Source organism: Photobacterium sp. Alg240-V54, assembly GCF_900537155.1.
Classification (GTDB): Bacteria; Pseudomonadota; Gammaproteobacteria; order Enterobacterales; family Vibrionaceae; genus Photobacterium.
Window position 1 is genome coordinate 57672 of the sequence record NZ_UNRL01000007.1, and the last position, 57671, is coordinate 115342.

Here is a 57671-nt window from a genome sequence, read left to right on the forward strand (position 1 = left end):
GAACAATTAGTGATTTCAGTACCTAGCGGTAACTTTGGTAACTTAACCGCGGGCTTATTAGCTAAATCGCTAGGTTTACCTGTTAAACGTTTTATTGCAGCAACCAATGTTAACGATACTGTTCCGCGTTATTTAAAAACCGGCGACTGGAGCCCTAAGGCGACGGTTGCCACGATTTCAAATGCAATGGATGTTAGTCAACCGAATAACTGGCCACGAATTGAAGAATTATGCCAACTCAAAGGGTGGGGATTAAATCAATTGGGCTATGGCGCGGTTGATGATCAGCAAACTGCGGTAACATTAAAACAAATGTATGCTGATGGGTATTTGTGTGAGCCACATGGTGCGATTGCTTACAATGTGCTTGAACAACAATTAGCTGCGAATGAAACGGGCTTATTTTTGTGTACAGCGCATCCAGCGAAGTTTAAAGATGTGGTTGATGATATTTTAGCGACTGATATTGCGTTACCAGCCCCACTCGCAAAGCATAATGCGATGCCGTTACTCTCATTAGAGTCCAATAATGATTTTGCTGCGGTTAAAGACATTTTATATTCAGTACAACCGACTAAATAAGGTGTCGTTATTGTATTAATGATAAAAAAGGAGCCATAGGCTCCTTTTTTATTGCAGCATCTTGCTCTAATCAAGACACTTACACTAAGGCCGAAATTATAGGCTGTTAGTGAAAGTACGAGCGATAACGTCTTGCTGCTGTTCAGTTGTTAGAGAGTTAAAGCGTACAGCATAACCTGATACACGAATCGTTAGCTGTGGGTATTTCTCTGGGTGTGCTGCAGCATCTACTAGTGTTTCACGCTTAAGAACGTTAACGTTCAAGTGTTGACCACCTTCGATTTTTGCTGGTGCTTCGATAGCTAGTTCACGGTACTCAATGTCACCAAGATCTGCTTGTGCGATAACTTGGTCAGCTTCGTAGTTGCCAGACGCACAAACACAACGCGCTTCGTTAGACTCGCTATCTAGGATCCAGATTGAGTTTAGTAGATCATCGTTTGCTGCTTTAGTAATTTGAATACCAGTAATCATAACTTTTCTCCAAGGAAATTGTTGTTAATTTATTCGTTTTTGTATTGAGCTACCTATTATATAGCCTTCAATGCACTTTTGGGTATTGATGTAGATCAAGTTACTACAAAAAACCTTAAATATAATAAGGCTGTTTTATTGAGCTAGGTCAATCTAACTGCATTTTGGCAGGGAATCAACTAAAATTAGTAAATTTAAAAAATAATTTTAATGTTATTTTGTTGTAAAATAACAACATTTTATAGTGTAACTATATACTCGCAGTGAATATATTGTCATTTTTTGTGGTTTTTTATGTTAAATTTGGCGAGTGACATTAGCGTTGTTGATATGTTGCTTAATGGTTATTTTTGAGGGTGATTATGAAATTAATTGGTGCACATGTGTCTGCGGCTGGTGGTGTGTTTAATGCCCCTGCTAACGCCAAGGCTATTAATGCAACGGCATTCGCATTATTCACAAAGAACCAACGCCAATGGCAAGCAAAGCCATTAGATGCTGCTACCATCACGGCATTTAAGGCCCGTTGCCAGCAACTTGGTTTTGATGCGAATGCTATTTTGCCGCATGACTCTTATTTAATTAATTTAGGTGCGCCAGAAACTGACAAGCTAGAAAAGTCACGGTTAGCATTTATAGATGAAATGCAGCGTTGTCAGCAATTAGGTTTACATTTATTGAACTTTCATCCTGGCAGTCATTTAAAGAAAATTTCTGAAACAGAATGTTTAAGATTAATTGCAGAATCAATTAATTTAGCCCATCAGCAAGTTGATGATGTGATTGCAGTGATCGAAAATACTGCTGGTCAAGGATCTAATTTAGGTTGGCGTTTTGAGCATTTAGCTGAAATCATTTCGCAAGTGGACGATAAATCACGTGTTGGGGTGTGCATTGATACCTGCCATACCTTTGCGGCTGGTTATGATTTGCGCACCATGGAAGCGACACAAGCGACTTTTGCTGAATTTGATCAGGTAGTGGGCATGCAGTATTTACGCGCGATGCATTTAAATGATTCTAAAGGAGAGTTAGGCAGTCGCTTAGATCGTCATCATAGTTTGGGAGAAGGCGCGATCGGATGGGACTGTTTTCGTTTCTTAATGCAAGATAGTCGATTTAATAATATGCCGTTAATATTAGAAACCATTAACCCTGATATTTGGCAGCATGAAATTGCAACATTACGTGGCTTTGCACTAGAGGAATAATCAATGACAGTAAGTTGGCAAGCATTTATCGAGCAGCAACAACAATTAGCGTATTTTAAAAATATTGAACAAGCAGTGACACTCGCTCGCGCTGAAGGTAAAACGGTTTTTCCTCCTCAAAAAGATGTATTTAACGCGTTTACAAGTACACCATTAGCGACAACGAAAGTGGTGATTTTAGGTCAAGATCCTTATCATGGCCCGAATCAAGCCCATGGATTGAGTTTTTCGGTATTACCCGGCGTAAAAACACCGCCATCATTGGTTAATATGTATAAAGAATTAGCGACTGATATTGATGGGTTTACTATTCCTGACCAAGGGTATTTGCAGTTGTGGGCTGAGCAAGGGGTATTATTACTTAATACTGTGTTAACGGTTGAGCAAGGTAACGCGCATTCCCATGCCAAAATTGGTTGGGAAACGTTTACTGATCGCGCTATTGAATATATTAATGATAATACCGAAGGGGTGATTTTTTTATTGTGGGGCGCTCATGCTCAAAAGAAAGGTAAAAAAATAGATGCCAATCGACACCATATTCTGACCTCTGCTCATCCATCACCATTGTCTGCTTACCGTGGTTTTTTTGGTTGTAAGCATTTCTCAGCAACGAATGCGTTATTAATTACGATGAATAAAACGCCGATTGATTGGCAATTATAATCACAGGGTAATATTGCTTAAAAGAATAAAACGGCCAGCTGTGAAGCTGGCCGTTATTGGTTGTTACTAAAAATCAAAATCATCACTATTGAAACTACCGCACATATCCATATCTTGTAGTTCTCGACGTAGTCTTTGACGATCTTTTAAGGCTTCAATTTCACGCCATTTTCTCTTTTCAGGTTTTGCGCGAGAGCGGCGTGAAACAGTATCCGTAGTCATCATATCGTCGAATGCAAAGCTATCCATAAAGCACCTATTCCTACTTTTCGCTTGATGTAAGCGATCAGATTATTTATTACCATAGAATGACTCACAATAAAATTGAACTGTTTCTCATTTGTTACTGAAAGATGAAATATTTATGTGCAGAACATCACGATTGGTGATTTTTGGGTTAAATAACGACCTGTTATAGTGTTAAATAATAGTTTTATAGCTTTGGTGACCTTATGTTATCAAAGGTGCTGATAACATAAGATTTATTGATAATTAAAGGGCTGTAATCATTATTTTTTTGTTATTAGCAGATTATGTAACACATTGTAAAAATAACGAGAATGAGATTATTTTTATTTTAATAAAGGTCTTATACTTTAATAGTAAAGTTATAGCTTAAATTATTTACAAATAATAACTGATGCTTATAACGTATTCTTATTGAGGTGATTAGTGTTCTTGTTCGCGACAGATAACAGTGCAAGTTAGGGCTTTATATCATTCTTTATCGATCAGTGAAGGCATCAATGTGAACAGTCAAATTAACTTTATCAATGATTTGTTGTGGGGCTCGATATTGATATATTTGCTAATTGGTATTGGCATTTATTTTACTTATCGGCTTAATTTTATTCAATTCCGCCATTTTAAGCATATGTTTGCGGTAATGAAAAATAGCCGTAAATCGGATTCGGCAGGTATTTCTTCTTTTCAAGCCTTATGTACCAGTCTCGCAGCAAGAGTTGGCACGGGCAATATGGCAGGGGTGGCGGTTGCGTTAACACTTGGCGGCCCAGGATCTATTTTTTGGATGTGGTTAATTGCTATGTTAGGCATGGCAACCGCTTTTGCAGAAAGCACATTAGCACAACTGTATAAAACCCGTGATGATGATGGTAATTATCGTGGTGGGCCTGCCTATTATATGGAGCGAGGCTTGGGAATGCGTTGGATGGGAGTGATGTTTTCTATCTTTCTTATCATTGCTTTTGGGCTAGTTTTTAATGCGGTACAAGCTAATTCAATTTCTCAAGCTACTGAGGTTGCGTTTGGATGGCAGCCACAATATGTTGGTTTAGGATTGGTTTTATTAACCGGGGTGGTTATTTTTGGCGGCATGCGAGCGATCGCACGTACCGCTGAGGTTTTAGTACCGACAATGGCGTTGTGTTACCTCGGATTAGCATTGTTTATTATGCTGAGTAATATCGAGCAACTGCCACATATATTCATGCTTATTTTTCGAAGCGCATTTGGATTTGAAGAAGCAGCTTCTGGCGCATTAGGGTATACCATTGCTCAAGGTATGATTAATGGCCTTAAACGCGGTTTGTTTTCAAATGAAGCTGGCATGGGATCGGCACCCAATGCTGCTGCATCTGCAACGCCTTACCCCCCTCATCCCGCTTCACAAGGTTATGTGCAAATGCTGGGGGTGTTTATGGACACCATTGTCATTTGCTCTGCAACCGTGGCAATTATTTTAATGTCTGGTGAATATGAACCGTATAGTAGTATTACTGGGATTGAATTAACCCAACAAGCGGTGAGTTCACAAGTCGGTGATTGGGGCGGTATTTTTATTGCGATTGCGATTTTCTTTTTCTCCTTTACATCATTAATAGCTAATTATTCTTATGCTGAAACCAACCTGATTTTTTTAGAACGTAATCATAAAGTGGGGCTGAATGCCTTTCGAATAGTAGTGCTATGTATGGTGATGTTTGGTGCGCTGGCTGATTTGCCAACAGTATGGGCGATGGCTGATATTTCTATGGGAATGATGGCAATGATAAACTTGGCTGCGATAGTATTGCTTTCTGGCACGGTGGTTAAGTTAGCCCAAGATTATAATAAGCAGTTATCACTTGGAAAAGTGCCAACATTTCATCGCCAAGACTACCCTGAACTACAGGGGCAACTTGAAGATGGTGTATGGGATCAGCCGAGTTCATCATCGAGGTCAACAATAGGCTAATTGTTGTTATACCTATTAATTAAATAGTAATAACCATCATGGTTGAAGGTGGTTTTTTAATGTGATGGTGGTAGTCTAATTAGGTCAGACTTTAAAGGAAAAAGCCTTATGTTAATCGTGGTATCACCAGCCAAAACGTTAGATTATGAATCGCCATTGGCAATATCAACATTTACCTTACCAGAGCTTACGGATCATTCTGCTGAATTGATTGATGTCTGCCGTGAACTTACGCCAATGGATATTGCAAGCTTAATGAAGGTCAGTGATAAAATTGCTGGACTAAATGCAGCCCGTTTTGCTGAATGGCAGCCACAGTTTACGGTGGATAATGCACGACAGGCTATTTTGGCATTTAAAGGTGATGTCTATACAGGATTAGCCGCAGAAACCATGACTGAAGCTCAGTTTGCTTATGCTCAGCAGCATTTACGCATGTTGTCTGGTTTATATGGTTTACTACGTCCACTAGATTTGATGCAACCTTATCGCTTAGAGATGGGGACCAAATTGACTAACCCTCGTGGTACTAATCTGTATCAGTTCTGGGGCGATATTATTACTGATAAATTGAATCTAGCATTAGCAGAACAGGGCGATGATATTCTGATCAACCTTGCATCTAATGAATATTTTAAAGCGGTAAAGCCGAAAAAGTTAAATGCTCAACTTATCACGCCGATTTTTAAAGATTGTAAAAACGGTACTTATAAAGTGATCAGTTTTTATGCTAAAAAAGCTCGAGGCATGATGGCGCGCTATATTATTGATAATCAAATTACCTCAATTGAAGCATTAAAGAAATTTGATAGCGCAGGTTATTATTTCGTCGCAGCGGAATCAACCGCGAAGGAATTGGTGTTTAAGCGCGAACAGCAAAACTAACACTGCTATCGTGTTTTAAGAACAAAAAAAGGCCAACGTATTAGCGTTGGCCTTGTTATTTTATCTGTGTTGTAAAAGAAAAATTACGACTTATCTTGGCTTTTTTTAGCCGCTTGTTTGATTTTCTTTTTCGCTTTCGCTTCTTTTACTTTTTTAGTTACTTTTTTCTTCTTCTTGGCAGTGCTTGGTTTTTTGGTCTGTGGACGCAAGCCATGAATAAAGCGTTCTTGAATTTCTTCTTTCATGTAGCGACTAATACGCTCGATCATTCCTTGGTCATGCGCTTCAACTAAGGCGATAGCAGTGCCTTTCTTACCCGCACGTGCGGTACGACCAATACGGTGTACATACACTTCAGCTGTACGTGGTAAATCAAAGTTAATTACATGGCTAACATCGGGTAAATCGATACCACGAGCAGCAACGTCTGTCGCAATTAATACGTTCACTACACCATCACGGAAACGGGTGATCATATTCGTACGTGCAGCTTGTGCCATTTCACCTTGAATCCAGTTACAAGGGATACCCATTGCGTCTAATTGACTGCGAAGGATAGCTAGGCGTTCGCGTGTTTTGACAAAGATGATGGTGCGTTCAGCTTGATCTTTAATGATGTTTTCTAATAGAGCGAGTTTGTGCTCCATGTTGTCACAGCGAAGGTACATCTGGTGGATCTTCTTACGCTCACGGCGAGAAGGATCAGCATTGACTTCAAGTGGTTCATTCAGAATTGTTTCTGAGAACTCACGTACACCTTTACCTTCTAAAGTTGCCGAGAATAATAAGCTTTGACGACGCCAGCGACATTCATGGTTGATGCGCTCAACAATTTTACCAAAGCCCATATCCAACATACGGTCAGCTTCATCAAGAATCAGACATTCAATTGCGCGGCAATCAAATTTCTCTGACTCAATGTATTCCATTAAACGACCTGGTGTTGCTACAACGATATCTTGCGTTTTGCCAAGTAGCTCAGCATGCTCATCGTAAGAGATACCACCAGTAATGGTAAATATTTTTAAGTTAGTGTATTTAGCCAGCGCACGCGCATGCTCAGTAACTTGAATCGCTAATTCACGAGTCGGGGTTAAGATCAGTACACGTGCAGGCCCCGGCTTTTTGCGTGGGAAATCTTGCAAGTGCTGAATCATTGGCAGTAAAAACGCGGCTGTTTTTCCGGTCCCTGTTGGTGCAGAAGCCATCACATCTTTACCGTCAAGGGCATGAGGGATAGCCTGCGCTTGAACTACGGTTGGGCGGCTATAGCCGATCTCGTCAATCGCTCGTAATAGCTCGCTATCTAACTCTAATTCGGAAAAGTCTTTCACCAGTTATCTCTCCCAAGACAAATGCTAAATATGTTCTCGTTACTGTGCTTTTAAAGCGTAACCAGAACATGGGTATTTATATTAAGGGGCGGCATTATAGCCACTCTTGGCGTAAGTAACACCGATTAAAACATAAAAACTTCAGTTAATGATCAATATTCACCATTATAAGATTATGTTTTATGCCACTAGCGATTACATTTTTAAGTAAAAATCTTTAGTAAGTGCAATAAAATCAGATGAATAGCTGTTTTCAGTATGAATGCAAAGCTGGTGTTGTTCAGTAATGGCACTATTTTTTGTTAATTCAATCAATGTGCGCATAAACGGTTTGTGTGGTGTCGAACGAACATCACAACGGCGTTGGCAGTATAAACCGTATGCCGCTGCTTGAGTAAGCAGTTGCTGGCCTTCATAAGTTGGTAGAATCAGACTGGCACAGCCATCTGTGGTTAATAAATGACGAATAGTCGCTAACAGCTGTTGATGGCTAAGGGTATCGGTATGGCGTGCAGTAGCGCGGTGTTGTCGTTGTGCCTGCTGACCCGTATTAAAATAAGGTGGATTACAAATAATACTATCAATCGATTCTGCAGCAATAGCTTGGCACCAATGATTAATGTCACTGTCAATGCATTGTAAGCGAGATGACCACGGTGATGCTGCAAAGTTCGCGGTTGCGGCGGTTATGGCTGCGACATCTAATTCAATCGCAGTGATCACTGCCGCAGATGTACGCTGTGCCGCCATTAATGCTAATAAGCCACTGCCGGTACCAATATCAACAATATGCCCATGCTGCGGTAACCTTGCCCACGCGCCTAATAATACGCCATCGGTACTGATCGGCATGCCGCAGCCGTGATCATTGATTGTAAATTGTTTAAAGCTAAAGCTGCGACTCATGATGGATCCTTGGGTGATAGTATTACTGTTAGGTTTATAAAACATGCAAAAGCATATAAAGCGGTGGCGATATAATCAAAAACGCACACTTGATAATAAACTGTTCATTTATTGTTAATTAGTTGTTACTTCTTTTTTGTAAGTATGGTTTTTATGACTTAAATTGGCTTTTAATTCTGTTTTTAAATTAAAAAATGGTTGTTAGTTTCAGTTTGTTGGCTCGGTAACTGGATTATGTGGTGTTTTTAGCTAGTCTATTGCTAAGGTTAATCTTTTTGGTCATTATGCTATCAGGCACAATAATTATAGCGATATATATTAGGTGCTACTTATTATAAAAAATGCAGACACAATATATAACCCATTAGCGAGTGGAAGGTGCAGTTTGAAAAAAACACTCAAAGTAACAGATATTATCGCGCTAGGCTTTATGACCTTTGCGTTCTTTTTAGGTGCGGGCAACATCATTTTTCCACCGTTGGCAGGACAGCTAGCAGGTGAGAATATGTTACCTGCAATGTCAGGCTTTTTAGTTACCGCGGTTGGCTTACCTTTAATTGGTATTATCGCAGTAGCCATTGCTGGTGGTGGTTGGAGTGGGTTAACCCGTGATTTACCCTCAAAAGTAGCAACCTTAATGGCGGTATTGATTTTTATCATTATTGGCCCTGCGTTCGCAGCACCTCGTACCGGTCTTGTTGCCTATGAGATGGCTGTTAAACCGTTTATTACAGATGCTAGTCAAACCAGCTTAACTATTTTTTCTATCCTCTTTTTTGCTGTAGCACTGTTTTTTGCTTGGTCTCGCGGTAAATTGATCGACATGATCGGTAAGTTTTTAACACCAGCTTTATTTGTGGTATTGACGGTACTTGCGATTGCTGTGTTCATGAATCCGCAAGGCAGCATCATTGCAGCGCAAGGTGAATATGTCTCTCAACCGTTTACCAAAGGTTTCCTTGAAGGCTACAACACCATGGATACCTTTGCAGCACTGATGTTTGGTATGTTGATTGTTGATGTTATTCGTAGTAAAGGTGTGACCGATGACAAGACCACTTGTACTTATCTTATCTATGCAGGCTTAATTGCTGCTGCAGGTTTAGCGTTTGTGTATGTGTCATTGTTTTACCTTGGCGCAACCAGTGCAAGTATTGCAGCTGGTGTTGGTAATGGCGGTGCTATTTTAACGACTTATGTGATGGCGTTATTTGGCCCAACGGGACAGATTATTTTATCAAGCATTGTACTGCTAGCATGTTTAACTACTGCGATTGGCCTAATTAGTGCGTGTGCTGATTATTTTAGTACACTAACACCACTATCTTATAAAAAGTGGGCAGTACTATTAGCTATCGTGTGTGCAGTGGTGGCAAATGTTGGTTTAAATATGCTGATTTCATTATCGATACCAGTATTATTTGCCTTGTATCCTGTCGCGATTGCATTGGTAGCATTAACCTTAGTGCGTAAATGGTTACCGAATCCACGTTTAGCTTATCGTGCGGTGCTGTTAGTTTCTTTTATCTTTAGTATGATTGATGTGGCGAAGTACTTGCAGTTTGATGTATCAATGTTCAGTAGCTTACCGTTGTTTAATTACGGTATGGGCTGGGTATTACCAACCTTGATTGCACTGGTGATAACCCGCTTTGTCGGTGCTAAGAATAACAATAATCATAGCGATACTGTTGCTGTGTAATAACACCGTTATTGCTAAACAAAAAAGGGATGCCACATTGGCATCCCTTTTCTATATGATGTCGTTTATGGCGGTTAAGCTCTTATGGCAGTTGGGCGTATTCCAGCATGATTTGTTCACACCATTGCTCAATGCGGGTATCACTTAATTCATATTGGCTATCTTCATCTAACGCTAAACCGACAAAAAATTGTTGATCTGCAGTTAACGCTTTTGATGCTTGAAATTGGTAGCTGTCATCATTGGGCCAATAACCGATAAATTGCACTCCAGTGGAACATAGCTGATCGTGCAACATGCCCATCGCATCTAAAAACCACTCGGTATAACCTTCCTGATCGCCAAGACCAAATAGCGCCACCGTTTTTTGTTGTAATTGTAAACCATCAAGTTGTTGCCACACCGCTTCCCAATCTTCTTGGATTTCACCAAAGTCCCAGGTTGAAATGCCTAAAATCAACATGTCATATTGGTTCATTTCTGCTACTGGCGTGTGCTTAATATTGTGTAATTCAATGATTTCAGCCCCGAGGCAATCACGAATTTTTTCTGCTGCCATTTCGGTATAGCAGGTGGTTGAGCCATAAAACAAGCCAATTTTCATGTCGTGTACCTTGTGTGCTTATTGGTAGATTAAAGTGTACTCGTTATTGTTGATTGAGCTCAAGACTCGGTTGGCATTGAAAGCGATAAGTTTAAGATTAATAAACAGAGAACGAGGTTACTTTTTAGAATAAATATCCTATCATGCGCTAATTACTGTGTTTTTATCCATGTATTTAAACCGTCTTACGACACAGCTTATGGTGAGGTAAAAATGGTAACCGACGATGTTATTATTGAACGCTTTCTCGATGCGATGTGGATGGAGCGAGGGTTATCTGAAAATACTCTTGCTTCTTATCGCAATGATTTAAAAAAGTTACAGCAATGGATGCAGCAGCAAAATATTGTGCTTTCAGAGGCTTCGATTGATGATTTACAACGTTATCAATTATGGCTATTTGATCAAAATTATAAGCAAACCTCGCGTGCTCGTATGGTGTCAGCTATTCGACGTTTATTTCAATACTTATACCGTGAAAAAGTGCGCGTCGATGATCCTAGTGCGATGCTGGTGACGCCTAAATTGCCGCAACGGCTGCCTAAAGATCTTACCGAAGCACAAGTTGATGCATTATTAGAAGCGCCAGATGTTAATGATCCGCTGCAATTGCGTGATAAAGCAATGTTGGAATTATTATATGCCACCGGACTACGTGTGACAGAATTAGTGACCTTAACCATGGATAAAGTCAGCTTACGTCAAGGCGTTGTGCGGGTGACAGGTAAAGGGGATAAAGAACGGTTAGTACCTATGGGTGAAAATGCGGTTGATTGGATTGAGCAATTTATTGACAGTGGTCGACCGCTATTATTAGGTGAAAAAAGTTCAGACGTGTTATTTCCTAGCCGACGTGCAAGGCAAATGACACGTCAAACGTTTTGGCATCGAATAAAATATTACGCTGTCTTGGCGGGTATTGATGCTGATACTTTATCGCCCCATGTGATGCGGCATGCCTTTGCGACTCACTTACTTAATTACGGCGCAGATTTACGAGTGGTACAAATGTTGCTTGGTCATAGTGATCTATCAACGACTCAAATTTATACCCATGTTGCGACGGAAAGATTGAAACAATTGCATCAAAGCCACCATCCGCGTGCATAATTATGAGATGTTGTTAGATAAAACTAGCGATAATATTTGTATTTAGGGATACTTCATTTATGCTGCGGATATAAAAATAGTAGTGTAATTGAAACTATATAGTTGTGATCTCGGTCTGTTGTTATATCGAGATCGTCATCACTTTAAAAGGGAATAACAAGATGCATTTTATTCGTCGCACCGTGCTGGCTACGGCTGTTGCACTGACTGCTTTTTCTGCGGTTGCAAAACCTGATGTCGCAGCTATCACTAAACAACTTTCAAATATTGGTTTAACGCCAAGCTCAATTACAGCCTCACCGATGGCGGGTGTTAATGAAGTTGTGACTGAACGTGGTGTAGTGTATGCCTCTGATGACGGACAATATTTTTTAGCGGGCCATTTATACCAAAATACCGGTGTTGAGCCGATTAATTTAACTGAGCAAAAAATGGCACAGTTAAATAAAGCTAAATTGGCGGACATGGATAAAGACATGATCGTTTATCCGGCTAAAAATGAAAAATATGTGGTAACTGTGTTTACTGATACCAGCTGTGGTTATTGCCGTAAATTGCATAATGAAATGCAAGGTTATAACGATGCCGGTATTACAGTACGTTACCTTGCTTTCCCACGCGGTGGTGAGCGTTCAAGTAACTTCAACCAAATGAGTGCAATTTGGGGCGCAAAAGATCGTGCTAAAGCGATGCATGATGCGAAAAATGGCTCTTTTGATGAATCAAAGATCACCCCACGTCCTGATTTAGTGATGCAGCAATATCAATTAGGTGTTGCAATGGGTGTTAATGGAACGCCTGCAATCGTGCTAGAAGATGGCACGATGATCCCTGGCTACCAACCGCCAGCAGCATTACTACAGTTATTGGATAGCAAAGCAAAAGCTAACTAATTGATAAATCATTGCGCCATTGAATATAAAGCCTGATAGTGATATCAGGCTTTTTTGTTAGTGGTGATTTGGTTAAGATGAAAAGATAATCATTCCCTTAAAGAAGCCGTTATTATGATAGAAATCAAGCGTCGTCCTGTTGCCGATCCTCAAGGCTTCTCCAGTGCAATTCCTGCTATTTTGCAGCGTATTTATGCCAGCCGTGGTATTAGCAATGAAGCGGAATTGGAACGCGGTGCTAAAGGATTACTTAACTATAACCAACTTTATGGCATGGCTGATGCTGTTAAATTATTAGTGACGGCATTGGCCAATAATACCCGTATTATTATTGTCGGTGATTTTGATGCTGATGGCGCCACTAGCTCAGCATTATCTGTCTTAGCGTTAAAAATGCTAGGCTGTCGAAATGTAGATTATTTAGTACCGAATCGATTTGATGATGGTTATGGTTTAAGCCCTGATGTAGCGCAACAAGCCATTGAACGTGGGGCTGAATTGATCATGACGGTTGATAACGGCGTTTCTTCGATTAGCGGTGTTGCAGCAGCAAAAGCACAAGGAGTACAAGTGCTGGTAACTGATCATCACTTGCCTGGTGATTGTTTACCTGCAGCTGATGCGATGGTGAACCCTAACCTCAATCAATGTGGCTTTCCATCAAAAGCATTATGCGGCGTTGGGGTGGCATTTTATTTGATGTTGGCTTTGCGAGCTGAATTGCGTAATAACGGCTGGTTTGAACAACAAGCGCTAGCTGTGCCTAATCTAGCTGAATTGCTGGATTTAGTGGCATTGGGCACGGTTGCTGATGTGGTGGCTTTAGATGGCAATAACCGCATTCTCGTTCATCAAGGGTTGCAACGTATTCGCGCCGGTAAATGTCGTCCTGGCATTCAAGCATTAATCGAAGTGGCTAATCGTGATCCTGCCCGTTTAGTGGCAAGTGATCTTGGATTTGCTTTAGGCCCTCGCATTAATGCCGCAGGGCGCTTAGATGATATGTCATTCGGGGTTGAGTTATTATTGTGTGACAACATTCAAGCAGCGCGTCGTATGGCGTCAGAGCTTGATGCGCTTAATCAAACCCGTAAAGAAATCGAACAGGGAATGAAAGAAGAAGGTCTCGCTATTTGTGAACGGTTACAGTTTAATCAGCAGGATATGCCTTATGGTTTAGTGCTGTTTCAACGTGATTGGCATCAAGGCGTGATCGGTATTTTAGCCTCGCGGATCAAAGATAAATATCATCGTCCAGTGATTGCATTTGCTGATGCAGGCAACGGTGAAATCAAAGGATCTTGTCGCTCTATTGCGGGACTGCATATGCGAGACGTACTTGATGTAGTTGATACTCAACATCCGGGCATGATTTTAAAATTTGGTGGTCACGCGATGGCGGCGGGCTTGACGCTTAATGAAGCGCAACTTGATGCTTTTAGTACTGCGTTTGATGCTGCGGTACGTAAAGTGTTAGATGAAGATGCACTCCAAGGTGTTCTGCTTAGTGATGGCGAATTACAGCCGTATGAATTGACACTTGAGACTGCTGAAATTCTGCGTGCGGGCGGGCCGTGGGGACAGCAATTTCCAGAGCCAACCTTTGACGGTACGTTTAGACTCCTGCACCAAAAGCTGGTGGCGGGTAAACATCTAAAAATGATGGTTGAGCCGTTAGCGGGTGGTAGCGTCATTGATGCGATTGCATTTAACGTCGATCTTAAGCTGTGGCCTGATGCGTCAGTGCAGCAAATTGAATTAGTTTATCGCCTCGATGTGAATGAATTTCGTGGTAACCGCAGTGTGCAATTGATGGTTGAACATTTAGCGGCGAAATAATATCAACCTGGTAATGAAACCCTGAGTGGTGGGGATCTTGGTGTTTACAGCCTAGATTGTCACCATATTTTGATTAATTTTCTGATAACCTTTCTCTCCCTCTGTATATTCTATCTACAATTCGATAGAATCTTGCGGTTATATCTATTTCGGTAATGAAGCGTGGCGATGTTCGAAATTAATCCTATTAAAAACCGACTTGAGGATGTGTCAGCACGTACTGACATCCTTAGGGGGTACCTTTGACTATGATGCGAAACAAGAGCGTCTAGAAGAGGTAAATGCAGAACTAGAGCAACCAGATGTATGGAATGAACCTGAGCGCGCTCAAGCGTTAGGTAAAGAACGTGCAGCCTTGGAAGCAGTAGTTGAAACTATTGACCAATTAGACCAAGGCGTTGAAGACGTTGAAGGCCTACTTGAGTTAGCCGTTGAAGAAGACGATCAAGAAACCTTTGATGAGATTGAACCTGAGTTAGCTGAGCTTGAAGCTAAGTTAGCTAAGTTAGAATTTCGTCGTATGTTTGCTGGCGATCACGATAGTTCTGATTGCTATCTTGATCTTCAAGCAGGCTCGGGTGGTACTGAAGCACAAGATTGGACCTCAATGATGCTGCGCATGTACTTGCGTTGGGCTGATGCTAAAGGTTTTAAAACCGAAATCATTGAAATCTCTGATGGTGATGTTGCTGGTCTGAAATCTGTTACGGTTCGTATCAGCGGTGAGTACGCTTATGGTTGGCTACGTACTGAAACCGGTGTGCACCGTTTAGTGCGTAAATCACCGTTTGATTCAGGCGGCCGTCGCCATACTTCGTTTGCTTCAGCGTTTGTGTATCCAGAAATTGATGACAATATTGTTATTGATATCAATCCTTCTGATTTACGTATCGACGTATACCGCGCATCGGGTGCGGGTGGTCAACACGTAAACACCACTGAATCAGCAGTACGTATTACGCACGTGCCAACCAATATTGTGGTGCAGTGTCAGAACGATCGCTCTCAGCATAAGAATAAAGATCAAGCAATGAAGCAGTTAAAAGCAAAATTGTTTGAATATGAAATGCAAAAGCAAAATGCTGAAAAACAAGCCAGTGAAGATACTAAATCAGACATTGGTTGGGGTAGTCAAATCCGTTCTTATGTATTGGATGACTCTCGCATTAAAGATTTACGTACTGGGGTGGAAAACAGAAACACCCAAGCAGTACTAGACGGTGATTTAGACCGTTTTATTGAAGCAAGCTTGAAATCAGGTCTGTAACCGAATTTCAGTAAAATTTTAAGGGTTCCCCATGACTGACCAAGTACAAGATGAGAATAAACTGATTGCTGAGCGTCGCGCGAAACTGGATATGATTCGCGAAAACTGCAAAGCAAATGGCCACCCAAACGATTTCCGTCGTGATAGCTTAGCGGCTGATCTACAAGCAAAATACGGTGAGATGACCAAGGAAGAGCTTGAACAAGCGGGTCATGTATTTGCAATCGCTGGTCGTGTTATGGCTAAGCGTGGTCCTTTCCTAGCGATTCAAGATGTGTCTGGTCGTATTCAGGCTTATGCATCTAAAGATGTTCAGAAAGAGCTAAAAGCGAAATATTCTGGTCTAGATATCGGTGATATTATCGGTGTTAAAGGGGTACTGCAAAAATCAGGTAAAGGTGATCTTTACGTTGAGATGGATAACTACGAGTTGCTAACTAAAGCACTACGTCCATTACCTGAAAAATTCCATGGTCTAACTGACCAAGAGATGCGTTACCGTCAGCGTTATGTTGATCTGATTGTAAATGATGATTCTCGTCGTGCATTTGTGATCCGTTCAAAAGTTGTTTCAGCTATTCGTAGCTTCATGGTGACCAAAGGCTTCATGGAAGTTGAAACGCCAATGATGCACGTGATCCCTGGCGGTGCAACTGCACGTCCATTTATCACTCACCATAATGCACTAGATATCGACATGTACCTACGTGTTGCACCTGAGCTTTATCTTAAGCGTCTAGTGGTTGGTGGTTTTGAGCGTGTATTTGAAATCAACCGTAACTTCCGTAACGAAGGTCTATCTCCTCGTCATAATCCAGAATTCACGATGATGGAATTCTACATGGCGTACGCAGATTACAATGATCTGATGGATATCACTGAAGAAATGCTAAGCAGCATCGCAATTGATGTATTAGGCTCTTCTAAAATGCCATACGGTGAGTTCGAAGTTGAATTTGCAGGTCCTTATACTCGTATGAGCATGTTGGATGCAATTAAGCAATACAACCCAGATCACGCAGAAATCCAAGCATTAACTTACGAAGGCGTTGCTGATCGTGAGCTAATGGTTAAGATCGCAAAATCTGTTCATGTGGATGTAGAAAGCTTCTGGACATGTGGTCAATTACTTGAAGAAATCTTTGGTGAAACGGCTGAGCCTCAACTAATGCAACCGACGTTCATTACAGAGTACCCTGCTGATATTTCTCCACTTGCTCGTCGTAACGATGAAAACCCATTCATTACTGACCGTTTTGAATTCTTCATCGGTGGCCGTGAAGTGGCGAATGGTTTCTCTGAGCTTAACGATGCTCAAGACCAAGACCAACGCTTTAAAGCACAGGTTAACGCGAAAGATGCGGGTGATGATGAAGCAATGTACTATGACGCAGACTACATTACCGCGCTAGAGCATGGTTTGCCACCCACTGCAGGTCAAGGTATTGGTATTGACCGTTTAGTAATGCTATTTACTAACACTCATACTATTCGTGACGTTATTTTGTTCCCGGCAATGCGCCCACAATCAAATAACTAATTGAATTGTTATAAAAAGCCATCGCTTAATGCGGTGGTTTTTTTTGGCTTTTTTTTGGCTTTTTTGTTAAAAGGAGTCAAAAAAGTGACAAATAGCAATTATTGAGGCCACAATATAACCGACATCATGATTTTATATTCGCTTAATCATATTATAGTAAACAAGTTGCACTTGATCGTGTATCATTAATGAGATAATTGTTAAGTTAAATATAAGATAATTGCTTTATTCAAGGAGGGATAAATGACAATTGGAATGGTAAAAAAAGCAAAAGCGGTTATTTCTAATACCTTGGTTGTTTTTGGTGGCAATAATCAAAATTGGTTACCTGCAATGGAAACCGCGGGCTGGCTATGTCACCGTTGTTATGATTTGCGTACCGCAGAAACATTACTGTTAGAAATTGGTCCTTGCATTGGCGTGGTTGATCTTAGCCATGATGATTTTAGCATTCATAGTTTTTCAGCGATGGTTAATCGTAATAAACAAGTGCGTTGGATTGCGATTGTGCGCGATGATCAATTGAACAATGAAGCTATTGGCCAATTTATCGTCAATTTTTGTCTCGATTATTTTTCTGTTCCTATTCCTCCTGAGCGCTTACAACAAACCATTGGTCACCAGATTGGTATGCTTAATCTGGAACGTCAAGTATGGCCACAATTAGGCAATTTTGGTCAGCAAGGGCTGCAAGGCTCGACGGCCGTAATGAAAAAACTACGTGATCAAGTTAAACGGATAGCATTAAGCGATGTGCCTGTCGTCATCAGTGGTGAAATTGGTACTGGTAAGATATTAGTCGCAGACGCTATTTTTCAAGCATCAGCGCGTGCTAAACAACAGGTAATCCGGATTAATTGTGAAACCATGACCGCAGATTGGCTGCTTGAAACCGCCAGCGGGACTGAATCGGTATTTGAAGCTGCAAATAATGGTGTGTTGGTACTTGAAGAGTTTACCGAGTTAACCGATGCCTGCCAGCAGGTGTTATATCAAGTCTTGGCTGAAGGGTATTACTATAATCAAGCGGGTGAGGCGATTAGCGTTGATATTCGTGTTATTTCTATTACCAAACATTCACTTGAGCATTTAGTGACTTTAACGACATTACGGCGTGAATTATATTTTCGTTTAAATGTGGTGTCATTAACGGTGCCGACATTACGTGAACGCGGTAACGACATTGTTGTTTTAGCCGAATTTTTATTATTAAAATACGCGCGCCAGTATAATAGTGTCGCTAAATCTTTATCGGAACAAGCACAAGCAATGCTATTACAATACCCGTGGCCAGGTAATGTGCAGGAGCTTATTTGCCAAATTAAGCGTGCGGTATTACTCGCAGAAAATAAATCTATTGAAGCGGAACAATTAGATATTCCACGTTTAGTCGATGATAAATTAAGCTTGAAAAAAGTGCGCGAAGAATCTGAACGTAATGCATTATTAACCGTATTAGAAAATAATAAAGGTCAAATTTCTGCCGCGGCACGAGAGCTCGGGGTATCAAGAGCGACGATGTATCGACTGTTAAATAAACATGAGCTTATTCCACCACCACGTTGCTTTCGTCAAGGGCATGCGTAAAGCGGGCTAAATAAAGTGTCGTTGCAATAATTGTGCAGTAAATTGTTTTTTTAAGTAAAAGCCACGGGGTAGGGTTTTAATCGGTTGGCCATTAGCGCCATAGGCTTCGGTGAGTGCTTTACTATTGGCCGCTTTTGGGCGTAATTGTAGCACTTCACCATGACGAGCGGTGATTGATTCTACTTGGCCTAATACAATCAGATCCATCAACTCTTCCCAATCTTGCCGTAATTGTTGTTCTTCTTCTGCACTTGGGCTCCATAATAGTGCCGATCCAACATGACGATCTTCAAGTGGAATATCACGCTCTCCTTCAACGGGAACCCATAATACGCGTGCCAGTTTTTGCCTTATATGACTACTTTGCCACTGCAGACCTTGTACGCCAATTAACGGTGCAACACAGACAAAGGTCGTTTCTAATGGCTTGCCTTGATAACTGATCGGAATTGTTTTGAGTTCAATGCCAAGTTCAATAAAGTCAGGTACAGGCTTACTACCTGCCGTTGCACCTAAATGCCATTCTAAAAGTTGTCCAACCCAGCCTTTATCGCGCTTAAGGTTTGGCGGCGGAATCATGCCAGCGAGCGCTGCTAATTCACCTAGCGTCATGCCTGCCAATTGCTGGGCGCGATAAAGTAATTCGGCTTCTGTTTTTGGTGTAGGTTGCATGGGTTGTTGGCTCATAAGATATTGTGATAGGACCAATAGTGAAGACAGTATTGGCTGATAATACTATCATATCAGCGGTGGTTGTAGGTGAAGATCTACGATGATCGTTATCCGCAATAAATGGTTACCATTGATCATTTAAGTTATAGAAATGAAATAATAGTGCTGAAATGTCTGCTGATGCGTAACTTGTGGCAGTTATTTAGCGCTAAGATCAAAATAAAAAGATATCCACAGCTTTTTTATGAAAAATATTTTTTTTTAGTTTAACTGAGTTTTTATACAGTATTGTGTTGGAATAATATTCGTTATGATTCGATCTTGTTCATTGCTAAAAGCCATATTTTGTGGATAACGCTATTATTGGTTGATCTTTAACCGATCTATTTTTAGTGATGTGAAAGTTAACTTTATTTTTATTTATTATGAATTTTGCCTGTAGTTATAACTATGATTTTAAATGATAATTTTGTTTTTAATTGGCTTTTTATTGGGGGTTGTAAAATTTTTTATAATCACTTAAATATGCTTTTTTTAGGTTTCTGCACAAATCTATCCACAGAAAGAGTGAATAAATGTGGGGTATGTCTCACTTAGCTGTTGGTAAAGTGGTCATTATGCAAAGTTATCCCAAATATGGTTTAAAGCGAGGAAAACTGATCGATATTAATGAATGTTTGTTTACCGATCACGTCTACTATGAAAAAATCACTATTAATAGATATTTATACTTGAGGTCGTCCAGTGATTGATGGCGATGGATACCGCCCTAATGTAGGGATCGTTATCTGCAATGGCCATGGCCAGGTATTTTGGGCTCGACGATATGGACAACATTCTTGGCAGTTTCCGCAAGGTGGTATTGATGAAGGTGAAACCCCTGAACAGGCCATGTATCGTGAATTGTATGAAGAAGTAGGGTTAACCAAAAAAGATGTCAGGATTATTGCGTCAAGCCGTCATTGGTTACGTTATAAATTGCCTAAACGTCTTGTGCGGTGGGATTCAAAACCTGTTTGTATCGGTCAAAAGCAAAAGTGGTTTTTGCTGAGTTTAGAATGCGATGAGTCCAAGGTTAATATGCAGCGTGGTGCTACACCAGAGTTTGATGGCTGGCGTTGGGTAAGCTATTGGTACCCAGTAAGACAAGTGGTGTCTTTTAAGCGTGATGTCTACCGTCGTGCATTGAAAGAGTTTGCTGCTGTCGCAATGCCATTTAAAGAATGGAAAGAACGTAAATTTAAACGCACCAAGAGTAAGCGTAATTAGCAAAATAGAGGTTATTGGCTCACAGGGAACAATTTAAAGGCTCACTATGCTGACACAGCTAAGAGATATTGTTGACAAGGTTGTTAGCGCCCATACATTGATTGATGCATTGGATCAATTAGTCTCAAACACGACGTTAGCAATGAAGACCGATTGTTGTTCGGTGTACATTGCCGATCATCAGCGTCAGGTTTATACCTTGATGGCAACACAGGGGTTAAATAAATCTCGACGGCGTATTAGTTTGCGCTTTGATCAAGGGCTTGTAGGATTAGTGGGCCAACGAGCAGAGCCATTAAATGTTGCAGATGCGCGTTTACATCCTCGTTTTAAACATTTACCAGGGATCGGAGAGGAATCTTTTCGATCCTTTTTTGGTACACCTATCATACATCAGCGCCAAGTCCTTGGTGTTATCGTAGTTCAACAGCGTCAGCAGCGAGAATTTAACGAAAGTGAAGAATCGTTTTTAGTCACACTTGCCGCGCAATTAGCGGGTATTTTAGCCCATGCGAAAGCACAAGGAATGTGGTTTGAACAAGGTAATCGGCTCCATTTAACTGGCTCAGCAGCATCCAGTGGCGTTGCGGTGGCAAAAGCATGGTGGGATGATACTCAGCCATTATTAGAGCATGTTGCGCCAGCGTCATGTTTAAATATTCATGCCGAACAAGACCGATTAACGATTGCGATTGATGCGGCAGCAAAAGAATTTCGCCGTTTACGGAAGCGGTTTGATAGTGACTTGCAAAAAGAAACCCTCGCTATTTTTGATCTCTTTAGTCATTTACTCAATGATCCATTGCTACGCCAAGATCTTAAAACTCGTATAGATAGTGGTGATCAAGCGGAATGGGCTGTGCGGCAAGTGGTTGAAGCGTATTCTAATCGTTTTGCCAATATGAAAGATCAATACCTTAAAGAGCGAGCGCGTGATATTCGTGAATTAGGGCAGCGGTTATTGTATTTTTTATGTGATGACGAGCCTAATGAACAGCAATGGGATGAACCAATTGTACTACTGACGCGAGAGTTAACCGCTGCAATGTTAGCGACAGTACCTGCGGGTAAACTGGCTGCTGTGGTTGCTCAAGACGGTGCCGCCAACTCACATGCCGCTATTTTATCTCGCGCATTAGGTATTCCTGCCATTATGGGGGTCGATTTTACCCCACATACAGTGCACAACAATGTGGTGGTAGTTGATGGCTATCGTGGTGATTTTTTAGTCAATCCAAATCGACATGTGTTGGCTGAATATCGACGCTTATTGCGTGAAGATGATGAACTTGAAAAAATTGTTGAAGGTGACCAGCAACAACTGGCAGTAACTAAAGATCAGCAACGGATCATGGTTCATATTAATGCAGGCTTAAGTGCCGACTCGCATCTTGCTATCAATAAAGGTATTGATGGCGTAGGACTTTACCGCACCGAAGTGCCGTTTTTACTGCAACGTAGTTTTCCCTCTGAAGAAGAACAAATTAATCAGTACCGCACTATTTTGCACACTTACCCACATCAGCCGGTTGTGATGCGTACGCTTGATATTGGCGGAGATAAACCACTACCTTATCTATCAATTGAAGAAGATAACCCTTTTCTAGGCTGGCGTGGAATTCGATTTACGCTCGATCATCCTGAAATATTTATGATCCAAGTACGAGCCATGCTACGCGCTAGCATTGGTTTGAACAACATGGATATTTTACTGCCGATGATTTCAAGTATTAATGAACTTGATGACGCTAAAGCGATTATTGAACGGGCGTATGCGGATGTTGCTCAAACAGCATTAGCGGCAGGGCAACAACTGCATAAGCCTCGCATTGGCATTATGATCGAAGTGCCATCAATGTTATATCAACTCCATGCGTTGGTTGGGCGAGTCGATTTTCTCTCTGTTGGTAGTAATGATTTAACCCAATATTTATTGGCGGTTGATCGTAATAATGCGCGAGTCGCCAGTGTTTATGATGCTCTGCATCCTGCGGTGTTACATGCGCTAAAGCATATTGTTGATAGTGCTGAAAAATATCAATTACCGGTGTGTGTTTGTGGTGAATTAGCAGGCGATCCTGTTGGCGCATTATTACTGGTTGGAATGGGCTATCGTTCGTTGAGTATGAATGCACGTAATGTCGCTAAAATTAAATATATTTTACGCCATATCAAGAGTAGCGATATGACTGCGTTGACGACTCAGGCATTGCAGGTTGATATTGCTGATGATGTGCGTCAATTAACGACAGCATTTATTGAGCAGCACCAGTTAGGTGGATTTATTCGAGCAGGTAATAAATAATGGCGACCTCTTCGGTTAAGGTTATGGGTAGTTATTATGCATGAAAGCGTAATATGGCTTTTCTCTATGTGCTTAATTTTAGGTGCAGTAGTGGGGGTATTAGCAGGATTATTGGGAATAGGTGGCGGTTTATTGGTCGTGCCCGCTTTGGTATGGTTGTTACCACAAGCTGGCATTGAACCTGCGATGCTAATGCACATTGCATTAGCGACATCATTAGCCAGTATTGTCATGACCTCAATGGCTTCTGCGCGCAATCATTTTAGATTGGGAAATGTTGATTTCTCAGTGGTTAAAGTGCTTGCTCCGGGGATCATCATTGGCGGATTAGGTGGTAGCGTGGTGGCAGAATTAGTGCCTGCACAATATTTACCCAAAGTGTTTGCAGTGATTGTGCTGCTGCTTGCTTTACAAATGTTGCTATCGCTACGTGTCACTCGTGCTCGATCATTACCAAGTGCATTAGCATCGGCTGCTGGTGGTTGTGTTATCGGCTTATTATCAAGTTTAGCCGGCATTGGTGGTGGTTCATTAACGGTGCCATATCTGAGCTATTTTGGGATTGAAATGCGCCGTGCGATTGGCTCGGCATCGTTAGTTGGTTTTCTTATTGCAATATCAGGCATGATAGGCTTTATTTTTGCGGGAGTAGGGAGTGCTGATTTACCGGCATATAGCCTAGGGTATGTGTATTTACCGGCATTAGTAGGGATTGCTGCGACCTCAATGATTACCACTCGTTATGGTGCGGCATTGGTGACGCGTTTACCAACAGCAACGCTTAAAAAGCTATTTGCGATATTACTGCTTATTATCAGTATTAAAATGTTCATGAGTTGATATTGACTAGCTTTAAGCTCGCTATCTTCTGATAGAATTAAAAGTAACGACTTTAGACGCCTAGCTTTTGCTGGGCGTCATTAATTTAACGGGTAGGACAATGAAACAGTACTTAGCGTTGTGTCAGCGAATTGTTGATGATGGTGTATGGATTGAGAATGAGCGTACAGGGAAACGTTGTCTAACGGTTATCAATGCTGATTTAAGCTATGATGTTGCTAATAACCAATTTCCATTGATCACTACTCGTAAAAGCTTTTGGAAAGCGGCAATTGCTGAGTTATTAGGTTATTTACGTGGCTATGATAATGCTGCTCAATTTCGTGCTATTGGTTGTAACACATGGAATGCCAATGCTAATGATAACCAAGCATGGCTCGACAATCCCTACCGTAAAGGTGAGGATGATATGGGGCGCGTTTATGGTGTTCAAGGCCGTCGTTGGCAAAAGGCAGATGGTACGGTTATCGATCAATTAAAGAAGATTGTTGATGATCTAACCAAAGGAATTGATGATCGTGGCGAAATTTTAACGTTTTATAATCCAGGTGAGTTTGATATGGGCTGCTTACGCCCATGCATGCACACCCATACCTTTTCATTATTAGGTGATACGCTGTACTTGACCAGTGCTCAGCGTTCTTGTGACGTACCGTTAGGGCTTAATTTTAATCAAGTTCAAGTGTTTACATTACTGGCGTTAATGGCACAAATTACTGGCCATAAACCGGGTCAGGCTTATCATAAAATTATTAATGCTCATATTTATGAAGATCAATTACCGTTAATGCGTGATGAACAGTTAACTCGCACGCCATTTGCATCACCACAATTGATTATCAACCCTAAAATTACCTCACTAGAAGATTTAGAAACCTGGGTAACGTTGGATGATTTTGAGGTGGTGGGTTATCAACACCATGCGCCGATTCAGTACCCATTCTCGGTATAGTGTTAAATTAAAAATGGTGCAGTTTAATGGAAATTATATTGATGCCATTAATTAACTCCGATACTTATTAGACAGGTTATCAGCGTCAATTATTAGAATAACAAAAAGCCCCGCACAATTGCTTGTGTGGGGCTTTTTATTTAACAGTGCTTTTATTTAGTTAACGTAACGATTAAGCTGTAAACGCTAAGATTGAACCTGGAATAGCAATGAAGACTAAGCCTAGGTAACCTGCAACTGCTGCTTTGTTCTTGGTTGCTAAGTCGCTGAGGAAGAAAGCACACTTAAGCGGAATTTCACGTAAGAACGGTACACCGAAAATTAATACTGTAGCTAGCACGTTAAAGCATAAGTGTACCAGTGCAATCTGTAGTGCAAATACTGCGTGCTCACCTGATACTGCTGTCGCTGCTAGTAGTGCAGTGATACAGGTACCGATGTTTGCGCCCAGAGTAAATGGGTACACTTCACGGACAGTTAATACACCAGTACCTACTAGTGGTACCATCAAACTGGTTGTTGTTGATGATGACTGTACTAGCACGGTTACCGCAGTGCCTGAAGCAATACCATGTAATGGACCACGACCGATTGCGCTCTTAAGAATATCGCGAGCACGACCCACCATTAAGCCTCGCATTAAGCGACCCATTAGCGTAATCGAAACGAAAATCAGTGTAATACCTAGAATGATTAGACCAAAACCACCGTTGTGACCAAAGGCTTCTAGTGGGCCTTTTACTAAATCTACTGCTGGTTGCGTTATCGGCTTCATGAAATCCATGCCGTCCATGCTCATATCACCCGCTTTTAAGAACGGCGATACTAACCAACCTGATAACTTATCAAGAATACCAAACATCATTTCCAATGGAAGGAAAATGGCAACGGCTAATAAGTTAAAGAAATCATGTACAGTCGCACTTGCGAATGCGCGACGGAATTCTTCTTTACAACGTGCGTGACCTAAACTAACTAGTGTATTGGTTAATGTAGTACCGATATTGGCACCCATAACCATTGGAATAGCGGTTTCGACCGGTAAACCACCTGCCACAAGACCAACGATAATAGAGGTTACAGTACTTGATGATTGAATAAGTGCAGTCGCAATTAGACCAATCATTAAGCCTGCTACTGGGTGAGAGGCAAATTCAAATAATGTTTTTGCTTGCTCGCCGACAGACCATTTAAAACCGCCGCTGACCATAGAAACAGCAACGAGTAACAAATATAGCATGAACGCCAGGTTGGCCCAGCGGACCCAACGCATAGAGCTGAACTTAGATGCAGCAGTAGTGGCTTGGGTAGTCATAATCATTTCTCCATGACAGGAATATGTCGTTTAGGTGTCATTTTGTTGAAATCTGCGTGAATAGTAGTTTGGTTATATTTCAGAAATATTACACTGAGTGTCATAAATGAATATTTGTTCGCGTTTTGTCAGCAAAGTGAGAGCGCAACCGATTAAATTTCACAATGTCATGTTGCAATAATACTCTCTAGTAGATTGTTTCTAATTGTTTTTTAATGAAATGAATTATTAGATGTAAAAATCATGCTGGAATCGTTATTTAAAGTAAAATTTTGCTATTTATTTTATTTTCAGCATAAAACTAATGAATCGTTGTTTATTAACAGTGCGGATATAGTAGCTCTATAACTACAACCTTTCGGTTTTACCGAGTATTTATATCTATACAAACGATTTTTCAGATTATGAGAATGACGTTTACACTAAATTTAATTGAGATGACCAAGTATTTAGCTAACCTTATAGTTAGAGCAGCTTGGATCGCGTGGATAATATAGTTAAAGGAGTGACGGTCGATGACCGATGCTATTCGTAAGTTTCTTAAATTAGAATCAGCTGGCGGTATTATTCTTATTATCGCTGCGCTAATTGCAATGGTTATTGCTAACTCGCCATTGGCATCGATATATAATGACACTTTGCATAGCTACATTGCAGGATTATCAGTAGCGCATTGGATCAATGACGGTTTAATGGCAATTTTCTTTTTCTTAATTGGATTAGAAGTTAAACGCGAGCTAATTGAGGGCGCGCTTAATACTAAGGAAAAGGCAATCTTTCCAGCGATAGCCGCTGTCGGCGGCATGATTGCGCCAGCATTAATTTATACCGCCTTTAATTACGGCGATCCGATGGCAGTGAAAGGCTGGGCTATTCCAGCGGCAACGGATATTGCATTTGCACTGGGTGTAATGGCATTACTGGGTAATCGCGTCCCGGTGAGCTTAAAAGTTTTCTTATTAGCGCTGGCTATTATTGATGACTTAGGTGTGATTGTTATTATCGCTTTATTCTATAGTTCTGATATATCGACTATCGCGCTAACCGTAGCATTTATTGCGACAGCGACGCTGGTTATTATGAACTTAAAGAACATCACCAGTATTCCATTATACTTAATTGTTGGTGCTATTTTATGGTTCAGCGTACTGCAATCAGGCGTTCATGCAACCTTGGCTGGTGTGGTATTAGGTTTCGCAGTGCCATTAGCAGGTAAAGATGGTCGTGCAGATACCCATTCACCGCTTAAAACCATTGAACATGCATTACACCCGTATGTTGCTTTCTTAATCTTGCCATTATTTGCATTTGCAAACGCAGGTATATCACTTACCGGTGTATCACTGGCGAGTCTATCTGCAATGTTACCGATGGGGATTGCAGCCGGTTTGTTTATTGGTAAGCCAGTCGGCATATTTACTGCATGTTTTATTGCGGTTAAGACGGGTGTGGCAAAATTACCTGATGGGATTAACTTCAAGCATATTTTTGCAGTATCAATCCTGTGTGGTATCGGATTTACGATGTCGATTTTCATCTCATCATTGGCGTTTGTTGGTGCGGGTGAGAGCTTTGCGACTTATTCACGACTTGGAATCTTATTAGGTTCTACTGTTGCAGCTGTTGTTGGTTACATAATGTTGAGTAAAACACTACCTAAATCAGAGGTGTAATATGAAAACGTTGCTAGTTGTTATTGCGTGTTTATTTTCATTATCGAGTGTTGCTGCGAATTATCAGCAGTGTACTAATGACGATCGTTCTGAGTTATGCCAAGCATACTTACAAGGGATCCATGATGCTAAAGCGACCGCAGTCAAAACATCGACTGTGAGTGAAAGTTCGTTCCGTCAACGTGCGTTAGAACAACGTGGTGGCGAGCGAGTACGCAATTTAGAGCGACTGCAGCGTTAATTACGACTCAAATACGATCTTGGTTTGATTTTACTATAATTTATAGCGTCAAACATTGAACAGCCCAGTGGCACAGCGTAAGCTTTGCCGCTGGGTTTTTTTATTTAAAATAGCGGCAATGTCTCACTTAAATTATAACCATCTTTATTATTTTTGGATGGTCTGCAAACAAGGTTCAGTAACCAAAGCTGCTGATGCATTATTCCTGACACCACAAACGGTTACGGGTCAAATTCGTTCATTAGAAGAGCGTTTAAAAGGCAAGTTAACTAAACGGGTTGGGCGTAATATTGAACCAACAGAGCTTGGCCAATTGGTGTTTAAATATGCTGATAAGATGTTTGATCTCAGTTATCAAATGCTTGATCGTATTAATTATACCCAACGTGATAACCAATTGTTTGAAGTTGGCGTAGCTGATGCGTTGTCAAAACGATTAGTGAGCCAAGTGTTGCTTGAAGGTATACCGAATGATCAACGGATCCAATTAAGTTGTTTTGAATCGACCCATGAAATGTTGTTAGAGCAGTTGTCACAGCATAAATTAGATATGATTCTGTCAGATTGTCCGGTGAGTTCGACCCAAAACCCAGGCATATATAGTAAAAAACTCGGTGAATCAGCGATGAGTTTTTTTTGTACTGATGACTTATCTGATGCTGATTTTCCTGCTTGTATTGAAGATTATAAATTATTAGTGCCCAGTCGGCGTTCTGCGATGGGACGAAAATTACATCAATGGTTTGATCAGCAAGGGATCACGCCAAATATTTTGGGCGAGTTTGATGATGCAGCCCTAATGAAAGCGTTTTCTTGTTACCACAAGTCGATGTTTATCGCGCCATCGATTTATGCTGATGAGCTAACCAGCAGCAGTCGAGTTCATGAAGTGAAGCGAGTGGTTGATATTTGTGATGAGTATTTTGTTATTTTTGCTGAGCGAATGATCATGCACCCTGCAGTAAAACGTATTTGCGCAGCAGATTTTAGCAATTTATTTTAAATAACCAATTATAAATTAACGCCTTACGAATACAAGGCGTTAATGGTTACTGTTGTTAATGCTAGCCTATTTCTGCGGATCTGCTGCTAATGGCGCTTTAAGGTCTTTTTCTTCTTTATCTTTGGCTGAAATTGAAATACCGGCCGTTAAGTTATAACGCATTGCATCTTCAAACGACCAATCAACAATGGTGAGATCTTGACGCTTAACCAGCGTTGTCACGCCTGCTATTTGGTAACTGAGTGGAAACAGTACTGGAACCCAGTCACCTTCAGGTAATGCGTTTGTCAGCGGCTCTGGGGTGTCGTTAGCCATAATAAAGCCCACTACATAGGTATCATTGGCCTGATGGACTAACACTGTTTGCTGACTTTTATTTTTATTGTCGCTACTCATTAATGAGGCAATATCATTAATGCTGCTATAAACCGTTTTAAAAAACGGGAATCGCATTAATTGACGAATGATAAAATCATATAGCCATGCGATAGGGCTGACAGAAAAAAGCAGTCCAGCAACAAACAATAAGATCAGAATGAGTAAAAAACCAGCACCTTTAAAGAGTTCATTGATGTGAACAAGACCAAATAAAAAACTGCCTACTTCATCTAATGACTCAAAAAGTGACCAGAATAACCAAATACTTAATACTAGCGGCAGAACGTTGAACAAGCCGCGTAATAGCGTTTTTTTCATTTTATGCTCGAAGATGTGAAATAAATTCAACTATAAAGTTAGCAAGGTTAACGATTGAAGTGCTAGTTTTATAGACGATGGCTAATGAAGAGACATAAAAAAACCGACCCTAAGGTCGGTTTTTTTTAATCTAGACTCATTAATTAAAATTAAAGAGCTTTGATTTTCGCTGTTAGACGAGCTTTGTGACGTGCAGCTTTGTTCTTATGGATCAGGCCTTTAGTAGCCATGCGATCCATAACAGGTTGCATTTCAGCGAAAGCTTGTGTTGCAGCTTCTTTATTACCAGCTTCAATAGCGATAATTACTTTCTTGAAGAAAGTGCGCATCATAGAACGACGGCTAGCGTTATGCTGACGACGTTTTTCTGAAGTTAGTGCACGTTTCTTAGCAGATTTGATATTTGCCAAGGGTGTAACTCCCAAATCTTGGTATGGTGACAATTTAAGGCCGAGGACTATGCCCTTAATCTTAATCATTGTCAAATGATTCGTGCAAATAACCGCCATACCAATCTAGTTGGCACTTGCGGATTAACACGGTTAATATGGCGGAAGATTTTACCAGTATTTCGAATCAGAAGTCACCTTTCTGAACATCTTTTATGAGGTTTTTTTGTGAGTAAGCGTCTTTTACGCTCTGGAATGATAGTTAGCGCCATGACTTTGGTGTCCCGCGTGCTCGGTTTGGTCCGAGATGTGGTCGTCGCTAACCTAATGGGAGCAGGGGCTGCGGCCGATGTTTTTTTCTTTGCCAACAAAATTCCCAACTTTTTACGTCGTCTTTTTGCAGAAGGCGCTTTTTCGCAAGCCTTTGTACCCGTATTAACGGAATATCATGCAGCTGGTGACGTAGATAAAACGCGATTATTGATTGCTCGTGCCGCAGGTACGTTAGGCGGTATTGTTACCATCGTGACTTTAGTCGGTGTATTAGGGTCGGGAGTGGTAACGGCATTATTTGGTTTTGGTTGGTTCTGGGATTGGGTTCACGGCACCGCGCCTGGTGCTGAAAAATTTGAGCTGGCCAGTTTATTACTGAAAATTACTTTTCCCTATTTGTGGTTTGTTACCTTTGTGGCGCTATCTGGCGCAATTTTAAACACTCTCGGTAAATTTGCGATCTCATCGTTTACGCCAGTGTTTCTTAATATTGCGATTATTGGTTGTGCGGTGTTTGTTGCTCCCCATCTCGCCAAACCTGAAATTGGTTTAGCGGTGGGTGTTTTCATCGGTGGTTTAGTTCAATTTGGTTTTCAATTACCGTTTTTATATCGTGAAGGTTATTTAGTACGGCCACAATGGGGCTGGAATGACCCTGGGGTGACTAAAATACGTAAACTGATGCTTCCTGCTCTGTTTGGCGTTTCAGTCACTCAAATCAATTTATTGCTTGATACTCTGATTGCCAGTTTTCTGATGACGGGCTCAATCAGTTGGTTATATTATTCCGATCGCTTATTAGAGTTCCCGTTAGGTCTGTTTGGCATCGCGATCGCGACCGTAATTTTACCGGCGCTATCACGTAAGCATGTTGATAAATCCCCTGAGCAGTTTTCGCATACCATGGATTGGGGGGTGCGAATGGTGTTGATCTTAGGCATTCCTGCAATGCTGGGGATGATCACCTTAGCCAAGCCAATGTTGATGGTGATGTTCATGCGGGGTGAGTTTGATCTGTATGACGTTAATCAAACCGCAATGTCGCTATGGGTGGTATCAGCAGGTCTACTTAATTACATGTTGATTAAAGTATTTGCGCCGGGTTATTACGCTCGCCAAGATACCAAAACACCAGTAAAAATTGGTATTATTGCCATGGTGAGTAACATGGTATTTAACGCTATTTTTGCCCCATTCTATGGTTACGTTGGTTTATCGATTGCGAGTGTATTATCAGCGCTGTTAAATGCTGGATTGCTATATCGAGGCTTACACAAAGAAAATATTTACCGCGTCAGCCGTCAGACATTATTGTTTGTGCTGCGATTAGCGATTGCTGGTGTGGTGATGGTGGCCGGATTACACTGGTTCAGTCCAACCACAGAACAATGGTTAGGGTTCCATTTACTAGAGCGAATGATGTGGCTATTTGGTTTGATCTTCGGTGGTAGTGGGCTTTATCTGCTATGTGCGATTATTTTAGGTGTTCGTCCACGCCATCTGCGTGCGGAAAGCTGATTGAAACCGCTGAGTAGTATATAATTCACCAGTTTTACGCGATAAAACGCTTTTCAGCCGTTAAAGGGGTGGGTGGTTTGTCGCGGTTATTAAATTTTTGGCTGTTATTGGTCATCATATAAACAAGTAACCTGATTGTAGGATGAACGAATAGCCTTATGAGTACTGACATAGTTAAATCACCTATGGAATTAATTCGAGGTATACCCAATATTCAGCCATACCATCATGGTTGCGTGTTGACGATCGGTAATTTTGATGGCGTCCATCTTGGCCATCAAACCTTGCTTAAACAGGTGGTGGCGAAAGCACATTCAATGGGACTTGCCGCAACGGTGATGACGTTTGAACCACAACCACAAGAACTTTTTGCTGGTGATAAAGCGCCAGCAAGGTTAACCCGTTTTCGTGAGAAATATGTAGAATTGAAAAAAGTCGGCATTGATCGATTATTGTGTGTTAATTTTAATCATCATTTTGCTGCCATGACTGCTGAATATTTCGTCGAATGCTTGTTGGTAAAGCAATTGGGTGTTAAATTTCTGGTTATTGGTGATGACTTTCGTTTTGGTCAAAAGCGACGTGGTGATTTTGCGATGCTGGTGGCGGCTGGTAAGAAATACGGATTTGAAGTAATTAGTACGGCAAGTTTTTGTGTTTCACAGCAGCGAGTAAGCAGTACTGCAATTCGTCATGCGTTAGCGAATAATGAATTAGAGCAAGTAGAACAAATGCTTGGTCGACCATACAGTATTCGTGGCCGTGTCTCACACGGAAGAAAATTAGGCCGTACTATCGGCTTTCCAACAGCGAATATTCCACTTAAACGCCGTGTAGCACCTGTTGCAGGAGTTTATGCGGTTGAAGTGTTGGGTATTACTGCTACGCCCATTGCGGGTGTGGCGAATGTTGGCCACCGACCAACAGTACAAGGTGTACGACAACAACTTGAAGTTCACCTATTTGATTATCAAGCCGATCTTTATGGTCGTCAGCTTGAAGTCGTGTTACGCCATAAATTGCGTGACGAACAAAAATTTGAATCATTCGATGCGCTGAAACTACAAATCGAACGAGATGCTCAAGCAGCACGGGTGTGGCTGTCTGAGCGTAATAATGTCCAATTTCGCCCAAGTAACGGAATCTAGAATCCATGAGTGACTATAAAGATACCCTGAACCTGCCTGAAACAGGGTTTCCGATGCGAGGCAACCTAGCTCAACGTGAGCCAGCAATGCTTAAGCGTTGGTATGATGAAGATCTTTACGGTGAAATTCGTAAAGCTAAGAAAGGTAAAAAATCTTTCGTATTACACGATGGCCCTCCTTACGCTAACGGTGATATTCACATCGGTCACGCGTTAAACAAGATTCTTAAAGATATTATTATTAAATCAAAGACACTTTCTGGCTTTGATTCACCGTATATTCCTGGTTGGGATTGCCACGGTCTACCGATTGAATTAATGGTAGAAAAGAAATTTGGTAAGCCTGGTCAAAAACTGACAGCTGCTGAGTTCCGCGAAAAATGTCGTGCATATGCTGCTGGCCAAGTTGAAGGTCAAAAAGAAAGTTTCATGCGTCTAGGTGTACTAGGCCAGTGGGACAAGCCATACCGCACTATGGATTTTGGTACTGAAGCCAATATTATTCGTGCATTAGGCAAGATTGCAGATAAAGATCACCTACTGAAAGGCTTTAAGCCGGTTCACTGGTGTACTGATTGTGGTTCAGCATTGGCTGAAGCAGAAGTGGAATACCAAGATAAAGTATCGCTATCTATCGATGTTAAATTTAAAGCGGTAGATGAAGCTGCAGTATTAGCTAAGTTCGGTTGTGTTGCTGATCAAGGCCAAGGCGATGTGTCGATTGTTATCTGGACAACCACACCGTGGACAATGCCAGCTAACCGTGCAGTTGCTGTAAGTGCTGATCTTGAGTACGCATTAGTACAAACACCAGTAACTGACGCGCACCCTCAACCACAACGTTTGATCGTAGCGGCTGAGCTGGTGAAAGAAGTGATGGGCCGTGTCGGCTTTGAAGAATCAGAAATTCTTGGTTTCTGTAAAGGTGATGCATTAGAGCTAATGCGTTTTAATCACCCATTCTACAGCTTTGATGTGCCAGTTGTGCTTGCTGATCACGTAACAACAGAATCAGGTACTGGTTGTGTACACACTGCACCTGGCCACGGTCAAGAAGACTTCGTGGTTGGTCAAAAGTACAACCTAGAAATTGCTAACCCTGTAGGCAGCAACGGTGTTTACTTACCTGATACTGAGATCTTTGCCGGTCAACACGTATTTAAAGCTAACGAGGTGGTTGTAGATGTATTACGTGAACACGGTTCATTGTTAAACTTCTCAAAAATCACTCACAGCTACCCACATTGCTGGCGCCATAAAACGCCAATTATCTTCCGTGCAACGCCACAGTGGTTTATCTCAATGGAGAAAGCTGGTCTGCGTGCAAAAGCATTAGGAGAAATCAAGAGCGTACAATGGATGCCTGAATGGGGCCAAAGCCGTATCGAAGGTATGGTTGAAGGACGTCCTGAATGGTGTATCTCACGTCAACGTACTTGGGGTGTGCCAATTGCACTGTTTATCCATAAAGAAACGCAAGAACTTCACCCACAAACATCTGAGCTAATTGAAAAAGTAGCACAGCTTGTTGAGCAAAAGGGTATTCAAGCGTGGTGGGATCTAGAACTGACTGACGTAATGAGCGCAGAAGATGCAGCGATTTACGAGAAAGTACTTGATACATTAGACGTATGGTTTGACTCAGGTGTTACTCATTTCTCTGTGGTTGATAGCCGCCCTGAGTTTAACGGCCATTCAGCAGATCTTTACCTTGAAGGTTCAGACCAACACCGTGGTTGGTTCCAGTCTTCATTGATTTCATCGGTAGCGATGAAAGACAAAGCCCCGTATAAGCAAGTGTTAACACACGGCTTCGTGGTTGACGGTCAAGGCCGTAAAATGTCGAAATCAGTCGGTAACGTGGTTGCACCGAAAGATGTAACTAACAAACTTGGCGCAGATATTCTACGTCTATGGGTAGCATCAACTGATTACACTGGTGAAGTTGCAGTATCTGATGAGATCCTAAAGCGTTCTGCAGATGCATACCGTCGTATTCGTAATACAGCGCGTTTCTTCCTAGCCAACTTAAACGGCTTTAACCCTGAAACTGATTGTGTGCCAGTTGATGAAATGGTAGCGCTTGATCGTTGGGCTGTGGGTCGTGCAATGGCGGCTCAAGAAGAGATCGTTAAAGCATACGAAGACTACAACCTACACACAGTAACTCAACGTTTAATGCAGTTTTGTTCAGTTGAAATGGGCTCTTTCTACTTAGACGTTATTAAAGATCGTCAGTACACAGCAAAACGTGGCAGTCATGCACAACGTAGCTGTCAAACTGCGCTTTACTACATCGTAGAAGCGCTTGTTCGTTGGATGGCACCTATCATGTCATTCACTGCTGATGAAATCTGGAACGAAATGCCAGGTAAGCGTGATCAATTCGTGTTTACGGGTGAGTGGTTCGATGGTTTATTTGGTCTGGCTGAAAACGAAGAGCTAAACAATGACTTCTGGGCTGAAATTCAGCAAGTTCGTGGTGCAGTGAACAAGTTACTTGAAACCGCACGTAGCGAAAAAGTTATCGGCGGCTCACTACAAGCTGAAGTAACATTAACTGCAAATGCAGAGCTTGCCGCGAAACTGAATAAGCTAGAAGACGAATTACGTTTTGTATTGCTAACATCAAAAGCACACGTTGTGGTTGCTGATAGCAAGCCTGAAGGCGCACAAGAAACAGATATCGAAGGATTATTTGTAACGGTGAATGCATCAGAAGCGGCGAAATGTGAGCGTTGTTGGCACCATGTTGCTGATGTTGGCACAATTGCAGGGCACGAAGAAGTGTGTGGCCGTTGTGTAACTAACATCGATGGCGACGGCGAAGAGCGTAAATTTGCCTAATGACTAGTTCAGCACCTCAGCAGCCGCTAGCGCTTAAACAATCGGGTATTCGCTGGTTATGGCTAGCGATTCTGGTATTTATTATCGACAATGGCTCTAAGCTATTGGTGATGGACACGATGGGCTATGGCTGGCCAAACCGGATAGAAATCACACCGTTTTTTAATTTACTGTATGTGCACAATACTGGTGCTGCATTTAGTTTTTTAAGTAGTGCGGGTGGTTGGCAACGATGGTTATTTGCAGCGATTGCCTTTGGTGTTTGTGGCTTATTAGCAGTGTGGATGCGTCGTACACCTGCAACCAATAAAATGGCTAACATTGCGTATGCGCTGATTATTGGTGGTGCGTTAGGTAATCTTTTTGATCGCCTATACCACGGCTTTGTGGTCGATTTTCTTGATTTTTACTACGGTAATTATCATTGGCCGGCATTTAACATTGCTGACTCAGCCATTTGTTTAGGGGCTGCATTGTTGATTCTTGATGGTTTTCGAGCCGATAAAGTCGCGAAAGCACACTAAACATTGATAGGTTATTAAAATAAAACGCTGCCTGTGATTACAGGTGGCGTTTTTTTTTAATTATTAATTGGCGATGTCTATGTTTGACTTCGATAAGACTTAAATTTCAGTGACAGTAGTTATACTGGATAGCAACTGGTGTGCTGAGGAGTATGTAAATGGCAAAAGTAGGATTAGATTCAACCTTTGAGCAACGATCAGGCTTACGTTGGCTTTGGGTCGCAATGATAGTGTTCATAGTGGATTATCTTAGTAAAATTATCATCATGGGTACCATGGCTGCTAATGGAGAAAAACCGATAGCAGTACTGCCGTTTATGAATCTTTATTACGTCCATAATACTGGCGCCGCATTTAGCTTTTTAAGCACCGAAGGCGGGTGGCAACGGTGGTTATTTGCCATAATTGCAGTGGTGGTATGTGGCTTTTTAAGTTATCAAATGCGTCAGGCTTCGATTACCAAAACGACACATAATATTGGTTGTGCATTGATTATTGGTGGTGCGCTGAGTAATCTTTTCGATCGAATACATTACGGTTTTGTAATTGATTTTTTTGATTTTTATTATAAGAATCACCATTTTGCTATTTTTAATATTGCTGATGTGGCTATTTTTTGCGGTGCAATATTGTATCTGTTAAGTAGTGTTAGCCAGTCACGAGCAGTCTCAAAGTAGCACCATAATTAAAAACCCTAGTCAGCATGCGTTGATACCCGTGGCACTTTGTTGTTAAATAGTCGTAATCAAGAATAGGGAAAAACATATGTCGGTGATCAAGGATAACAGTGAAGTGCTAATGCATTTTGCAATTAAATTAGCGGATGGGACTGTCGCTGAATCGACGTTTGCTAATGCTAAGCCAGTGATATTTCGTATGGGTGATGGCAGTCTTACTGCTAACTTTGAAAAATGTTTATTAGGATTAGCAGTAAGGCAAAAGGCTGAATTTGATTTAGCGCCTGAAGATGCTTTTGGTCCTTCGAACCCAAATAATATTCATCATGTCGATTTGAGCAAGTTTAGTGCGAATACACCAGCTGAAGTTGGCCGTATTATCGCCTTCACAGGGCCTGATGGACATGATATTCCCGGTATAATTACTCAAGTAATGGGGGAGTCAGTGACCGTTGACTTTAATCATCCATTAGCAGGTAAGACAGTCACCTTTGAGGTTGAAGTTGTCTCCATTGAACGTTAAGAGCCATAATTGATGAAAATATTACTCGCAAATCCACGGGGTTTTTGTGCTGGTGTTGATCGTGCAATTAGCATTGTTGAGCGTGCACTAGCAATGTATCAGCCACCTATTTATGTACGTCATGAAGTAGTACACAACCGCTTTGTTGTCGAAGGACTTAAACAGCGTGGGGCTATTTTTGTTGAGGAATTAAGTGAAGTACCTGACGATAATATCGTTATTTTCTCGGCGCATGGGGTATCACAAGCGGTTAGAAATGAAGCCAAAGCACGACAGTTAACCGTGTTTGATGCTACCTGCCCATTGGTAACCAAAGTACACATGGAAGTTGCTCGAGCTAGTCGTAAGGCGATGGAAGTGGTGTTGATTGGTCATGCGGGCCATCCTGAAGTAGAAGGGACCATGGGTCAATATGCCAACCAAGAGGGTGGAATGTACTTGGTTGAGAAACCGCAAGACGTCGACGCTTTAGTGGTAAAAGATCCATCAAATCTACATTTTGTAAGTCAAACCACGTTATCTGTCGATGAAACTGCCGATGTTATTGATCGTCTGCGGCAGGTATTCCCTGACATTCAAGGGCCACGTAAAGATGATATTTGTTATGCGACCCAAAATCGTCAAGATGCGGTGCGTGAAATGGCTGAAACGGTTGATGTCATGATTGTGGTTGGCTCTAAAAATTCATCCAATTCAAATCGCTTACGTGAGCTTGCGGAAAAACTGGGCACGCCGGGTTATTTAACCGATAGTGCAGAAGATATTGATCCTCTATGGCTTGCAGGTAAAGCTGTAGTCGGTGTCACTGCGGGGGCATCAGCGCCTGAAGCGTTAGTAAATCAAATTATTAGCCGCATTAAACAGCTGACTAATACTACTGATGTTGAAGAATTATCTGGACGCGAAGAAAACATGTTCTTTGAAGTGCCAAAAGAGTTACAAGTAAAAAATATCTAAGCCAATGTTTGTTTGTGATTGATGAGCCTCAGTGAAAACTGGGGCTTTTTTTATCATAGTCAACAAGCTACAGTGGATCGATATTATTAAATAAACAGTGTAGGAGATGCACGTTAATGGTCAGAATTGCAATAGCCGGCGCAGCCGGACGAATGGGACGTCAGTTAATTAAAGCCACTGCATTGTCAAATACAACGACACTAACGGTTGCTACAGAGCGTACTGGCTCAAGTTTAGTCGGTGCGGATGCTGGAGAGCTCGCAGGAATTGGTTTGGCAACTGTTGTTATTATTGATGATCTTAGCCAAGCGATAGATGACTTTGATGTGTTAATTGATTTTACTGCACCTGTGGTCACACTGGCAAACCTTGAGCTATGCCAGCAGCACCATAAAAAAATAGTCATAGGTACCACCGGCTTTAGTGAGCAACAGCGACAGCTCATTGATACTGCAGCAGAGCAGATAGCCGTCGTTATGGCACCTAACTATAGTGTAGGTGTCAATCTGGTGTTTAAGTTATTAGAAAAAGCCGCCAAAGTGATGGGAGACTACTGTGATGTTGAAATCATTGAAGCTCACCACCGCCATAAAGTCGATGCACCATCGGGAACAGCGATAGGCATGGGGGAAGCGATCGCTGGTGCAATGGGCAACAAACTCAGTGATGTTGCTGTTTACGCGCGCGAAGGGATCACTGGCGAGCGTACTCGTGATGAGATTGGCTTTGCGACTATTCGAGCTGGCGATATTGTTGGCGAGCATACCGCAATGTTTGCTGATATTGGTGAACGGGTTGAAATTACCCATAAAGCGACGGACAGAATGACATTTGCCAATGGCGCTGTGCGTGCTGCCGCATGGCTCAATAATAAGCCTTGTGGGTTTTATACCATGACAGATGTATTGGATTTGGATCGGTTATAGACTCAGTCATCACCCCTTTAAAACCTGCAATTGAGCAGGTTTTTTTATAATTAATGATTGTGTGGGTTCGTTTTTATGCATATTTGTGGGTATTTTTTGCATAGTTTAAGTGGGTTTTCTTGCTGTAACTCAAGCATGGGTTAAGTCTATCGAAAATGCACATTTTGGTGTTGTTTATGTCGATCTAATCCTTTTTTTGTTTGTTTGTGGCTGTTTTTGTACGTAAAGTCGATTTGTTTTATCGTTTGCGTGTTGTTTTTAGTTTTGTTAATGGGATTGTTACTTCAGCAATCGATTACATTTTAAGTTACGTTATTCAATAGTCCTAAAGATGTAATTAAAGTTGTTGTTTTCAGTGTTTGATACAAAAAACACTGCTGAGTCGTGATTTTCTAAATTTAATTACAGTTAAATGTTGACAGTTTGCTAACTGATCCATAGAATTTGCGCAATTTGTCAAAAATCAGTAGTTGAAGGTTTTTGGCGTTAAATGGAATGGGTAGTTGCAAATTTATCTGTTTTAATTGCATTTTTATTTTTTGGAGGTTGTCTTGAGCAAATCTGCGCTGTTAGTCCTTGAAGATGGGACAGTGTTCCGCGGCGTGTCCATTGGGGCAGATGGTTCGGCTGTTGGTGAAGTTGTTTTTAATACCTCGATGACGGGGTACCAGGAAATTCTCACTGACCCCTCTTACTCGCAACAGATCGTTACTCTTACTTATCCTCATATTGGCAACACTGGTACTAATACCGAAGACGAAGAATCAACAGCAATTCATGCTCAAGGTTTGGTTATTCGTGATCTTCCTCTTATTGCTTCTAACTTCCGCTCTGAACAATCCCTTTCTGACTACCTTAAATCACAAAATATTGTTGGCATCGCAGATATTGATACGCGTAAGTTAACCCGTATTTTACGTGAGAAAGGTGCTCAAAACGGTTGCATCATTGCGGGTAATGACCTCGATGAGACAGCAGCATTGGCTCAAGCTAAAGCATTCCCTGGTCTTAAAGGTATGGACTTAGCAAAAGAAGTGACCACGGCTGAAACATATAGCTGGAAGCAAGGTTCATGGACATTAACGGGCGGTTTACCTGCAGCAAAAGATGACAGCGAACTACCGTACCATGTTGTTGCTTACGATTTTGGTGCTAAGCGCAATATTCTACGTATGCTCGTTGATCGCGGTTGCCGTCTAACGGTAGTACCGGCGCAAACGTCAGCAGAAGAAGTATTAGCATTAAGTCCAAATGGTGTTTTCTTATCGAATGGTCCTGGTGATCCAGCGCCATGTACTTATGCGATTGAAGCAACAAAAGTATTTTTAGACAAAGGGTTACCGATTTTTGGTATCTGTCTTGGTCACCAAATTCTGGCATTGGCTAGCGGTGCACAAACAGTGAAAATGAAATTTGGTCACCACGGTGCTAACCACCCAGTAAAAGATCTTGAGCGTGATGTGGTAATGATCACCAGCCAAAACCACGGTTTTGCCGCTGATGAAGCAACGTTACCTGATAATCTACGTGCAACACATAAATCCCTGTTTGATGGCTCTCTACAAGGTATCCATCGTACCGACAAGCCAGCATTTAGTTTCCAAGGCCACCCAGAAGCGAGCCCTGGTCCACATGATGCAGCACCACTATTTGATCATTTCATCGAACTAATCAAGAAACACAGCGCCTAAACTGGGAGTAGTAAAAATGCCAAAACGTACTGACATTAAAAGTGTATTAATCTTAGGTGCTGGTCCGATTGTTATCGGTCAAGCGTGTGAATTCGACTACTCAGGTGCACAAGCATGTAAAGCGTTACGCGAAGAGGGTTACCGCGTTATTCTGGTTAACTCAAATCCAGCAACGATCATGACCGACCCTGATATGGCGGATGCAACATACATTGAGCCTATTCACTGGGAAGTGGTACGCAAGATCATCGAAAAAGAACGTCCAGATGCAGTATTGCCAACGATGGGTGGCCAAACTGCACTTAACTGTGCGTTAGATCTTGAAAAATATGGCGTATTAAAAGAATTTAATGTCGAAATGATTGGTGCAACAGCGGATGCGATTGATAAAGCTGAAAACCGTTCACGTTTCGATAAAGCAATGAAAGCGATTGGGCTTGAATGTCCACGTGCAGATACTGCAACGACCATGGAAGAAGCTTACAAAGTTCTCGATATGGTTGGCTTCCCTTGTATTATTCGTCCGTCGTTTACGATGGGTGGTACTGGTGGTGGTATTGCATACAATAAACAAGAATTTGAAGAAATTTGTTCGCGCGGTCTTGATTTATCACCAACCAGTGAGTTGTTGATTGATGAATCACTGATTGGCTGGAAAGAATACGAAATGGAAGTGGTGCGTGATAAAAACGACAACTGCATTATCGTATGTGCGATTGAAAACTTTGACCCAATGGGTATTCACACTGGTGATTCAATCACTGTTGCGCCAGCACAAACACTAACGGATAAAGAATACCAGCTAATGCGTAATGCATCGTTAGCAGTATTACGTGAAATTGGTGTTGAAACAGGTGGTTCCAACGTTCAGTTTGGTATTAATCCTGAAGATGGCCGTATGGTTATCATCGAAATGAACCCACGTGTATCGCGCTCATCAGCATTAGCATCTAAAGCAACGGGTTTCCCGATTGCTAAAATTGCGGCAAAACTGGCGATTGGTTTCACCCTTGATGAACTAATGAATGACATCACAGGTGGTGCAACACCAGCCTCGTTTGAACCAACGATTGACTATGTTGTAACGAAAATTCCACGTTTTAACTTTGAAAAGTTTGCCGGTGCTAACGACCGTCTAACGACGCAGATGAAATCTGTTGGTGAAGTGATGGCGATTGGTCGTAACCAACAAGAGTCATTGCATAAAGCATTACGTGGCCTAGAAGTTGGCGCGAATGGTTTTGACGAGATGGTTGATCTTGATGAACCTGATGCAATGAGCAAAATTCGTTATGAACTAAAAGAAGCTGGCGCTGAGCGTATATGGTACATCGGTGATGCTTTCCGTGCAGGGATGTCAGTTGACGGTATCTTTAACCTAACCAACATTGACCGTTGGTTCTTGGTTCAAATCGAAGACATTATTAAAGATGAAGCACGTGTAAAAGCGGCGGGTTTTGCAGGCCTTAATGAGCAATCACTACGTGCATTAAAGCGTAAAGGTTTTGCTGACGCGCGCTTAGCTAAATTGCTTGGTGTAGCTGAAAGTGAAATTCGTAAGCTACGTGACCAATTTAATATTCACCCAGTGTACAAGCGTGTTGATACTTGTGCGGCTGAATTCTCATCAGATACTGCCTACATGTACTCATCTTATGATGATGAATGTGAAGCAAATCCAACCACTAAAGAAAAGATCATGATTCTTGGTGGTGGCCCTAACCGTATCGGTCAGGGAATTGAATTTGATTACTGTTGTGTACATGCATCATTAGCATTACGTGAAGACGGTTACGAAACCATCATGGTTAACTGTAACCCAGAGACAGTATCAACCGATTACGATACCTCTGACCGCTTGTACTTTGAACCAGTAACACTGGAAGATGTACTTGCGATTGCACGTGTTGAAAAGCCGAAAGGTGTTATCGTTCAATACGGTGGTCAAACGCCACTTAAATTAGCACGTGCACTTGAAGCGGCTGGTGTGCCAATTATTGGTACTAGCCCAGATGCTATCGACCGCGCTGAAGACCGTGAGCGTTTCCAACAAGCGGTTGATCGTTTAGGTTTATTACAACCAGAAAACGCAACAGTGACGACAATGGAGCAGGCGATTGAGAAATCAAAAGTCATCGGCTTCCCATTGGTGGTACGTCCATCGTATGTACTTGGCGGCCGTGCAATGGAAATTGTCTACGATGAGCAAGATTTACGTCGCTACTTTAATGAAGCGGTTAGCGTATCAAACGAATCACCAGTATTGTTAGACCGCTTCTTAGACGATGCGATTGAAGTTGATGTCGATGCGATTTGTGACGGCGAGCAAGTGGTGATTGGCGGTATCATGGAGCACATCGAGCAAGCGGGCGTTCACTCAGGTGACTCTGCATGTTCATTACCTGCCTATACGCTAAATCAAGACATTCAGAATGTCATGCGTGAGCAAGTGAAGAACTTAGCATTTGAATTAGGTGTTCGAGGCCTAATGAATACCCAGTTCGCTGTTAAAGATAACGAAGTTTACTTAATCGAAGTAAACCCGCGTGCTGCACGTACGGTACCGTTTGTTTCAAAAGCAACCGGCGCACCACTGGCTAAGATTGCCGCACGTGTAATGGCGGGGCAATCACTTGCGTCACAAGGTTTCACCAAAGAAATCATTCCACCGTATTACTCAGTAAAAGAAGTGGTGTTACCGTTTAACAAATTCCCAGGTGTTGATCCGCTGTTAGGCCCAGAAATGCGCTCAACTGGTGAAGTTATGGGTATTGGTAATACCTTTGCAGAAGCGTTTGCTAAAGCTGAATTAGGCTGTGGTAAAGAGTACCCATCTTCAGGTCGTGCATTACTTTCTGTACGTGAAGGTGATAAGAAGCGTGTAGTTGATTTAGCGTCTAAGTTAATTAAACTTGGTTACCAACTAGATGCAACTCACGGTACCGCGGTTATTCTTGGCGAAGCGGGTATTAACCCACGCTTGGTAAACAAGGTTCACGAAGGTCGTCCTCATATTCTTGACCGTATTAAGAATAATGAATACACCTACATTGTGAATACTGCTGAAGGTCGTCAAGCGATTGAGGATTCTAAGGTACTACGTCGTAGTGCTTTGGCTGAAAAGGTAAATTACACTACCACCTTGAACGCTGGTTTTGCGACTTGTCTGGCTCATACTGCTGATGACCGTAACACAGTAACCTCGATTCAAGAACTGCATGCAATGATTAAGTAATCGTATTTTGATACCATAATTGAATCTAATAAAAAGCCGATCATCAAAATGATCGGCTTTTTTTATTGGGAGTTAAATGACTATCGCGCTAATTTTACTCAGTAGTTGTTATACAGCGAAGTGTAGTACTGTTTTTCAAATTGATTGATTGGCGGCAGTGGGCTGGCTTTTAACTCAGCTTTAGTGGGGTAATAGTTAGTGACCAGCTGCACAAATAATAATGGTTGACCTGATTTAGTTTTAATCATACCGGCAAGATTATAAGTGCCAAATAAAGAGCCTGTTTTGGCAATGATATTATCTTTTAATGGCGCATTTCGAACACTCTTACGGTATTGAAGAGTGCCACTTTTACCTGCAACGGGTAAATCAGTGATTAATCCTAGTTTAGGGTGCTGATAAATGTAACTAAGCACTTCCATTAAATCATGAGTATTTAGGCGGTTATTACGCGATAGACCGGAACCATCCACCATGATGGTATTGGATAAATCAATATTGGCTTTTTGTTTTAGGATCGCTTTGATAGCAGCAACCCCATTGGCATAATTACCTGCTTGATTAAAGTATTTAGCACCGATGGTTTTAGTAAGATTATCAGCAAATAAATTATCAGAACGTTTAAGCATGATATACAGCAGCGTCGTTAATGGCGCTGACTGGTGGGTTGCAATGATCTTACCGCTGATAGTGTCATTACGTAAAATTTTACCGTCTAAACGGATCCCTGCTTGCTTTAATTCACGCTTAATAATCGCTGTTGAATATAGGGTGGTATTTTGAACCGCAAATCGCAGCGGCAGTGGATCTTTTTTCGGTTGAATACAGCCAGTGATGTGGTAGTTATTATTATCGTTGGCTTGCAGTGATAGCTCACAGTGTTGTTCTTTTTGCTGTGCTTTGGTGACCACAATGGCATCATTGGTAGCGGTAACTGGCTGGTGGCTAGGAATATGTAGCCGTGTTTTAGCGCCAAAAGCCATGTTTGAATATAACGCCCCTTCAAAACAGTTATGCTCCAAAGTAATGCTACTTGATGGTGCACTATAGCACTGGGTCAGCATATCCCACGGTGAGCCTACCGCATGTTCAAATCCGGTAAAGTGACCACCATTAAGGTAAAGGTTACCTTTAATGGTATTAACACCTTGTTGTTTGAGTTGACGCAATAGATTGGCAATATCAGTGCTTTTTAGGGTCGGATCACCATTAAAATTTAAAATGACATTATTGGCTTGAGTCTCAAGGGTGGTGCTAAAACGGAAATCATTACCTAAATATAATTTCGCCGCGAGTGCGGTTAATAATTTTTGGGTACTGGCTGGAGCTTGAAGGTGACTCGCTTGGTGTTGGTAGATGATTTTATTGGTTGCAGGGTTAACAACCAGTAGTGAGGCATCACTACCTGTCGGTAATAGCGTGAGGGCTTGCTGAGGCGCAAACGCTGCAAATGATGGCATGCTTGTTAGTAGCAAGGCTGAACAAATAAGTCGTTTAAGCATCTTTAGGAATATTGGCATAAGTAAAATGAATCATAATCATAGCTTTTTTAATACCGTTAGTAAAAAAAGCCGTTTGATAGCGTTATAGCCAATAATGTATTAGCTGCAATAGCAAAAAGCGCCGACCGAGGTCGACGCTTTTTTGTAGTACGCTTTTAATCGTTTGGATTAGAAGTCGTAACGAGCACCTAGAACAACTTGGTCAGATGCTGCAACTTTACCTACTTTGTTCTTATCAAGCATGTTGAATGTGTAAGAAGCGTAAGTACGGAAGTTGCTGTTGAAGTAGTAAGTACCGTCAACAGATAGTGCGTTTGCTAGCTCATCGTAAGCGCCGCTAGTGTTGCGCTCATCTTTCATGAAGCCGTAAGTAGTAGTAAATACTGCTTTACCCATGGTGTAAGCGGCTGCAAATTCGTAACCTTGAGAATCTGTTAGTTCATTAGTTACTAGGTTATTTGCATCACGGTGACCGTACTTGTATAGACCGCCGAAGTATAGATCGCCCATAGTGTAAGACGCTACAGCGAAAGTTTGCTTAGAAGTTTGGTTTACAGTGTTATTTGCTGCAGTTTGATCTTTTTGTTGAGCGTAACCAACACCAAGAGCAAGACCAGTATCGCCTACATTGTATTTAGCAGCAGTAGAGAAACCACTTTGATCTGTTTTCTTACCAGCATCATTGTATGCCGCGCCATCAAATACGTAGTTAGCTTTGAACGTTAGGTTATTAAATGTGCCAGCGTAAGCTAGGTTATTTGTAGTACGGTCAGCTACTGCTAATTTAGAGCCACCAACAACAGAGCCTGCGTATGCCATGATATCAGTGAAATCTGTTAGCATACCTAGTGAACCGTCAGCTTTACCGTAAACGATTTGGCCATACTTATCGCTGTTTACACCCGCGTAGATGTAACGGTTTTCATCGTTAGAGCTATCAGAGTTGAATTCACGCTCAAAGTAACCAATACCTTGTACACCGTCAGCGATTTGTGTTTTAGCATCAATGTTTACACGTACACGAGAGATGTCAGTTACATCGTTGCTTGTGTGTTGGTCAATGATTTGTTGATTTGTTGCATCTGCAGGTAATTCAGTTTTACCATTTTCAGAAAGTAGTGCGCGAGCTTCTACACGGCCGCCGATAGCTAGGCTAGAAGTGTCGTCTGAATAAACTGTTGCTGCTGATGCTGCGCCAGAGAAAGTCGCTGCTGCTACTGCTAGAGCAATTAGGTTCTTGTTCATTACCGAATCCTTTATATGATTTTTTTATAGGTGCATTTTGATGCCAAATGCTATGGCGTTCTTTTTACGTGTGTCATTGGTAATATGTTAGTAAAAAAAACTGAAAAATAGTTTAAATGGGTGTTTTTTAGGTTTTTTATGGTGTTTATTTTTTTCTTTATCAATGTGTTAGCTAAATAAGTAAAAGTTCTAATTATTTTTTGGATTTTAGTTCTATTTAGAAGATATTGTTTTTTTTATACTTAAAAAAGCCATTTTTATTTGTAAGAGTGTGATTTGGCGCGCTTTTTAATATTGGGTTGATTGTAACTGTTTTTATGTTGTTAGTGCCAATATCACAATAGTAAGTAAGTACTGACATTAAAGCTACGTTCATTTTAGCGGCGGTTAATTGCCATACAGCTGCTTTTAGGACTGCGATGTAACATAAAGAATTAGCATAAAAATGACAGTTAAATACGGATTATCATTTATCAATGATGATCTCTGAGTCATCTTTGTTTAAAATAAACCAAATCATTTTTTTATTCTGTCGGGCTAGCCATGGGCTAGACTGGCACTATTTACCTGAAATTGGCGAGCGCTATCAGGTTACAGAGGCTATTTATTTATGGAAAAAGTACCAATGACTGTTCGCGGCGAACAAAAGCTGCTCAAGGAACTTGAGGTATTATTAAAGCGTCGTCCGCTTATTTCTCAAGCGATTGCTGAAGCACGTGAACTTGGTGACTTAAAAGAAAATGCTGAGTACCACGCTGCGCGTGAAGAACAAGGTATTTGTGAAGCACAAATTCGTGATATCGAATATAAATTATCAGTTGCTCAAGTTATTGATGTAACAACATTAGCAAACTCAGGTAAAGTTATTTTTGGTACAACTATCAAACTATTAGATTTAGATAGTGATAAAGAAATGACCTATTGCATCGTTGGTGATGATGAGGCCGATATTAAGCAAAACTTAATTTCAGTTAATTCACCGATTGCACGTGGTTTAATTGGCAAGCTGGTTGGTGATGAAGTTCAAATTACCACTCCTGGCGGCTTAAAAGAATTTGAAATCATGGATGTACAATATATTTAATATGTAATTGCTGTTTGTTGTTCGTAAAAATTTAGACTATGTTTGACAAATAAGCGTTAACTTATTAATTACGGTAAGGTTTGTCGTTAGCAAAGCATGTTTGTTGCCAACGACGAATATAAAAAAGGCCGCTAGGCGGCCTTTTTTATTTACGAGGAAGTTCGATTTTACGATCTTCTGTTTGACGGTAAAGTACCAATGTTTTACCAATCACCTGTACTTTTTCCGCTTTAGTTTCGCGAATAATAGCGTCGACGATTAATAATTTAGTTTCACGATCTTCAGAAGCCACTTTTACTTTAACAAGCTCATGGTGGTTTAGGGCTAAATCGATTTCGGCTAATACTGCTTCAGTTAGGCCGTTGGCACCCATAAGAACAACAGGCTTTAGGTTGTGAGCAAGGCCTTTTAAGAACTGCTTTTGTTTTGTGCTTAGATTCATGATGACTCTATTTTTTTAGTTACAAGGGTTGAAAACGCGACATTCTACCGCCATCTAGACTAGAAGACTAATTTGTTTAATAGATGACAGTCGGAAAATTTACAGTGATTATGTTGCACTGCACATTTTTAGGGCGCAATCTAATGAATTAGGTGCGATAAAGTCTTTAGCCGACGTATACTTACTAAGTATGGCAACTCATTAGGTTTAGCATGAGTAGAAAAAAACAATCCGCTAGCTCAGGCCGGTGGTTAAAAGAACATTTTGACGATAAATATGTACAAGAAGCGCAAAAACGGGGCTACCGTTCACGAGCTTTCTTTAAAATTGAAGAAATTCAAAATAAAGATAAATTATTAAAACCGGGCATGACAGTGGTTGACCTTGGTGCTGCACCAGGTGGTTGGTCACAGTACGCGGCAGAAATTGTAGGTGATGAAGGACAGGTCATCGCTTGTGATATTTTGCCAATGGATTCACTACCGGGGGTGAGTTTTCTCCAAGGTGATTTCCGTGAAGAAGCAGTATTAGAGGCTTTATTGACACGCATTCAACCAGATATGGTTGATGTGGTAATGTCAGATATGGCTCCTAATATGAGTGGTAACCTTGCATCCGACCAACCTCGAGCTATGTATCTTGTTGAGCTTGCATTAGATATGTGTCGACAAGTGCTTGCACCGAATGGCAGTTTTACGGTAAAAGTTTTCCAAGGTGAAGGCTTTGACCAATATTTAGCTGATATTCGTAGCATGTTTAAAGTGGTCAAAATTCGTAAACCTGATTCCTCGCGAGATCGTTCGCGTGAAGTCTATATTGTGGCTACAGGTTACAAACTGTAGTAATCTACATTCATCTTTTAGTTATCGCGAGGTTAACACCTTGAGTGACATGGCAAAAAACTTGATTTTATGGCTGGTCATTGCTGTTGTTCTTATGTCTGTATTCCAGAGTTTCGGAACCAATAGTAATAGTACCAAAGGCCAAGTCGATTATACGACATTTGTCCGTCAAATCGGTCAGGATCAGATAAAGGAAGTACGATTCAATGATCGTCAAATCACTGTAACCAAACGTGATAATGCGAGCTATGTAACATACTTACCTGTCGCAAATGATCCAAAACTGTTAGACGATCTTATTAACGCAAACGTAGCGGTTGCGGGTACACCACCAGAAGAACCAAGCCTTTTAGCTTCAATCTTCATCTCGTGGTTCCCAATGCTATTACTTATTGGTGTTTGGATTTTCTTTATGCGTCAGATGCAGGGCGGTGGTGGCAAAGGTGCCATGTCGTTCGGCAAATCTAAAGCACGCATGATGGGTGAAGACCAAATCAAAACAACTTTTGCTGATGTAGCGGGTTGTGACGAAGCTAAAGAAGACGTTAAAGAACTGGTTGATTACTTACGTGATCCAAGCCGTTTCCAAAAACTAGGTGGTAAAATCCCAACAGGTGTGTTGATGGTTGGTCCTCCTGGTACGGGTAAAACGTTACTAGCAAAAGCGATTGCTGGTGAAGCTAAAGTACCGTTCTTTACTATCTCTGGTTCTGACTTTGTTGAAATGTTTGTCGGTGTGGGTGCGTCCCGTGTCCGTGACATGTTTGAACAAGCGAAGAAAGCAGCGCCTTGTATTATCTTTATCGATGAAATCGATGCAGTAGGTCGTCAGCGTGGCGCTGGTGTTGGTGGTGGTCACGATGAGCGTGAGCAAACACTGAACCAGATGCTGGTTGAGATGGATGGTTTTGAAGGTAATGAAGGTATTATCGTTATTGCCGCAACTAACCGTCCTGATGTATTGGATCCAGCATTACTTCGTCCTGGTCGTTTTGACCGCCAAGTTGTTGTTGGTCTTCCGGATGTACGTGGTCGTGAGCAGATTCTTAAAGTTCACATGCGTAAAGTTCCGCTAGACGGTGATGTTAATCCATCATTGATTGCTCGTGGTACACCAGGTTTCTCTGGTGCAGATCTGGCAAACCTTGTTAACGAAGCTGCATTATTTGCCGCTCGTGGTGATAAACGCACTGTTTCAATGGTTGAATTTGAACTAGCAAAAGACAAAATCATGATGGGCGCTGAGCGTAAATCAATGGTGATGTCTGAAGATCAGAAAGCGTCAACCGCATACCATGAAGCAGGCCACGCAATTATTGGTCGTTTAGTACCGGATCATGATCCAGTGTACAAAGTGTCAATTATTCCACGTGGTCGCGCATTAGGTGTGACAATGTACTTACCAGAGCAAGATCGTGTAAGTCATTCTCGTGAATTCTTAGAATCAATGATTTCAAGTCTTTACGGTGGTCGTTTGGCTGAAGAGCTTATCTATGGTCGTGAGAAAGTGTCGACTGGTGCGTCAAACGATATCGAACGCGCAACTGATATTGCACGTAAGATGGTGACGCAGTGGGGCTTCTCTGACAAGTTAGGACCATTACTATACGCAGAAGACGAAGGTGAAGTATTCCTTGGTCGTTCAGTAACACAAAGTAAGCATATGTCTGATGACACTGCGAAGCTGATTGATACTGAAGTTCGTATTCTGATTGATCGTAACTACCAGCGTGCACGTCAAATTCTGGTTGATAATATGGATATCATGCATGCAATGAAAGATGCATTGATGAAGTATGAAACCATTGATGCAGGTCAGATTGATGACCTAATGGAACGTAAAGCTGTTATTCGCGCACCAAAAGGTTGGGCTGATGACGGTGATACAATCCACAATGCACCAGAAACAGAGCTAGCACCTGATGAGCCTGTAGGCGACGGTATCGATGCATTATCTGAAAAAGATGATACTGATACTAAACCACAAGCCTAATTGCTAAGTGAATAGAAAACCCTGACTTAGGTCGGGGTTTTTTTTTATGGAAATTTCCGGAGTCATAACATGATGTTAATCAGTAAAACTAAGACGCTTGATCTGACAACGCCTCAAGTGATGGGGATTGTTAATATCACCCCCGATTCATTTTCTGATGGCGGTAAATATAATCAATTAGAGAGTGCGTTACGTCATGTTGAATCTATGCTTGAAGCGGGGACTGCTATTATTGATATTGGTGGAGAATCGACGCGTCCTGGTGCTGCTGATGTAAGTATTGAGCAAGAACTTGCACGTGTTATTCCGGTAATAGCAGCGATTAGACAACGATTTGATTGCTGGATTTCAATTGATACCAGTAAAGCGCAGGTAATGACCGAAGCGGTAAATGCAGGCGCTGATTTAATTAATGATGTACGTGCATTACAAGAACCTGGGGCAATAGCTGCGGCTGCAAAAGCAAATGTTCCTATCTGCTTAATGCATATGCAGGGTCAACCGCGTACAATGCAAGCTGATCCGCATTATGTTGACCTGATCACAGATGTAAATCATTTTTTTCAGCAGCGCATTCAAGCTTGTGAGCAACAAGGCATTAGCCGTCAACAACTGGTATTAGATCCCGGTTTTGGTTTTGGTAAAACAATGGCGCATAATTATCAACTATTAGCGCAATTTGAACAGTTTCATCAGTTTGGGTTGCCGGTATTAGCGGGAATGTCTCGCAAATCAATGATTTCGAAATTATTGGATAAACCAGCTGCTGATTGTTTAGCTGGTAGTTTAGCCTGTGCGACAGTGGCTGCGATGAAAGGCGCACAAATAATTCGTGTTCATGACGCTAACGAAACAAATGATGTTATTCAAGTCTGTAATATGGTCGCAAAATATTCTAAATAATTAGATATAATTCCATAATAGTGAAAGATTGTAAGCTGATTACAATCGATATACTTATAAGATAGAGCTAGGAGCGTAAAATGGCTGAACGTAAGTTCTTTGGTACTGACGGTATTCGTGGTCTTGTTGGTGAAGGTCCGATTACACCTGAATTTGTAATGAAGCTAGGCTGGGCTGCTGGGCGTGTATTATCAAAAACAGGTACTAAAAAAGTATTAATTGGTAAAGATACTCGTATTTCAGGTTACATGCTTGAGTCTGCTTTAGAAGCAGGTCTTGCTGCTGCGGGTTTAAAAGCCGCTTTTACTGGTCCAATGCCAACCCCTGCTGTTGCTTACCTAACTCGTACATTTCGTGCTGAAGCGGGTATTGTGATTTCTGCATCACACAATCCTTACCATGATAACGGCATCAAATTCTTTTCGGCTCAAGGCACTAAATTACCGGACGCAGTTGAATTAGCCATTGAAGCGGAAATGGAAAAACCATTAACGTGTGTTGAATCAGCACTATTGGGTAAAGCATACCGTATTGATGATGCAGCTGGGCGTTACATTGAATTTTGTAAAGGTACATTCCCTAATCATTTAAGCCTTGAAGGTTTTAAGATTGTTGTCGATTGTGCCCATGGTGCGACATACCATATTGCGCCTAAGGTTTTCGCTGAATTAGGTGCTGAAATTATTACTATTGGTTGCGAACCAAACGGTATCAATATTAATGATAAGGTAGGCGCTACAGACGTTGCCGCATTACAAGCGAAAGTATTAGCAGAAAAAGCTGACTTTGGTATTGCCCTTGATGGTGATGGCGACCGTATTATCATGGTTGATGAGCTTGGTAATAAAATTGATGGTGACCAAATTGCTTACATTATCGCCCGCGATGCATTACGTTGTGGTGAACTGAAAGGCGGTGTCGTTGGTACGCTAATGACCAATATGGGCATGGAAGTTGCACTTAAAAACCTAGGCATTCCTTTTGTACGCGCAAAAGTGGGTGACCGTTATGTAATGGAAGAATTACTAAAGCATAATTGGTTAATTGGTGCTGAGAATTCAGGCCATGTTATTTTACTTGATAAAGTAACTACAGGTGACGGCATTGTTGCTGGTTTACAAGTTATGGCGTCTATCGTAGCAAGTAAAATGAGCCTGAAAGAGCTAAGTGACGGCATGACAATGTTCCCGCAAGTTTTGGAAAATGTTCGCTTTAAGGGCGACAGCGATCCTCTACAATCAGCAGCTGTTATTGCAGCAACTCAAGCGGTTGAACAAAAATTAGGTGATAATGGTCGCGTATTATTACGTAAATCAGGCACTGAGCCATTAATCCGTGTTATGGTTGAAGGCCAAAATGCAGCTGATGTTAAGCAATATGCATTAGATATTGCAAAAGCAGTAAAAGAAAACTGCTAATGTAATGATTATTGATAACTGTTTAATTTTTTAAACATTATTCAATAAAGGAGAAGGCTGGCTAATACAAATATGGTCAGCCTTTTTATTTCGATGACTTTGTTTTTGGCTAAATGTTGTGCAAGTGGTTCGGAATATTCACTTTTTTAGTAAATATTACTTGTCACTGTTACAGGGTTTCGCTAGTATTCATTCGCTCTCTAGATAAGAGGAATGCGCTGGCACTGCTAAAGCAAAGCCGGTATAGCAATTTAACCATAGGTGGAACCCATGTACGAAATTCTACTTGTGATTTATCTTGTCGCTGCGCTTGGTGTAATTGGCCTAGTAATGGTTCAGCAAGGTAAAGGCGCAGATATGGGAGCTTCATTCGGGGCTGGTGCTTCAGGAACTTTGTTCGGCTCTAGCGGCTCAGGAAATTTTCTAACTCGAATGACAACACTTTGTGCACTTATTTTCTTTGTGATCAGTCTTGTTCTTGGCAACATGAGTACCAAGCAAGCATCAGAGACTAGTGGTTGGGATAACCTTTCGGCTCCTGCTACAACACAAGCTGTTGAAACACCAAAGACTGTAACTACAGATAAAGTCGTTGCAGCTGAAAAAACAACTGAGAACACTGCTGAAACAACACCAGCAACAAGTGAAAAATCTCAGTAAGTAAATATTTAGCCGAGATGGTGAAATTGGTAGACACGCTAGCATGAGGTGCTAGTGCCGCAAGGTGTAGGGGTTCAAGTCCCCTTCTCGGCACCATTATACTGGTTACTTGTAATAGTAACATCTGAACGGTATACTCAGTTCAGAATCGGACGCGGGGTGGAGCAGCTTGGTAGCTCGTCGGGCTCATAACCCGAAGGTCGTTGGTTCAAATCCGGCCCCCGCAACCACTTTCCTGAAAATAGACTATTCTTACTTTTGAATGTTTGTTTTCTTACTAAGACACTTGCTTGCATGGTTTTAGTAATCAGGGTCCAGTAATAAAAAACCCCGTATTCGGGGTTTTTTATTATCTGAAACATGACCATTCAGGTATTTACTGGGCTTTATGCCCTTTTTTTGTTTCCGGGGGGTTGTCTTGACAGCTTTAGAGACACAATTAACCGACTTACTTGAGCCTTCAGTTCAAGCTATTGGCTTTGAACTTGTTGGTTTAGAGTTCATCCGTGCTGGTGAGCACTCCACACTTCGCGTGTTTATTGACCATGAAAATGGTATTAATGTAGACGGTTGTGCAGAGGTTAGCCGCCAGATTAGTGCAGTAATGGATGTTGAAGATCCAATTACTGTTGCTTACCACCTAGAAGTGTCTTCCCCTGGATTGGAAAGACCACTCTTCAAAGCAGCACATTACCAACAATTTATTGGTCATGAAGTTAGCTTAGTATTAAAAATGGCGATGGGTAACCGTCGTAAGTGGAAAGGTGACATTGTCGCTGTTGAAGGCGAACTGATCACACTTAACGTAGATGGCAATGACGAGTCCTTTGCACTTAGCAATATCTCCAAGGCCAACCTAGTTCCAAAATTCTAACCGCTAAATTGGGGCATTAGAAATGAACAAAGAAATCTTGGCTGTCGTAGAAGCGGTATCCAACGAAAAAGCTGTTCCTCGCGAGCGTATCTTTGAAGCGCTTGAGATTGCACTAGCAACAGCAACTAAAAAGAAACATGAAGCAGAAATCGAAGTTCGTGTTGTTATCGATCGTAAAACAGGTGAATTCGAAACTTTCCGTCGTTGGAAAGCAGTAGAAGAGGTGACTCAACCTACACTTGAAATTACCTTAGAAGCGGCGCAATTTGAAGATCCAACAATCGCACTTGGCGATTATGTTGAAGATGATATTCAATCTGTAACGTTCGACCGTATTACGACGCAAACAGCAAAGCAAGTTATCGTACAAAAAGTACGTGAAGCTGAGCGTGAGCAAATCGTGGCACAATTTATTGACAACGAAGGTGAGCTGATCACTGGTATTGTTAAGAAAGTAAATCGTGACGCAGTAATCATTGATTTAGGCAGCAACGCAGAAGCAGTTATCCAACGTGATGATCAACTTCCTCGTGAAAACTTCCGTCCAGGCGACCGTGTTCGTGGTCTTCTTTACAAAGTTGCCCCTGAAGCACGTGGTTTCCAGTTATTCATGACGCGTTCTAAGCCAGAAATGTTATCTGAGCTATTCCGCATTGAAGTGCCTGAAATGGGCGAAGAACTGATTGAGCTAATGGGCGCAGCACGTGACGCTGGCTCTCGTGCAAAAATTGCAGTAAAAACTAACGATAAGCGTATTGACCCTGTGGGTGCGTGTGTTGGTATGCGTGGCGCACGTGTTCAAGCTGTTTCTAGTGAGCTTGGCGGCGAGCGTATTGATATCGTATTGTGGGATGAAAATGCTGCACAATACGTGATCAATGCAATGGCACCTGCGGAAGTTGATTCAATCATTGTTGATGAAGACAACCACACTATGGATATCGCTGTACAGAAAGATAATCTGGCACAAGCGATCGGTCGTAATGGTCAAAACGTACGTCTAGCATCACAGCTTACTGGCTGGGAACTAAACGTAATGACGGTTGAAGATCTACAGAAAAAACACCAAGCAGAAGCACAAGCATCAATTGAAGTGTTTACTAAGCACCTTGATATTGATGAAGACTTTGCCACTGTATTGGTAGAAGAAGGCTTTACTACACTAGAAGAAATTGCTTACGTTCCATTAAGTGAGTTAATGGATATTGATGGTCTTGATGAAGAGACTATTGAGCATCTACGTAGTCGTGCAAAAGAAGCATTGACGACACTAGCGCTTGCTAAAGAAGAAACGCTTGATGGTGTAGAACCAGCTGAAGATTTATTAAGTCTGGAAGGTCTTGAGCGCGAATTAGCGTTTAAGTTTGCAGCAAAAGGTATTTGTACGCTTGAAGATCTTGCTGATCAAGGAACTGATGACTTGACCGACATTGAAGGCGTGGACGAAGCAAGAGCGGGTGAGCTAATTATGGCTGCGCGTAATATTTGCTGGTTCAGCGACGAAGCGTAATAAAAAAATAAAGCAAGGGAGGAGCATTATGTCAGAGGTTACCGTTAAAACATTGGCGGAAGAAATTGGTACGCCGATTGACCGTTTACTTCAACAGTTTTCAGATGCTGGGATAGCTAAGAATGTTGATGCAAATGTAAGCCAAACCGAAAAACAGGCGTTACTTAACCATCTCCAAAAGGAGCATGGTAGTGACGGCAATACTGACGGCGCTCCGACTCGTCTGACTCTGCAGCGCAAGACACGTAGTACACTAAGTGTGTCTGGCAGTGGTGGCAAGAGCAAAAATGTTCAAGTAGAAGTGCGCAAAAAGCGCACCTACGTGAAACGTTCAGCACTAGAGGATGAACAACGTGCAGCAGAAGAAGCTGTTAAGCGCGAAGCGGAAGCTAAAGCGCAACGTGAAGCTGACATGATTGCTAGCCAAGCCGCAGAAGAAGCAGCAAAACGTAGCGCAGAGGAAGCTGCCCTACGTAAAGCTGAAGAGCAGCGTAAAGCAGAAGAAACTGCTAAGCGTGAAGCAGAACAGAAATTAAAGCGTGCCGCTGAGGATAAAGCGAATCGTACCGAACAGGATAAGCGTAAAGCTGACGAAAAAGCTAAGCGCACCGTCGCTGACAAACAGGCTAAGTTAGATGCTGAAGTACTACAGCGTCGTCTGGAAGAGGAAGCCAAGCGAAAAGCCGAAGAAGAAAGTCAGCGTCAGCTAGAAGAGGCTCGCAAAATGG

50 protein-coding genes and 2 tRNA genes (2 of these 52 cut by a window edge) are annotated in these 57671 nt (G+C 41.6%); 40 read left to right on the forward strand and 12 right to left on the reverse strand.

The annotated features are described in order from the left end of the window. Positions 1-582, forward strand: the 3' portion of a protein-coding gene (thrC, locus tag G6R09_RS15550; protein WP_065177321.1) for a threonine synthase. The gene continues 714 nt to the left of window position 1, outside the view; the window shows 582 of its 1296 coding nt (coding positions 715-1296); the start codon falls outside the window, past its left edge; the stop codon is at positions 580-582. 96 nt (positions 583-678) lie between these two features. On the opposite strand, the gene grcA is transcribed toward thrC, so the two are convergent. After that, the gene (gene grcA / locus G6R09_RS15555; RefSeq protein ID WP_060997628.1) at positions 679-1056 is read right to left on the reverse strand and encodes an autonomous glycyl radical cofactor GrcA; all 378 of its coding nucleotides are present in this window, start codon (positions 1054-1056) and stop codon (positions 679-681) included. A gap of 362 nt (positions 1057-1418) precedes the next feature. Between grcA and nfo the strand changes: the two genes are divergently transcribed. After that, on the forward strand, positions 1419-2267 hold the full coding sequence (gene nfo / locus G6R09_RS15560; protein WP_065169126.1) for a deoxyribonuclease IV: 849 nt from the start codon (positions 1419-1421) through the stop codon (positions 2265-2267). 3 nt (positions 2268-2270) lie between these two features. Further along, positions 2271-2933, forward strand: a complete 663-nt coding sequence (gene ung, locus G6R09_RS15565; protein ID WP_163923430.1) for a uracil-DNA glycosylase — start codon at positions 2271-2273, stop codon at positions 2931-2933. Positions 2934-2999: 66 nt separating this feature from the next. Here the strand turns inward: ung and G6R09_RS15570 are convergent, their stop codons facing one another. Beyond that, positions 3000-3182, reverse strand: a complete 183-nt coding sequence (locus G6R09_RS15570; protein WP_060997631.1) for a DUF3545 family protein — start codon at positions 3180-3182, stop codon at positions 3000-3002. A 499-nt stretch (positions 3183-3681) separates the two neighbouring features. On the opposite strand from G6R09_RS15570, the gene G6R09_RS15575 reads away from it, so the two are divergent. Both G6R09_RS15575 and yaaA read left to right on the forward strand, forming a co-directional pair. Further along, entirely contained in the window at positions 3682-5130 is a 1449-nt protein-coding gene (locus G6R09_RS15575; RefSeq protein WP_065169128.1) for a sodium:alanine symporter family protein, read from the forward strand. 108 nt (positions 5131-5238) lie between these two features. Then, the gene (gene yaaA, locus G6R09_RS15580) at positions 5239-6015 is read left to right on the forward strand and encodes a peroxide stress protein YaaA (protein ID WP_065169129.1); all 777 of its coding nucleotides are present in this window, start codon (positions 5239-5241) and stop codon (positions 6013-6015) included. A gap of 83 nt (positions 6016-6098) precedes the next feature. On the opposite strand, the gene srmB is transcribed toward yaaA, so the two are convergent. Beyond that, complete coding sequence (gene srmB, locus G6R09_RS15585; protein ID WP_065169130.1) at positions 6099-7349, reverse strand: ATP-dependent RNA helicase SrmB; 1251 nt, start codon at positions 7347-7349, stop codon at positions 6099-6101. Positions 7350-7544: 195 nt separating this feature from the next. After that, entirely contained in the window at positions 7545-8255 is a 711-nt protein-coding gene (locus G6R09_RS15590; RefSeq protein WP_163923433.1) for a tRNA1(Val) (adenine(37)-N6)-methyltransferase, read from the reverse strand. 385 nt (positions 8256-8640) lie between these two features. Between G6R09_RS15590 and brnQ the strand changes: the two genes are divergently transcribed. Next, positions 8641-9957, forward strand: coding sequence for a branched-chain amino acid transport system II carrier protein (brnQ, locus tag G6R09_RS15595; protein ID WP_065169132.1), 1317 nt, complete (start codon positions 8641-8643; stop codon positions 9955-9957). 82 nt (positions 9958-10039) lie between these two features. On the opposite strand, the gene fldB is transcribed toward brnQ, so the two are convergent. Continuing rightward, positions 10040-10561 (reverse strand): flavodoxin FldB, encoded by a 522-nt coding sequence (fldB, locus tag G6R09_RS15600; RefSeq protein ID WP_065169133.1) that lies wholly within the window; start codon positions 10559-10561, stop codon positions 10040-10042. 213 nt (positions 10562-10774) lie between these two features. On the opposite strand from fldB, the gene xerD reads away from it, so the two are divergent. The 6 genes from xerD (at position 10775) to G6R09_RS15630 (ending at position 18797) form a co-directional block, all read left to right on the forward strand. Beyond that, positions 10775-11671 (forward strand): site-specific tyrosine recombinase XerD, encoded by an 897-nt coding sequence (gene xerD, locus G6R09_RS15605; protein ID WP_163923435.1) that lies wholly within the window; start codon positions 10775-10777, stop codon positions 11669-11671. A gap of 161 nt (positions 11672-11832) precedes the next feature. Beyond that, a complete protein-coding gene (gene dsbC / locus G6R09_RS15610; RefSeq protein WP_065169135.1) occupies positions 11833-12564 on the forward strand; it encodes a bifunctional protein-disulfide isomerase/oxidoreductase DsbC in 732 nt (243 codons plus the stop codon). Between the two features lie 114 nt (positions 12565-12678). Further along, positions 12679-14403: a single-stranded-DNA-specific exonuclease RecJ gene (recJ, locus tag G6R09_RS15615; RefSeq protein ID WP_163923439.1), complete on the forward strand. Its 1725-nt coding sequence runs from the start codon at positions 12679-12681 to the stop codon at positions 14401-14403. A 168-nt stretch (positions 14404-14571) separates the two neighbouring features. Then, a protein-coding gene (gene prfB, locus G6R09_RS15620; RefSeq protein ID WP_107204539.1) for a peptide chain release factor 2 occupies positions 14572-15670 on the forward strand; the annotation gives its coding sequence in 2 pieces (ribosomal slippage) (positions 14572-14646 and positions 14648-15670; 1098 coding nt in all). Between the two features lie 31 nt (positions 15671-15701). Then, complete coding sequence (gene lysS / locus G6R09_RS15625) at positions 15702-17210, forward strand: lysine--tRNA ligase (RefSeq protein ID WP_065169137.1); 1509 nt, start codon at positions 15702-15704, stop codon at positions 17208-17210. 255 nt (positions 17211-17465) lie between these two features. Next, on the forward strand, positions 17466-18797 hold the full coding sequence (locus G6R09_RS15630) for a sigma-54-dependent transcriptional regulator (protein WP_373423721.1): 1332 nt from the start codon (positions 17466-17468) through the stop codon (positions 18795-18797). A 6-nt stretch (positions 18798-18803) separates the two neighbouring features. Here G6R09_RS15630 and mutH read toward each other — a convergent pair whose 3' ends face one another. Continuing rightward, on the reverse strand, positions 18804-19469 hold the full coding sequence (gene mutH, locus G6R09_RS15635; RefSeq protein WP_065169138.1) for a DNA mismatch repair endonuclease MutH: 666 nt from the start codon (positions 19467-19469) through the stop codon (positions 18804-18806). A gap of 744 nt (positions 19470-20213) precedes the next feature. On the opposite strand from mutH, the gene rppH reads away from it, so the two are divergent. The 4 genes from rppH (at position 20214) to G6R09_RS15655 (ending at position 24835) form a co-directional block, all read left to right on the forward strand. Then, a complete protein-coding gene (gene rppH / locus G6R09_RS15640) occupies positions 20214-20738 on the forward strand; it encodes an RNA pyrophosphohydrolase (RefSeq protein WP_060997643.1) in 525 nt (174 codons plus the stop codon). A gap of 46 nt (positions 20739-20784) precedes the next feature. Continuing rightward, on the forward strand, positions 20785-23043 hold the full coding sequence (gene ptsP / locus G6R09_RS15645) for a phosphoenolpyruvate--protein phosphotransferase (protein WP_065169139.1): 2259 nt from the start codon (positions 20785-20787) through the stop codon (positions 23041-23043). Positions 23044-23079: 36 nt separating this feature from the next. After that, the gene (locus G6R09_RS15650; protein ID WP_163923441.1) at positions 23080-23883 is read left to right on the forward strand and encodes a sulfite exporter TauE/SafE family protein; all 804 of its coding nucleotides are present in this window, start codon (positions 23080-23082) and stop codon (positions 23881-23883) included. A 100-nt stretch (positions 23884-23983) separates the two neighbouring features. Continuing rightward, complete coding sequence (locus tag G6R09_RS15655; RefSeq protein WP_163923445.1) at positions 23984-24835, forward strand: thymidylate synthase; 852 nt, start codon at positions 23984-23986, stop codon at positions 24833-24835. Between the two features lie 172 nt (positions 24836-25007). Here G6R09_RS15655 and G6R09_RS15660 read toward each other — a convergent pair whose 3' ends face one another. Continuing rightward, complete coding sequence (locus tag G6R09_RS15660; RefSeq protein WP_065169142.1) at positions 25008-26150, reverse strand: Na/Pi symporter; 1143 nt, start codon at positions 26148-26150, stop codon at positions 25008-25010. Between the two features lie 515 nt (positions 26151-26665). Here G6R09_RS15660 and nhaA point away from each other — a divergent pair. The 3 genes from nhaA (at position 26666) to nhaR (ending at position 29067) form a co-directional block, all read left to right on the forward strand. Further along, a complete protein-coding gene (gene nhaA, locus G6R09_RS15665; RefSeq protein ID WP_065169143.1) occupies positions 26666-27823 on the forward strand; it encodes a Na+/H+ antiporter NhaA in 1158 nt (385 codons plus the stop codon). Position 27824: 1 nt separating this feature from the next. Further along, positions 27825-28064, forward strand: coding sequence for a hypothetical protein (locus tag G6R09_RS15670; protein ID WP_065169144.1), 240 nt, complete (start codon positions 27825-27827; stop codon positions 28062-28064). Between the two features lie 118 nt (positions 28065-28182). Next, on the forward strand, positions 28183-29067 hold the full coding sequence (nhaR, locus tag G6R09_RS15675) for a transcriptional activator NhaR (protein WP_065169209.1): 885 nt from the start codon (positions 28183-28185) through the stop codon (positions 29065-29067). Positions 29068-29133: 66 nt separating this feature from the next. Here the strand turns inward: nhaR and G6R09_RS15680 are convergent, their stop codons facing one another. Then, complete coding sequence (locus G6R09_RS15680) at positions 29134-29763, reverse strand: DUF502 domain-containing protein (RefSeq protein WP_240345775.1); 630 nt, start codon at positions 29761-29763, stop codon at positions 29134-29136. 149 nt (positions 29764-29912) lie between these two features. After that, positions 29913-30173 carry a 30S ribosomal protein S20 gene (rpsT, locus tag G6R09_RS15685; protein ID WP_036796485.1) on the reverse strand — a complete coding sequence of 87 codons (261 nt, stop codon included), beginning with the start codon at positions 30171-30173 and terminating at the stop codon, positions 29913-29915. A gap of 207 nt (positions 30174-30380) precedes the next feature. Here rpsT and murJ point away from each other — a divergent pair, with 207 nt between their 5' ends. The 10 genes from murJ (at position 30381) to carB (ending at position 44470) form a co-directional block, all read left to right on the forward strand. Continuing rightward, a complete protein-coding gene (gene murJ, locus G6R09_RS15690; RefSeq protein ID WP_205523002.1) occupies positions 30381-31943 on the forward strand; it encodes a murein biosynthesis integral membrane protein MurJ in 1563 nt (520 codons plus the stop codon). A 185-nt stretch (positions 31944-32128) separates the two neighbouring features. Continuing rightward, complete coding sequence (ribF, locus tag G6R09_RS15695) at positions 32129-33091, forward strand: bifunctional riboflavin kinase/FAD synthetase (RefSeq protein WP_163923503.1); 963 nt, start codon at positions 32129-32131, stop codon at positions 33089-33091. Positions 33092-33096: 5 nt separating this feature from the next. Beyond that, positions 33097-35937: an isoleucine--tRNA ligase gene (gene ileS, locus G6R09_RS15700; RefSeq protein ID WP_163923447.1), complete on the forward strand. Its 2841-nt coding sequence runs from the start codon at positions 33097-33099 to the stop codon at positions 35935-35937. Next, positions 35937-36461, forward strand: coding sequence for a signal peptidase II (gene lspA / locus G6R09_RS15705; RefSeq protein WP_065169148.1), 525 nt, complete (start codon positions 35937-35939; stop codon positions 36459-36461). Before ileS ends, lspA (G6R09_RS15705) begins: the two co-directional genes overlap by 1 nt. A 158-nt stretch (positions 36462-36619) precedes the next feature. Next, positions 36620-37138 carry a signal peptidase II gene (gene lspA, locus G6R09_RS15710; protein WP_163923450.1) on the forward strand — a complete coding sequence of 173 codons (519 nt, stop codon included), beginning with the start codon at positions 36620-36622 and terminating at the stop codon, positions 37136-37138. 88 nt (positions 37139-37226) lie between these two features. Then, entirely contained in the window at positions 37227-37661 is a 435-nt protein-coding gene (gene fkpB / locus G6R09_RS15715) for an FKBP-type peptidyl-prolyl cis-trans isomerase (protein WP_163923452.1), read from the forward strand. Positions 37662-37673: 12 nt separating this feature from the next. Continuing rightward, positions 37674-38618, forward strand: a complete 945-nt coding sequence (gene ispH, locus G6R09_RS15720; protein WP_163923455.1) for a 4-hydroxy-3-methylbut-2-enyl diphosphate reductase — start codon at positions 37674-37676, stop codon at positions 38616-38618. A 116-nt stretch (positions 38619-38734) separates the two neighbouring features. Then, on the forward strand, positions 38735-39544 hold the full coding sequence (gene dapB / locus G6R09_RS15725; RefSeq protein ID WP_065169152.1) for a 4-hydroxy-tetrahydrodipicolinate reductase: 810 nt from the start codon (positions 38735-38737) through the stop codon (positions 39542-39544). 551 nt (positions 39545-40095) lie between these two features. Further along, positions 40096-41235 (forward strand): glutamine-hydrolyzing carbamoyl-phosphate synthase small subunit, encoded by a 1140-nt coding sequence (gene carA / locus G6R09_RS15730; RefSeq protein ID WP_163923458.1) that lies wholly within the window; start codon positions 40096-40098, stop codon positions 41233-41235. Positions 41236-41251: 16 nt separating this feature from the next. Continuing rightward, on the forward strand, positions 41252-44470 hold the full coding sequence (gene carB, locus G6R09_RS15735; protein ID WP_065169154.1) for a carbamoyl-phosphate synthase large subunit: 3219 nt from the start codon (positions 41252-41254) through the stop codon (positions 44468-44470). A gap of 98 nt (positions 44471-44568) precedes the next feature. Here carB and dacB read toward each other — a convergent pair whose 3' ends face one another. Both dacB and G6R09_RS15745 read right to left on the reverse strand, forming a co-directional pair. After that, entirely contained in the window at positions 44569-45972 is a 1404-nt protein-coding gene (gene dacB, locus G6R09_RS15740) for a serine-type D-Ala-D-Ala carboxypeptidase (RefSeq protein WP_163923506.1), read from the reverse strand. A gap of 168 nt (positions 45973-46140) precedes the next feature. After that, the gene (locus G6R09_RS15745) at positions 46141-47217 is read right to left on the reverse strand and encodes a porin (RefSeq protein WP_163923461.1); all 1077 of its coding nucleotides are present in this window, start codon (positions 47215-47217) and stop codon (positions 46141-46143) included. A 610-nt stretch (positions 47218-47827) separates the two neighbouring features. Between G6R09_RS15745 and greA the strand changes: the two genes are divergently transcribed. Then, complete coding sequence (greA, locus tag G6R09_RS15750) at positions 47828-48301, forward strand: transcription elongation factor GreA (protein ID WP_065169157.1); 474 nt, start codon at positions 47828-47830, stop codon at positions 48299-48301. 145 nt (positions 48302-48446) lie between these two features. Here greA and yhbY read toward each other — a convergent pair whose 3' ends face one another. After that, on the reverse strand, positions 48447-48743 hold the full coding sequence (gene yhbY / locus G6R09_RS15755; RefSeq protein WP_065169158.1) for a ribosome assembly RNA-binding protein YhbY: 297 nt from the start codon (positions 48741-48743) through the stop codon (positions 48447-48449). A gap of 212 nt (positions 48744-48955) precedes the next feature. Here yhbY and rlmE point away from each other — a divergent pair, with 212 nt between their 5' ends. The 10 genes from rlmE to infB all read left to right on the forward strand — a co-directional run. After that, entirely contained in the window at positions 48956-49585 is a 630-nt protein-coding gene (gene rlmE / locus G6R09_RS15760) for a 23S rRNA (uridine(2552)-2'-O)-methyltransferase RlmE (protein ID WP_163923463.1), read from the forward strand. Positions 49586-49634: 49 nt separating this feature from the next. After that, the gene (gene ftsH / locus G6R09_RS15765) at positions 49635-51578 is read left to right on the forward strand and encodes an ATP-dependent zinc metalloprotease FtsH (RefSeq protein WP_065169160.1); all 1944 of its coding nucleotides are present in this window, start codon (positions 49635-49637) and stop codon (positions 51576-51578) included. Positions 51579-51647: 69 nt separating this feature from the next. Continuing rightward, complete coding sequence (folP, locus tag G6R09_RS15770; RefSeq protein ID WP_065169161.1) at positions 51648-52481, forward strand: dihydropteroate synthase; 834 nt, start codon at positions 51648-51650, stop codon at positions 52479-52481. Between the two features lie 80 nt (positions 52482-52561). Continuing rightward, entirely contained in the window at positions 52562-53899 is a 1338-nt protein-coding gene (gene glmM / locus G6R09_RS15775) for a phosphoglucosamine mutase (RefSeq protein WP_065169162.1), read from the forward strand. A gap of 270 nt (positions 53900-54169) precedes the next feature. Beyond that, positions 54170-54559: a preprotein translocase subunit SecG gene (gene secG / locus G6R09_RS15780; RefSeq protein ID WP_082955783.1), complete on the forward strand. Its 390-nt coding sequence runs from the start codon at positions 54170-54172 to the stop codon at positions 54557-54559. Between the two features lie 11 nt (positions 54560-54570). Then, positions 54571-54655: transfer RNA gene (locus G6R09_RS15785), tRNA-Leu, on the forward strand. Between the two features lie 57 nt (positions 54656-54712). After that, a tRNA-Met gene (locus tag G6R09_RS15790) sits at positions 54713-54789 on the forward strand. A 188-nt stretch (positions 54790-54977) separates the two neighbouring features. Further along, a complete protein-coding gene (rimP, locus tag G6R09_RS15795; protein ID WP_045042274.1) occupies positions 54978-55433 on the forward strand; it encodes a ribosome maturation factor RimP in 456 nt (151 codons plus the stop codon). Between the two features lie 22 nt (positions 55434-55455). Next, the gene (nusA, locus tag G6R09_RS15800) at positions 55456-56943 is read left to right on the forward strand and encodes a transcription termination factor NusA (protein WP_065169163.1); all 1488 of its coding nucleotides are present in this window, start codon (positions 55456-55458) and stop codon (positions 56941-56943) included. A gap of 28 nt (positions 56944-56971) precedes the next feature. After that, a protein-coding gene (gene infB / locus G6R09_RS15805; protein ID WP_065169164.1) for a translation initiation factor IF-2 crosses the window boundary here: on the forward strand, positions 56972-57671 show its 5' end (the start). 2033 nt of this gene lie beyond the right edge of the window; only the first 700 of its 2733 coding nucleotides appear in the window; its start codon is at positions 56972-56974; its stop codon lies off the right edge, out of view.

Excerpts from the sequence above, each read along its gene's own strand:
- grcA (WP_060997628.1), bottom strand. The coding sequence starts at position 1,056 with ATGATTACTGGTATTCAAATTACTAAAGCAGCAAACGATGATCTACTA.
- nfo (WP_065169126.1), top strand. The coding sequence starts at position 1,419 with ATGAAATTAATTGGTGCACATGTGTCTGCGGCTGGTGGTGTGTTTAAT.
- ung (WP_163923430.1), top strand. The coding sequence starts at position 2,271 with ATGACAGTAAGTTGGCAAGCATTTATCGAGCAGCAACAACAATTAGCG.
- G6R09_RS15570 (WP_060997631.1), bottom strand. The coding sequence starts at position 3,182 with ATGGATAGCTTTGCATTCGACGATATGATGACTACGGATACTGTTTCA.
- yaaA (WP_065169129.1), top strand. The coding sequence starts at position 5,239 with ATGTTAATCGTGGTATCACCAGCCAAAACGTTAGATTATGAATCGCCA.
- G6R09_RS15590 (WP_163923433.1), bottom strand. The coding sequence starts at position 8,255 with ATGAGTCGCAGCTTTAGCTTTAAACAATTTACAATCAATGATCACGGC.
- fldB (WP_065169133.1), bottom strand. The coding sequence starts at position 10,561 with ATGAAAATTGGCTTGTTTTATGGCTCAACCACCTGCTATACCGAAATG.
- xerD (WP_163923435.1), top strand. The coding sequence starts at position 10,775 with ATGGTAACCGACGATGTTATTATTGAACGCTTTCTCGATGCGATGTGG.
- dsbC (WP_065169135.1), top strand. The coding sequence starts at position 11,833 with ATGCATTTTATTCGTCGCACCGTGCTGGCTACGGCTGTTGCACTGACT.
- recJ (WP_163923439.1), top strand. The coding sequence starts at position 12,679 with ATGATAGAAATCAAGCGTCGTCCTGTTGCCGATCCTCAAGGCTTCTCC.
- lysS (WP_065169137.1), top strand. The coding sequence starts at position 15,702 with ATGACTGACCAAGTACAAGATGAGAATAAACTGATTGCTGAGCGTCGC.
- G6R09_RS15630 (WP_373423721.1), top strand. The coding sequence starts at position 17,466 with ATGGTAAAAAAAGCAAAAGCGGTTATTTCTAATACCTTGGTTGTTTTT.
- mutH (WP_065169138.1), bottom strand. The coding sequence starts at position 19,469 with ATGCAACCTACACCAAAAACAGAAGCCGAATTACTTTATCGCGCCCAG.
- ptsP (WP_065169139.1), top strand. The coding sequence starts at position 20,785 with ATGCTGACACAGCTAAGAGATATTGTTGACAAGGTTGTTAGCGCCCAT.
- G6R09_RS15650 (WP_163923441.1), top strand. The coding sequence starts at position 23,080 with ATGCATGAAAGCGTAATATGGCTTTTCTCTATGTGCTTAATTTTAGGT.
- G6R09_RS15655 (WP_163923445.1), top strand. The coding sequence starts at position 23,984 with ATGAAACAGTACTTAGCGTTGTGTCAGCGAATTGTTGATGATGGTGTA.
- G6R09_RS15660 (WP_065169142.1), bottom strand. The coding sequence starts at position 26,150 with ATGACTACCCAAGCCACTACTGCTGCATCTAAGTTCAGCTCTATGCGT.
- nhaA (WP_065169143.1), top strand. The coding sequence starts at position 26,666 with ATGACCGATGCTATTCGTAAGTTTCTTAAATTAGAATCAGCTGGCGGT.
- G6R09_RS15670 (WP_065169144.1), top strand. The coding sequence starts at position 27,825 with ATGAAAACGTTGCTAGTTGTTATTGCGTGTTTATTTTCATTATCGAGT.
- nhaR (WP_065169209.1), top strand. The coding sequence starts at position 28,183 with ATGTCTCACTTAAATTATAACCATCTTTATTATTTTTGGATGGTCTGC.
- G6R09_RS15680 (WP_240345775.1), bottom strand. The coding sequence starts at position 29,763 with ATGAAAAAAACGCTATTACGCGGCTTGTTCAACGTTCTGCCGCTAGTA.
- ribF (WP_163923503.1), top strand. The coding sequence starts at position 32,129 with ATGGAATTAATTCGAGGTATACCCAATATTCAGCCATACCATCATGGT.
- ileS (WP_163923447.1), top strand. The coding sequence starts at position 33,097 with ATGAGTGACTATAAAGATACCCTGAACCTGCCTGAAACAGGGTTTCCG.
- lspA (WP_065169148.1), top strand. The coding sequence starts at position 35,937 with ATGACTAGTTCAGCACCTCAGCAGCCGCTAGCGCTTAAACAATCGGGT.
- lspA (WP_163923450.1), top strand. The coding sequence starts at position 36,620 with ATGGCAAAAGTAGGATTAGATTCAACCTTTGAGCAACGATCAGGCTTA.
- fkpB (WP_163923452.1), top strand. The coding sequence starts at position 37,227 with ATGTCGGTGATCAAGGATAACAGTGAAGTGCTAATGCATTTTGCAATT.
- ispH (WP_163923455.1), top strand. The coding sequence starts at position 37,674 with ATGAAAATATTACTCGCAAATCCACGGGGTTTTTGTGCTGGTGTTGAT.
- dapB (WP_065169152.1), top strand. The coding sequence starts at position 38,735 with ATGGTCAGAATTGCAATAGCCGGCGCAGCCGGACGAATGGGACGTCAG.
- carB (WP_065169154.1), top strand. The coding sequence starts at position 41,252 with ATGCCAAAACGTACTGACATTAAAAGTGTATTAATCTTAGGTGCTGGT.
- dacB (WP_163923506.1), bottom strand. The coding sequence starts at position 45,972 with ATGCTTAAACGACTTATTTGTTCAGCCTTGCTACTAACAAGCATGCCA.
- G6R09_RS15745 (WP_163923461.1), bottom strand. The coding sequence starts at position 47,217 with ATGAACAAGAACCTAATTGCTCTAGCAGTAGCAGCAGCGACTTTCTCT.
- greA (WP_065169157.1), top strand. The coding sequence starts at position 47,828 with ATGGAAAAAGTACCAATGACTGTTCGCGGCGAACAAAAGCTGCTCAAG.
- yhbY (WP_065169158.1), bottom strand. The coding sequence starts at position 48,743 with ATGAATCTAAGCACAAAACAAAAGCAGTTCTTAAAAGGCCTTGCTCAC.
- rlmE (WP_163923463.1), top strand. The coding sequence starts at position 48,956 with ATGAGTAGAAAAAAACAATCCGCTAGCTCAGGCCGGTGGTTAAAAGAA.
- ftsH (WP_065169160.1), top strand. The coding sequence starts at position 49,635 with ATGGCAAAAAACTTGATTTTATGGCTGGTCATTGCTGTTGTTCTTATG.
- folP (WP_065169161.1), top strand. The coding sequence starts at position 51,648 with ATGATGTTAATCAGTAAAACTAAGACGCTTGATCTGACAACGCCTCAA.
- glmM (WP_065169162.1), top strand. The coding sequence starts at position 52,562 with ATGGCTGAACGTAAGTTCTTTGGTACTGACGGTATTCGTGGTCTTGTT.
- secG (WP_082955783.1), top strand. The coding sequence starts at position 54,170 with ATGTACGAAATTCTACTTGTGATTTATCTTGTCGCTGCGCTTGGTGTA.
- nusA (WP_065169163.1), top strand. The coding sequence starts at position 55,456 with ATGAACAAAGAAATCTTGGCTGTCGTAGAAGCGGTATCCAACGAAAAA.